Genomic DNA, 56,299 nt, shown 5'->3' on the forward strand with positions numbered 1-56,299 from the left:
CAATTCCTTCATCACTTGCTTGACGGCCTGACGAATGACAGGCATGCCCATTCGTTTAACCATGCCTTTAAGTGTTTTTGTAACGGCTTTGGATCCATCTTTGAGAACAGCGCTTGTCACTTGAAGCCCCATGGTCGAGGCATTAACCAGAGCAGAAATACTTTGACCAGCATGATGAGACCATTCACCGGACATGATTTTATCTTCAATCAAGGCATCCATTGTCTGGCTATCGGGTACACGTAACAAAGCCTCTGCCAAGCACATCAGTGCAAGACCTTCCTTCGTTGAAAGTCCATATTCAGCAAGGAATGCTTCCATTAAACTCGGCGTAGTTGTCTCGCGAACGTCAGTGACCAATTGCGCACCTTCAGCTGCAATAATGTTTCGTTCTTCCGCAGAGAAGTCAGCGGCTTGCGATAAACTCTCTATCGCAGCATTCTCATCCCACAGCATATGTTTACGAATATCTTGACGATATATTTCTAGATCAGACTCTAACGACATTGGCCCCTCCAAAAATCCAAATTATTGCGGAGCTTATATTGAGATTTTTTGTTTTTGCAAATTTTTTTATCCCTCAGAAATATGGCAATATTTTCATATACTTAAGAGAAGTTTTCGCAAAAGATAAAAAGATCATGCTGTGTATTTTAATAAAGTCGGAAAAAGACTCGAAATTTTAACCAAACTAAGACGATGTCGATGAATCTCCTGAAGGATGATTTCATTGAGATCTCTTCATAATAATTCTTTGATCTCTTCCTAATAATTCTATAATGCGTCAATTTGCACTAAGAGGGGAAATGTCTCAATTGTTCCTAGAATTTATTCTTTAACAATAGTATGAAAAAACCATGATAAACGATCTTACTTCCATGCAACGCGGCCTCTATGAATACTGGTTATCGCTACCACGTTTAGAACAGTCTTTGTTGCCTCACAAAAGTGCTCTAAGATCTTCTGAGCTCATTCCAATGCTTGAAAACATTGGAATGGCTGAATTTATTTGCGATTATAATTTACAAGTCCGTCATGTCGGCAGTGGTGTAGATGAAAAATTCTATGAAACCATGCAATATCAAAATGCTTTTGATTTCACGCACGAAAACGCCCATGATTTTATTAATTCACACTGGCAAAGGGTTTTTACCACCCCCTGTGCGACCCAGATGATCATTGCCAGTCGCCCTGTCGGTCAGAATGCTTTTGAGTTGATAAGTTTTCACCTTCCCTTGCTGAATTCTGAAGGCGTTGCCGCTCATGTTATCTCTATTTTTGAACGCGGAGAAACCCTTGATCATCTAGAACCCAATACACAGGGGCTCATTTATAAAGAAGATATCCTAGATTTTATTTACATGGATTTAGGGGCGGGTATACCCAACAACGTTTGAGAAGATGAAAAAAGGCGACCTTTCGGCCGCCTTTTTTGCATGAGACTATCTATTGACCCTTACCGGTCCAGTGGCCCGGCTGGTAAATGTGTCAGGAAATAGTTCGTTCTTAAGGTCGTCAGATGATATCTAGTATTTTTCCCGCGGTAAATACCATGAGCGCGGTTAGGATAACTCATAAAATCAAACTGAATATTATGCTCTATCAATTTATTAATCAGACGTTCTGTGCCTTGATAATGGACATTATCATCGCCTGTACCATGCACCACTAGCAACTTTCCTTTTAACAGATGGGCATAATTTACAGCCACAGATTTTTCATAAAAGGCTGCATCTTCAGGCAAGATACCACTATAGCGTTCTTGATAAATGGTATCATAAAGCCTGGTATCAGGCACAGGCGCTTGCGAGACACCCACTTTGAAGGTGTCACCATGCCTAAAGAGCGCGTGCAACGTAGAAGTGCCGCCCCCTGAGTGACCCCAAATACCAATACGATCTGCATCCATATAGGGGCGCTCTGCAAGCATTGCATTCACACCTGCAGCTTGATCGTTCACATTGGTTAACCCTAATGTTCTATAGATAGACTTTCGCCACGCCCGCCCTTTTGGAAGGGGAGTCCCTCTATTATCAAGGGTGGCAACGATATACCCCCTCTGGGTCATCATAATATCCCAAGCCATGTTTCTGCCCCACCGATCCGTTGACGTCGCTCCAGCTGGTTCACCGTAAACATAGAAAATCACAGGGTATTTTTTTGAAGCGTCAAAGTCATGAGGATATCTCATAAATCCAGGCAATACATGACCCTCTTTTGTTGTGACAGAGAACAACTCTGTTTTACCTTTGGCGAGTTTATCGTAAGTTTCCTGTAATTTGTTATTGTCAACGTAGGTCCGGACAACTTTATGGTCCGGCAAACTTACAAGAGTTTTCACATTCGCTTTATTACGGTTATTATAATCATGAAAGGCCCATTTTCCATCATGAGAGATCGAATAGCTATGATAGCCTTTCCTCTCTTCTGGGGTGAGTTTCTCTGCTGGTGATTGACCATCTAAAGCCAATCTATAGAGCGACCGCCGCTGAACATCATCAGGGCTAGCATAAAAGTAGAGATACCCCCCAACTGTGTCAACGCGTCGAATGCTTATGACATCATACTCTGGTTTTGAAATATCTTGGGTTGTAGTACCATCACGAGACACACGCAGAACCTGACGAAATCCATTTTTTTCAGTGACCCAAAGAAATTCTTTGCCCTCATTAAGCCATTTAAAATCTGTTACAGGATCCAGAAAGGCCTCATCTTTTTCAACGAGAACAGTCTTTGGTTGCCCGCTGTCTGCATTCACCATCAATAGATTTATTGTGTTTTGACGACGATTGAGCTGCTGAACTACAAGTTCATCACTGTTCCCAGCCCATTCCATATAAGCCAGATAGTTATTTCTTTTATCGCCCTCTATACTCATCCATGTGGTTTCGCCGCCCGCAACGGACACCACGCCAAGCTTTGCAGCAGAATTTGTTTCTCCCACCTTTGGATAACTGAACGTCGTTAATGTTGGATAATTATCTTTAGCATCCGTATTATTGATCATCGTAAAGTCGCGTACACCGCTTGCATCAAGTTGCCAGTATGCAATCTTTTTTCCATCCGGTGACCAACGGAATCCATCACGTAGTCCAAATTCTTCTTCATAAACCCAGTCAAAAGTACCATTAATAATGGTCTCGGATCCATCTTTGGTCAGACGTGTTTTCCGTCCTGTGTCAACGTCTTCCACATAAATGTCATGAATTTTAGCACCTGTTTTTTGGACATAGGCCACTTTGCTGCCATCAGGTGAAAATTTAGCAAACATAAGGCTTGATGCAGGAAACTCTTGGCCGACTTGCGCCAGTCGCTTGGTCTCCATATCAAGAATCCAATAATCCCCTTGGGTATGATAGCGCCAAACTTGTTTTCTATTATTATATATAAGAGCTTTCTTACCATCATCTGACCATGCAAATCCTGAGATATCTAAAGGTTTGTCTCTGCCCTCAGGGATTAGATCTTTTGCGGAAAGTAAAATTGTCTGCTCACCGGATTCCGCATTGTAGAGGACAACATCTCTACCCCCATCAATCTCACTACTTTTTTGGATGAGTGTATACCCTCGGCCATCCTTAAGCCAGTTTGCCCCTCCAAACCAATCACCTCTAAAATCAGATGTTTCGAAAATCCGCTTCAAGGAAACCTGCTCATCCTCGGATAATGGCTTTGTCTCTACGGTTTCATGATGACAAGCCGCTGTAGATAGAATTAAACTGCTTGCTAGTGTCACTTTAAGTGCAATGGTTTTCAAATTGATCATTGTAAAACCCCCTCCTTTGGAATTCTTCTGCTCTAGTGTCTACAACACCCCCTAAAGAACCGCAACGATATTTACTGGCTTATCTTACCTCCTTCTGGGTGAATTTTTATTCCCTCATTGCCTACAGACGGAGTGCATATAGAGGTAAAAATTACCGTGTAATTTTTTGCAAAATAAAAAATATAAACTAAAATCTATGCATAATTATTCATGAAATTATTCTTGGTTTATGAAGAATAATCATTTAAATACATGTTTTAATTATATTATTTCTAAACACCCCTCTCATTCTCTCGCTATTGTTTCTAAAATTTAATTTCGGAAATTTTTTGCAAATATAAATTTTATGTGATATCGACACCCTTAGTGAATGAATACAGAGTCACTCTGTGGGACGTTTAGGGAAAATTCATATAGTACTGAGGGAACAGCGGCAAGCTGAGTAAACGCATGAATGCAGAGCAAAAAAAATACAGAACATCACTGGATGCGCCATGGTGGAAAGGCGCTGCCATTTATCATATCTATCCTCGATCATTTATGGATAGCAACAATGATGGCACGGGCGATTTACAAGGCATTATTAGTAAATTAGATTATATTGCTTCCCTCGCTGTCGATGCGATTTGGCTCTCCCCAATATTCAAGTCTCCACAAAAGGATTTCGGTTATGATGTTTCTGATTACCGAGATATAGATCCATTATTTGGTACCTTAGAAGATTTCGATAAACTACTGAGCGAATCCCACAAACGGGGATTAAAGGTCATTGTCGATCAGGTCTATTCTCATACCTCAGATCAGCACCCTTGGTTTGAAGAAAGTAGCGCCTCTCGAGACAACCCAAAATCGGATTGGTATGTCTGGGCGGATCCCAAGCCCTGCGGATCTCCTCCAACAAATTGGCAATCGGTCTTTGGCGGCCCCAGCTGGCAGTGGAGCAGCAGAAGACGACAATATTATTTGCATAACTTCCTGACGGAACAGCCTGATTTGAATCTCCACACTCCAGAAGTTCAGGATGAAATTCTGGATATCGCTCGCTTTTGGTTAAATCGCGGTGTCGATGGGTTTAGAATGGACGCTCTCAATTTCAGCATGCACGATCTTGAGATGCGTGATAATCCTGCTGAAACAGAGTTTGAGCGGGAACCCACGCGTCCCTTTGATTATCAAAGGCAAGAATATAATCAATCGCACCCTGATATTCCGCGCTTCCTGGAAAAGGTCCGGCAGCTTTTTGATCAATATCCCGGCAGCTTTACCGTTGCTGAGGTCGGCGGCAAAAAAGCTTTAGAAGAAATGAAAGACTATACGGCAGAGGATAAACGTCTTCATTCAGCCTATAGTTTTGACTATCTTTACGCTGAAAACCTGACCGCTGAGCGTGTGAAACAGTCGATTGAAAATTGGCCACAAAACCCTCAAACCGGCTGGCCTTCGTGGGCCTATTCAAATCATGATGCACCGCGTGCTCTGAGTCGCTGGAAGGGGGACTGCCCTGCTGATGAGTTTAACCGGCTAATGCTTTTAACACTCATCGCTATGCGTGGTAACATCTTCCTCTATCAAGGGGAAGAACTGGGTATGTTACAAGGCCATGTTCCCTATGAGAAACTGCAAGATCCGGAAGCCATCGCTAATTATCCTGAAACCCTAGGCCGAGACGGCGCTCGCACGCCGATACCTTGGTGCTCCAGATCGATTAACGCTGGATTTAACAAAGGCACAGAGCCATGGTTGCCCATCGATCCTCGACATTTTGAGACCAGCGTGGATAAATTAGAAGCTGACAAGACATCAGCCCTTCATTTCACACGCGCTCTTCTCAAGTGTCGTAAAGACTCAGAAGCCTTAAGGCTCGGCCAGATGAATTTTCTAAAGGCTGAAGACGACCTTCTTCTTTTTACACGTCAGTATCAGGATGAACTCATTCTATGCGGTTTTAACCTAGGCTGCAAAACGTTGGACCTTGCGTCTATAGTTGACACAAAACCCTGTGAAATGCTCGCTGCTGCGAATCTTGATCAGACACTAACCTCTGTGCCTAACACCTTAAAAGGTCATAGCGGGTTTATTGTCAGATACCTTTAAATCTTTAGATTATAACCTTAAGTTTTTCTAACCTATTACCTTAGAAAACACGTAAGTGTGATTAGATTATTTTTGTGTTATATATTAGGTAGACCTTGTATTACGAGAATTGATTTCTAAATACAGCCTATTGCAACATGAGTGTGACGATGAGAGATTATATAAGATCAATTAAAAGACGTGACCCCGCAGCTCGCTCTGCGCTGGAGATCCTTTTATTGTACCCTTCATCTCAATCAATATTTTTTCACCGCATTGCCCATTTACTCTATAAAATTGGCTTATTCTTTTTTGCACGATTGGTCTCTCAATTGTCACGCTTCCTTACAGGAATTGAGATCCATCCCGGCGCTCAAATTGGTAAGAATTTCTTTATTGATCACGGCATGGGAGTTGTGATCGGTGAAACCACGATCATCGGCGATGATGTCATGCTCTATCACGGGGTCACCCTCGGAGGGGTCGCGCCTGATAAAGAAAGTCGTGTGAAAAGACATCCTACCCTTTTGGATGGCGTCGTTGTCGGCGCTGGTGCAAAAGTCTTGGGAAATATTACCATTGGTCACCAAGCCCGTATCGGCGGGAATGCCGTTGTCACAAGAGATGTATCTGCAGAGCTCACTGTCATCGGAAATCCTGCGAAACCAATTCAAACCCTATCTGTAAAAAGGGGAGGATTTATTGCATATGGAACGCCATGCGATAATGTTGCAGATGATCCAGACGAACTGTTGAATTGCATGCGCCGCGAAATCGGCGAACTCAGAGAAAGACTGGCTGATTTGGAAGGCCAAGACGATCTTGAAAAGCAAAAGACACGAGCATCCAAGTAAAAGCCTTTTTCCCCAAATTTTTCTCCACTCTCTTGACCCTGATCAAGAACCCAGCACGCACTCTTCTATACTTATGGCCTCAATGGATCAGTAAGGGATGACTGAAAACAGCCAATGGCTGTGCTTTAGGAGACTAAAATGAAAACCCTAGTTAAAACAGTTTCTGCCTTAGCTATATTAACGGCACTCTTACCATCTGCCACCTTACCCCTCTATGCTGAAGAGGGTGATTGGCTAGTGCGCCTGCGGACAATCAAAGTGTCGCCTGATGCGTCTGCGACGACAAATATCGGCGGCTCAGCAGCGATTGATGATGCGACAACAATTGAATTAGATTTCACCTATTTCATTACAAATAACATTGCTGCTGAACTTATTCTTGCATCGACAAAACATCACCCAGATGCTGTTTCGACTGCTTTAGGCGATGTTAATTTAGGTGCTGTACGTGTCTTACCGCCGACCCTAACGCTTCAATATCACTTTTCTCCAGAAGCTAAATTTAGTCCTTACATTGGGGCCGGGCTAAACTATACAACATTTTTCGACGTTGAAGCGAATGGTAAAGTGGCGACAGATATTAGCTACAGCGATAGCTTTGGTATCGCGCTTCAAGCTGGTTTTGACTTTAAAGTTTCTGATGACTGGTTTCTGAATCTGGATGTCAAAAAAATTTGGATCAATACAGATCTTAAAATTAATGGCGGCGCTGTAACGGCTGATGTCGATATCAACCCAACCGTCTTTGGTATTGGGATTGGGAAAAAATTCTAAGAATAAAGCCCTAATAAAATATGAAGTACTTGACTAATGTCAAAGAGCTATCGAACGATCCTTTCTATTTTCCGCCTTGAGGGCTCCCCTAATACTCATAGACATGGTCATTCCCTTACCAGGTCAGGGGCCCTCAAAGGGTTATTCGTTCGCGAATAACCCTTTTTCATTCGTCCGCACTCTCAGGGCGAGCCACGGGCATTAACACCAAAGTGTGAGCTCTGGTTTTAAAGCCTTTGCATTATGGTCACGTAAAGCGAGACGATTTAATTGCTATTTGTCTCCAGTTTCTTAGAGCCAAATGCCTGCAATCATAACAAGAAGCAAAAACGGGGTCAGATATTTAATGATCCAATGGAGTATGGAGAACAAGGGGCCTTCCTCAATATTAAATCCACGACGTAGATTTTCTTTCCGCACACCCCATCCGACCAACAAAGTAAAAGCTAGTCCCCCGAGAGGGAGGTATATGTTATTGATCCCCTCACGTAATAACTCAAACATATTCAATTCTGCTGTCGCTTCAAACATTTCTAGAGGGTAATAATCATACATAGGACCAAAACTTAGGATGGTCATGAAGCTAAGGACAAAGGCTATGCCTGCAACGATAAACGCACCTGTGATCCGTCTTAATCCGGCCTCCTCTAGGCGTGCCACAACTGGCGCCATCATGGAAATGCTACTGGTCAGAGCCGCGACAGTCAGCATTAAGAAAAAGAATGTTGCAACAGCATCACCCGCAGGGAGTTTAGCAAATAACAACGGCAAGGTCATAAAGATCAATCCCGGGCCTGCATCCGGTGTAACATCACTGGCGAAGACTAAAGGGAAAATAACCAAGCCAGCGATTATAGCCACCATAAGGTCCATGAGCACAATCCAAGAAACAGCCTTGGGTAAGTGAATGTCTTTCCCCATATACGCCCCATACATCATGAGACTGCAGATCCCCACAGATAGGGTGAAAAAGGCTTGCCCCACTGCAGCCATAAACACCCCTGTGGTTAAGCTGAAGCTGTCCATACCAAAAAGAAAATTCAGAGCCGCTTTCGCATTCCCTATGCTCATAGAATAGAGGGCCAAACCAATCAATAAGACAAACAGGCTAGGCATGAGATAGCGACCAGCATTCTCGATCCCTTTGGTAATATTCAGGGAAACAATCGTCAGCGTGGCGCCGAGAAAAAGAATAGTCCACAGCATTGATAAATTCATATTGATCTTAAAGCCATTATCTAAGGCACTGATCGCTGACGGCTGCATGCTTGAAAAGCCTTCCGAAAAAGCATAATAACCAAAATAGGCAGCCTGACCTGCGATAACGGCGTAAAAACTTAAAACCAAAATATTGACAGCCAAACCTGACCATCCAAATAAACTCCAAGGCCCCTTCCCTGTATTTTCTACTTTAACACGCGCAAGAGCCGTTGGCGGACTCGCTTGCCCCATTCTACCCAGCACCAGTTCACAAATCATGGCTGGGGCCGCCAAAACCAGCAAGGCGACGAGATAGATGGCTATGAACCCACTGCCCCCACTTTGACCCGCAACAAAAGGAAAAGCCCATATATTTCCTAAGCCAACAGCAGCACCTGCTGTAACCATTAAAAAAGCGAATCGTGATGTGAACTGTGTTTGCATAAAGCCTCCCCTCAATGCCAAAAGAGAAGAGTGTACTGATTTTCTGTCAGAAGAAAACTAGAAATGAAATTGAACTAGCGTGGCCAGCGCTCTGAGCTTGTTAAGGGCCTGCATATCCCAGCCCATGATTGTTTCTCTATTCTCGCAACATATAATTGCTTTGGGGTCCCCCTGGTCGTCACGAATAATAAAATCCATGAGTGAGACGATGCCATATTCATCAAAATATCCATTGTTGAATTCTTTTGTGACCCTGTAGCTAACCGCATCATTGGCAATAATGCCGCTATCCTCACAGATTGCACGGAAATATGCAGGATATTTTTCCGCAGTTAAGACCACGCCCGTCACATCTCTTAAGGAAAGCCGATCATAAGAGTGAACACATGTGATGGCTTGCTGGTCGGTATCATACTGCCAGAACGACGTTAGGTCAGCCCCGCTCAACGCTGCAGAATCCAGGCAGACAGCTCTCAGTATCTCTGCCTTCTCTGCTGGAGAAAAACTTTCTTTATTTGCAAATTTTTCCAGTAGGTCATTTATATATTTCACATGAATAATCTTTATTATAACTGTTTATATTTATACTTTAATAACAATGAATACTCTCTCACTTTACTTCATAAATTTTAAAAAGCAATGTTTGCAATCATCCATAGCTCACGCTATGCATTATCCAAAGAGATAGGCGGGAGAAAATTAGATGACCATTCAATATAAACGAAGAGATTTTAGTCTGTTATTGCTAACGCTCTTTGCTTTCACTCCTGCAGTTTGGGCTGATACGGGAACCGCATCAGCTGGCTTTCTCGATTCGATCGTGTTTGGCATCACCCAATTTGTGAACAGTTTGAATAGTTTCGTCTTTGCTAAAGTTTCTCTCTTTGGGACAGAGGTCAATTGGATTGTTCTGGTCTTGATGACCCCTATGCTTTTCCTAACCTTCTACTTAGGATTTATAAATCTCCGAAGCTTTGGTATTGCGAGCAAAATTATCAGAGGGCATTACCATGACAAAGAAGCTCCAGGTGAGGTCACCCAGTTTCAAGCTTTATCTACTGCGTTGTCGGGCACTGTCGGGCTGGGCAATATAACTGGGGTAGCGATGGCAATCTACCTTGGCGGGCCCGGAGCAACATTCTGGATGATTATTATCGGCTTTTTTGCCATGACCTTAAAATTCTCAGAGGTTACACTCGCTGTTAAATACCGAGAGATTGAGCCAGACGGCACAGTCAATGGCGGTCCCATGTATTACCTTAAAAACAGCATGAAAGATAAAGGTATATTCTTGAAGAGATTAGGCCTCATCCTAGCCTGGACATATGCAATTCTTGCAATCCCTAGTTTACTTCAAATTGCCCAAGTCAATCAATCCTATGCCCTCATGGACTATGTTGTTGGATTTGAAAGTGAGACTGCTCCGTGGGTATTTGGTGTTGTCATCGCAAGCTTAACCGCACTAGTAATCATGGGGGGGATTAAATCGATCGCGGGTGTCACCAGCCGGTTAGTCCCTTTGATGTGTGGTATTTACCTTCTGGCCGCTGTTTTTATTCTGCTGACTCATTTTTCTGAAATACCCGCTGCAATCGGCATTATCATTCAAGGAGCATTCAATCCTGATGCAGCTTACGGCGGAATTATCGGTGTTCTTGTTATAGGAATGAAACGCGCAGTATACTCAACGGAAGCTGGTCTTGGTTCTGCAACCATTGCCCATGCAGCAGCGAAAACCAGAGAGCCCGTATCAGAAGGTATGGTTGCTCTCATGGAGCCTTTCATTGATACTGTTGTTGTTTGCTCTATGACAGCTCTTGTCATTATTATTTCTGGCGCTTACATCCCAGATGGATCAGCCGTCTCAGATTTCCAAATCACATCAAAAGCCTTTGGGAGTAAAATTAGCTGGTTCCCTTATATCCTTGCTTTTGCAGCGTTGCTTTTTGCTTTTTCAACAATCATAAGCTGGGGCTATTACACAAGTAAGATTTGGGGATTTGTCTTCGGTAAAGGGACAACCAGTATGGGCCTTTTCAAATTCGTCTTTTGCCTTTCTCTCATTCCTGGGGCTGCCTTAAAACCACAAACCGTCATTGATCTTATGGATGCCATGTTCTTTCTGATGGCTCTGCCAAATGTCATAGGTATCTTCATCATGGCACCCCTACTAAAGGCCGAGTTATCAAACTATCTGACCCGCCTTAGAAACGGCGATATCAAGGAGACGCGTGATGTATAAATTCCTGCTCTTAGTCTGCCTGATATTCAGCAGCCCTTCTCAAGCGAACGATTTAAAAGCAACAGATGCCCTTCTGGACGATCTCCATCGCTATGCCGCTACCGGCGACTGGGATCAGTATTTTCCTCTCTTTGGAAAAAATGCCATTTTCATTGGAACTGATGCAAAAGAATATTGGACACTTGAAGAATTCGAAGCATTTGCCCGCAAGTATAGCGGCTGGGTCTACACTCCTCAAAGCCGCCAAACTCAATTCAATCAGGATAATACTGTTGCTTGGTTCCATGAGATTGTGCTGAGTGAAAAATACGGTACAGCTCGAGGCACTGGGACGTTGTTAAAAACGGCCAAGGGATGGAAAATTAGTCAATACACTTTGACCTTTCCAATCCCAAATGACATAGCAAAATCGGTAACAGAACAGATTAAAAGCTTCGAAAAAAAAGAGAAATAAGACGACAATACGTCAGCGACAAGCCTGAACAATAACAAAAAGACTCTTCTAAAACTTCTAATTGGTCGCCTTTGATTTAGGTTTTCTTTGGGGCGCCCATTTTAGCTGCCATCTTATACACCAGTTCTGGAAATAGTCTCTTAACCCATAGGGCTTTCATCTCACTGCCGCGACCAACAGGAATCTCCTTTTTCTGGCTTTCAAAACCATTTACAATCACACGTGCCGCTTGGTCAGCAGGCATGCCATTCTCAATAACAGCGTCTTTTTGTCCAAAACGACTGCCATCGCCGCTCACGCTATTTTCTGCAATTGAGGTTTTAATAAACCCGGGGATAACACATGAAACAATAATATTTTGATCCACTGTTTCAGCTCTCAGTGCGTCAAAAAAGCCCATCATTGCGTGTTTAGCGGCACAATATCCTGTTCTGTAAGGAACTCCAACCTTTCCGGCGATTGAAGAGGTCACAGCCAGATGTCCCTGCCCTTGCTTCATCATGAGAGGCAGGACTTGCTTGGTTAGAGCAATTTGACCAAAAACATCAACTTCAAACAATTTTCTATATGTGTCCATGTCAGTGTCAATTGCTTTGGACCGCTGCGAAATGCCCGCGTTATTAAACAATAAATCCACACGACCAAAGAAACTAAACGCAGCCTGAACTTTTTTGTCCATCCCATCAAAGTCTGTCACATCTAGAGGGAGAATCACATAATCATCGGGCCGCCCTGTTTGATTGATCAATGCCTCTCTGACTCGGTTTAATTCCTCCTCTCGTCGAGCGGAGAGAATAATTTTTGCCCCTCGTTGAGCATATTCAAGTGAAACAGCCTCTCCGATGCCTGAAGATGCCCCTGTGATCCATACAATTTTATGTCCCATTTTTCTTATTCCCCTTAATCACCCTCTTCACTGAGAGCCTTAGTCGTTCCACGTGAATTTTGGCTTTCGCTTTGCCATAAAGGCGTCCACGCCCTCTTTGTAATCAGATGAGGTATGTGCATCGGTAAACCATTTTGATGTGGTGTCATCATCATCCGCTTGACCATCGAGGATGCGTTGAATGGATTTTTTAATCCCTCTGAGTGAATATTGAGAGACTGGAACCATTGATGCCGCAAAAGCTTTGACGGCGAGTTCCAGATCCTCCACTTGAACAACCTCATCGACAAGCCCCATCCTAAGCGCCTCTTCCGCACTGAAAATCCCAGCGGTAAAAAGGATCTTTTTTGCATGGGATGGCCCGACAAGATCCACAAGATGCTTTGTGTCATTCAAAGGATAAATCAGTCCTAATTTTGCAGGCGTAATCCCAAACTTAGATCGTAAACTAGCGATCCTAAAATCACAGTGGATACTCAAGCCGCAGCCAGCTCCAATACAAGGACCATCAATCATAGCAATTGTTGGCTTCTTAAGACGTGCTAACCTTCTTTGTCCCTCTCTAATACCAACTCTCTGGCGTTCACGAAGATCAGCATCAAGGGCAATGTCTGCAAATTCAGAAATATCAGCACCTGCACAGAAACTCCCTTCTGTGGATGACATAACCACAACAACACGTACTTCAGGATTATTCTCAAGGGCCGCTATATAGGCAGGCATATGATCCCATGTTTCCATATTGATAGCATTTTTCTTGTGAGGGCGATTCAAAACAAGAGTACCAATGCCTGCATCAACAGTAAGATACAAAGGGTTAGATTGATCGAAAAAGTCTGATGTCCATTCACTCACGGTAAAATCCTATATTTGGTACAAGCTGGTGAACCCTTCAGGGAACCGCACTAAATATTCCTCTAAAGTTGGTAAATGGAGATGATCTCTATCATTTTCAGTTGTAGCAAGAACAACACGTGCAACACGACAATCTCTCTCAATTTGGTCTTTCAGCTCTTCTAATCCGTTAAATTTCTTCTCTTCACGGATAAAGCTGACCAATTCAACTCGGGCATGTTTATTATAAATATCCCCATCAAAATCAAACAGATGCACTTCAAGTAAGACATCCCGTTTATCAAATGTGGGCCGCTGACCAATATTTGCCACCCCCTCGTAAACTTGACTATCATTTTCCAATAGTACGCGAACAGCATACACTCCCATGAGTGGCTGTTGGCTTTCACCAAGTTCAATATTAGCAGTAGGAAATCCTATGGTTCTTCCTCGCTGATCGCCCTTAATAATCTTTCCATTGATCGACCACCAGTGCCCCAGAAGAGCCGCAGCCTTGCGGGCTTCGCCTGCAAGCAGAGCTTTCCTAACAAGTGTTGAAGAACATATTTCTCCCGCATACCCCTCAATGCCAGCAACCACTGGTTTAATAACAGTATGTCCAAAACCTTCCATTTCCCCCATATAAGACAGAACGTTATTGCCGCCGCCTCGCATTTTCCCGAACCGATAATCATAGCCAACAAATATATGCTTAGCATCTAAGCCTTGGATGAGTATGTCCGTGACAAAATCCTGAGCTGTCATGGAAGCTAATTCTTTATCAAAAGGAAGGATAACTAGGAAATCAACACCAAAATGCTCGAGCAATTGAATACGCTCTCTAAAAGGTGTGAGTCGAAAAGGGGGACGATCCGGTGCGAAAAAAGAAACTGGATGAGGCTCTGTAACAACTAAAGCAAGAGGTACATTCATTTGCTTAGCTAGACGGCCTGCTTCCCCTATGACAACACGATGACCTCTGTGAAATCCATCAAAATTACCAAGGGCAACAACGCACCCTTTCATAGATTTTTCAACTTCATTTATATGTCTGTATAATTTCATCTGTGGGACAAACCTATTCATAGCGTTGATATGCTCATCGTTTTAATATAGAGCCCATTTTGCGTCTGATAACCTTTTTCTTCATCATTTGCTATATAAATTCCATCTCAGGAATGATTCGAGCCTCTGGGGAAAATGGATTATCAAAAACGCAAAAGTTGAAAATACGCAGAAAATAGTGATTTTTAATGCATTAATCATAAAATATTAACTATTTAACCCAATTATCCTTTTAAGCAATTGCAAGTGATTACCCAATAAGGTAACCAAGGTATTGAACTATCAGGTTAAACTTGCTAGCTTGAATTCTAGGGGATGCAGGAGAGAGATGGAAATGTCTTTTTGGTATTCTCAAGTATCTGATTAACTGAATAAAAACAGGGATTACAAAATGGCTGTTGATAAGAATATGCCGGTTTTGATTGTCGATGATTACAAGACAATGCTTAGAATTGTACGCAACCTTCTCAAACAATTGGGTTTCAATAATGTCGATGAAGCGACAGATGGTGCTCAGGCTTTAGAAAAGGCGCGAGGTAAATCATATGGTCTAATCATTTCTGATTGGAACATGGAGCCTATGACTGGATATGAACTTTTAAAAGAAGTTCGTGCAGACTCAGTTCTTAAGGACACTCCATTTATTATGGTAACTGCAGAATCAAAAACGGATAACGTAATTGCAGCGAAGAAAGCTGGCGTAAATAACTATATCGTTAAGCCATTTAACGCTGCGACGCTGCAAACGAAACTTGCTGCGGTCCTTGGGGATTTCTAATATGAACTCGGATGATCTTCCGAAACAGATAGAATTGCTTGTCGATAATCTGCGCAAAGAGAAAGGCTCTTCACAGCTTTCTCTTGCAGATATGGCATCCGTAACTGAAATACTGATAGCTACAATGCAAGCCTTTTTCCGCAATGTCGATACGTCAATTTATCGAGAATGCAGGGCTCTATCTGATTACATTTCTAATGCAAGAAATGAGATTGCTGCACTCCAACCTGGTGATTTGGAGGATACTCAAATCCCTCGCGCTGGAATGGAGTTGGACGCTATTGTTCAGGCCACTGAAGAAGCAACCAATACGATCATGCAATCTGCTGAAGACATCATGGGCGCAGACCCAAGCGATATGGATGCCTATCAGGCGACTGTCAATGATTCAGTCATGAATATTTTTGAGGCCTGTTCGTTCCAAGACATTACTGGACAACGCATTTCTAAAGTCGTTCATACCCTCTCGCACATTGAAAGCCGCATCCTTGATCTAAAAGATCTACTCGGTGTGACGGACGACGATATCGTAAAAGCTCAAGGAGAAGACACTCGCTCAGAAGAAGAAAAACTTCTCTCCGGTCCCGCACTTGACGGTGAAGGTATTGATCAAACAGCTGTGGACGATCTTATGGGAACTGGCACACCTGCTGCGGCCCCTGCTGCAGAAGTTGCACCAGAACCAGAGCCAGAGCCAGAGTCAAAACCAGAGCCAGAGTCAAAACCAGAGCCAGAGTCAAAACCAGAGCCAGAACCTGCTCCTAAGCCAAAACCTAAAGCTGCGGCCAAACCCAAGCCAAAGGCAAAAGCCAAACCAAAGGTGGAAGCTCCGAAACCAGTTAATCCAAAAGTCTTGGATAACATGTTTGAGGAAGATTTTGATCCTATTGCCGAGCTTGAAGCCAAAGAAAAAACTAAAGAAGCTGCTCAAGAAGATGATAAGTCTGATGACGAACAGATGGATGATCTCAAGAAAAAAGGCGCCGATGTCAGTCAAGATGATATTGATGCCCTCTTTGGATAACGAAACATTATTGAGTAAGAAGCCAGCATTTCTGCTGGCTTTTTTTATGTCTTATCTCTTCTTATTCTCTGTGGGTGATGACGACAGCATATGACACAAACCGCCAAATCAATCACTGTCATATACCTGACGTATACAAAAACCCTGATCTCCCATAGTTTTCGGTCACCAAAAAAAATAAAAGGACCCGAGTTATGACACAGTTTGAAGCAACATCTGATACAGCAACACTAGCCCTTAAGACTATTGAATTTAACGTTCAAGACGAAGACAATTCAATCAAAGCGGTCGCCTCGACCCTCAATGGAAAAGAATATATCTATTTTAATGATATCCTCATTCATGAAAGTAGAAATATTGGATTCAGCAGTAAGTATGCCTATGAAGCAGGCGGAAGTTTATATGAATTTCGCTTTATAATGACTCTCAGGTCTGTTGAATTTCTAACCCTTAAAAATGACTGTCTTATCTATAGTGAGACAATCTCCCTTCGGAGGCAGCAAAAATGGGGCTTCATTATCGGCGTTGCTGCCGGCATCTTAGGGGCTGCTCTTGGATATTCACTCGCTTCGGGGTTGCTCTAATGCTCATCAATGAGACAAAAATTAGAAGTCTAAGGTCTGATCGAGGATGGACACAACAAAATCTGGCAGATGCCTGTCAGGTGAGTCTTCGAACAATCCAAAGAGTGGAGAGGACCGGAAGTGCATCGCTTGATACATTGAAGGGGCTTTGCGCTGTCTTTGAGGTAGAGCAAGATTTTCTCTATCCGAAAGGGGCTACTAAAGACAGCCTGCATACATTTTCTTACCTTGGACTATCAAGCCTCTTATCGGGTTTAATAGGCGGCCTTGTCGGCGCCCTACTAATGTATTTCGCTTTAACAATCTCAAGCTAAAACCTTAAATGAGCCATTAAAGCTGTAGGAAAAACATCGTCCGCCGGCAATCCTTGGATTGCTGGCCAGTGAACTCTTTCTGCCATCGCTGAAAAGCTTTTTCTATGAATACCCGTTGTTATGAGAAGGCTTTTATGGCCTAAACGTTGTGCACCTGCGATGTCTGTTAACAAACTATCCCCGATAACCAAGACTTCATGCGGAAGAATCTGTTCCTCCATGCCTGCTAATTTGGCACAGTCTTGAAAGGCCCCTTCACTAGGTTTGCCAAACCACAAAGTTTCACCGCCTTGACCTTCATAAACCTCAGCAATTGAGCCAGCACAGAGCCATAGTTTATGGCCAAAGTGCACGACCCGGTCAGGATTGGCACAAAGGAAGGGAACCTTGTTTCTTAAAGCAATTTCCAGAGTGGCATCATGGGCTTCTACTGTAGAGTGATCAAGGCCAGAAGCAAAGATCAAATCAGCCTTCTGGATGTCCTCTGTCACTGTGACGGGCAGCCCTTCGACAGCTTGATGGTCCATAGAAGGCCCCATATGGTAAAGGCTTTTCCCTTGATAATGTTCGCGCACATAGGCTCTTGCCTGGGCGCCGCTCGACATAATGTTATCTTGAAGAGCAATCGGTAAGCCCTTGTCATTCAGTTGTTCCCTAATAAGAGAGGCTGGTTTTGGCGCGTTGGTCAAAAAGACTGTTTCAATTGCTTCCCTTCGCACCCCTTCTATGGCAGCAACAGCTTCTGGGAAAAGCTCTACGCCGTTATGCATAACCCCCCAAAGATCACAGATCACAAGTTTAATACCCTCAAGGTTTGGCTTGAGATGATCCCAGACAGGTACATAGGCCATTATAAATAATCGTCCATTTCTGAGGCTGCGACAGGTTCAGAGAATAAATAGCCTTGTGCAAATTCAACGTTATTATCAAGAGCATGAAGCACCATAGCTTCCCGTTCGACACGAGATGCAATCAAGGCAATGTTATTTCGTCGCAAATAGGTCACATATTCCGACAAGTCATTTTCAGAAAATTCTGTCTCAAGAATTTTACTGTCAATTTTTATATAACGGACAAATTTCTGCTGTAGATCTTTAATATCAAGATCTACTGTATTTACTTGATCTAAAGAAAAGCCAAACCCTTTGCGGCCCATAGACGCCATCATAGAGAGAACATCATCCGGAAGCGCTTCGTAATCTTCTTTTGAAAGTTCAAAGACTAATCGATGGCTGAATTCTTCATTCATCGTCATATAATCAACAAATTGCGGGAAGAACTCTTTATCTTGAAGGGAAGATAGAGATAGATTGGTAAAAAATTTGAGATTTTGTTTTCTTTTACCCATCTTTCGAATGAGCTGAATAAGTCTGAACAGAAGCAAATTATCTAATGTTCCAGAAAGTCCAGCACTGTCTGCTAATTTTATATAGTGTCGAGGTAATATAATATTACCTTCTTCATCCCTGACACGAGAAAAACACTCAAAGAATGTTGCTTTGCGAGAAGGAAGCCCCACAATAGGCTGCAAGTATAAATCAACACGATTTTCACTCAGACCGCTGCGCATAACATCAAGCAGCTGGCTTTCTTTCTTAATAAGGCGGATTTTACGCTTTTTATAGCTTCTCTTTGCTCGTCCTTCGCCCTTTCCTGCGCCCTGGCCATCCTTATGATCAATCACGGCATCAAGAGCCCCTGAAGCTGTTGGCGCATCTCGTATATCGCCGCGCCCCCCTGAGAGTTCATCATCAAAAATTTCACTTTCTGAAAGTTCGATGATCTCTTCCTCTTCATCCTCAATTTCAGGTTGAGCATCTGGTAGATCTGCAATATTTACAACCTCCGGTGCCGTCTTAGAATCTTTATGATTCACTGCCAAGTTAGCTGCGGCAACAGGATCAATCTCCTTACTTCCGCGCGCAGACTGTGTCGTTCCAACCTCAGCACTCGCTGTCGCCGACCCGTCCTGGGCTGCCCCCTCAGAGCGCATATTTTCAGGCTTTTTCGGGAGGGCACCGGGTTTAGCTGCTGATTTTGCAGCACCTTTAGATGGGTTTTTAGAAAGTTGTTTTTCCTTCTTAACGAATTGCACAAGCAACGTTTGCAGCATTTTCAACTCTTCAACCATTTTAGAGCTGTCACCGTCGCCGCTTTTCTCAATCAACTCATCAATTTTTGCTTCGAATTTAAACTGATTAAATTCAATCGCTTCAACTTTGGCGTCCAGCGCCTTTTTCTCTCTGTGTGAGAGATAAATGCGCGTTCCTTGGGATAGCCCCACATAGAAAACAAAACCTAAGCCAAGGGCCGCATTTGAAGAAAGCCCCATATAGGTTGGACCAGCCAAAACAACTGCAAAGGCGATTATCACATAGGAAAAAAACAATCCAACTTGAAGAAATACTGACATAAATAGACTTTTCACTCCCTTAAAGTCCGAAGATCATCTTTGCGTAGTTTAGTAAACAAGCAAGAATAATCAACAGTTCTATTGATACCTTAATTCAAAAAAAATGACAAATATTTCAAATATTTTAACGATTTGGAATTGATTTCATACTCTACAGTCTCCATATTCCTTTAGAACTAATTTTCAAACTATGGGAGAGAGACATGTCTCTAGAAGATCTAACATCACAAATCCGCGACCGCGTGGGCAATCATTCACCTATTGAAGCTATCATTAAATTCGATTTTGACGAAGACGGCGTTGTTCGTATTGACGGTAAAGTGTCCCCAACTGTCGTGGATAACGAAAACTCTGAAGCCGATTGCACGATTAAAACAACATTAGAAACTTTTGCTGCCATTGCAAAAGGAGAACAGAACCCACAGATGGCCTTTATGATGGGTAAATTACGTGTTGAAGGCGACATGAGCCTCGCTATGCAACTTGGGTCAATCTTAGGATAACTCCTAGATTTCATAAAATAACAGTGAGCTCGCATATGACATCCAACTTTGACAAATATCGAAACCTCGTTCTAGGTGCCAGCCTATTTGTCATGGCAATATTAGTTGGCTCACTCCTCTTCCTCAATATGAGTGGAGGTGATGTTACGGGCCTTTCCAGAGAAGGCAGTTTGCAGAAAACTGATTTAGCCGGTCTGAACTACCCTGCTGATAAACCGGGATTTCTAGCTTGTGATGAACAAGTCTGCCCTGGCTCAGTTGCTGACGCACCGCTGATGGCCTTCGAAGCCCCTTCAAAAGCTGTGCGAGATGCCTTAGTGAATTTGATTGATAGCAACCCTCGATTAGACATTCGTCATTTAGACTTTGTCGATAATCAATATGACATCACTGTGAAGGTGAAAGGAAAAACATTCCCTGATCTTTTGACGGTAAAAATTGTCGAGGTGGCAAATAATCCCAATAGAACATATGTGGCTTTTTACAGTAGAACCATTGTTGGATCACCGTCGTCTGCAGACGATATGGAACGCGTTTTAGATCTCAGAAGGTCCATCACCGATATAGTCTCAAGATAATCGTTTATGCTAGCTGAGGGGCAGGCGTCCCTGCTAAGGCTTGTGATAATTGGTCAGGAATTGCTTGCGTTACCTTTTGTGTGAATGTCAGCGCACTTTGGGACTGTCCAGCTTGTTGCCCAAGTTGTTGAGCTGTCATTTGACTTTGACTGGCTTCCTGAGCGGCTGCAAAAGTAGCATTTATTGTTCTCACACGATCCACACTCTCTTTTGCGCGACTATACGCTGATAGAGCCGACGGGGCTTGCCCATTTGCCGTCACAAAATCATTTGCCTCTGAAGATGAGCCTGATAGGCGGATAGTTGCCTCTACTTTTTGTGTGGCTTCTTGCAGAGCAAACATTACATCACTTGAAAGCATGCCAGATCCTGGGGAAGCCCGTCCTTTACTTGGATCGTTGAAGGGGCTTGCAGCACCTTGCTTCTGTTGCTGTTCTCGCATAAATTGGGTAACGAAAGATTCAGCTTTAAAGTCAGAGTTTTCTGCTTCTGATGCCGTTTTGGCTTCTGATCTGGAGACAGCATTACGGGCTGGCCCAGAAAGTGATCTGGACTTAGCAGATTCCGCCGGCGACAGCGGTTTTATAACCAAGCCTGAAGTCGTCATCATTGCACCCGTAATTTACCCAAGATTATTCTAGTGATTTTTACTACAAAAATCAAGGAAAACTGCACTTTATATAAAGCTGATAAGCCGGAGGGGACTTGAACCCTAGATAATTCATGATTCGTGAACTTTATACTAGGATGTAGGGTCATCCTATGCTATCGCTGCAAACCATGGGATTCGAATAGTACACTGGTGAAACCATAGGGTTTAAACCGGTATTATGACAACTAGTATAGTGATTAGTGGGACTTAAGATGGATAATAATACACTTTCAATTTATGTGCATGAGCTGCGCAACCAGTTTACCAACCTTCAAGCGAGCTTTGATCTGTTCAATCAGTCCATTGCAGCAAAAAATGGCCAGGGCATTCTTTATACAGGCGGCATGATCCTTTTTCCTGCCTCGCAAATTGTCTCTATCCTATGGCCTACACGGGCCCGCTCGCGGGGGCGCGGTGAAGCTTTAAGAAAAGTTTTCCAACTCGAAGAAAAGCATGTTTTAAATGACCGTCGTCTTAGCGAAATTAATGAACATTCTGATACAAAGACTGAAGAGTGGATTGCCAAAACTAAAGGGCAGCAAATCGTTTTTGATTTTGTAGGACCTCGCGCTGAACTAGACACAATTGAGCCATCAGAAAATGGTGAGCTTGTCTCTGACGAAAATATCTATCGTGCCTATGATCCAGACACACGTGTCTATTATTATCGTGGCGTTGCCTATAACATGAATGCCATTGCTACAGCTCTAGCTGATGTTTCTGGTCGTGTTAACAACGTTTATGCTCAGATGTTTCCTGAGCAAGTGAAACGTGAACAAGAATTTGTCGCTGCACAAAGAAAAGCAATTGAAGAAGCCGAGGCTGCACAGCAAGCTGCTGACTCTGCAAAAAAGTAAACCAGATTGCTTATTGATTAAAGCAAGCGAGATGGGTATTCTCATCTCGCAGTCATAATTCTGACCATATTTAGGATGATACTAGAATGATGAAAAATACAGCCAGCATAATTCTGACATCAGCTCTGCTCTTGAGCAGCGCAGTGACTTCTCAAGATCAAGCGCAGCAACGTCCTCTTCACTGTGGCCCTGCACCGCAAGATTTCCCTGTCATCCCTAATGCTGAAACAGCAACAACAAAGCAAGTTGTTGAAGCTCGTAAAAACATCTTGGCTTATTCTCAAAAAATTGATGTCTACTTCACCTGCATGGAGCAACGAACACAGTATATCAAAGCCTATATGTCGAAAGACCAGCTAAGCCGCTATGAGAATGATATGACGGATCTAAATAACAAATTGCGGGATGCTCAGATCGAAATGAACAGAGTAATTCGAGCCCTCAGAAGTCGGCGCTAAAAGCGATATTTTTTCTAATTTTAAAGGCAGCTTTATCGCTGCCTTTTTTCTTTCTCTCTTGACAGATATCCCCTCTACTTCCATCATCATTTTCAAGTTAGAGGAAGGGATATCATGCTTAAAAATCGTTCTGTTTATAATAGTGAAGATTTACCAATATTTCGCGACAGTGTCCGTAAATTTTACGAAGCAGAGGCTGTTCCTCATCGAGACAGATGGAGCGATCAAGGTAAGGTTGATCGAGGCTTTTGGAACAAATTAGGCGAAGCAGGCATGCTTTGCCCACAACTCCCTGAAGAGTATGGTGGCTTAAATGTTGACTACAGATATTGCTGCGTCATCAATGAAGAGCAAGCCTATACACGCGCCGGCGGTGCAGCCATCGCTGTACATAGCGATATTGTTGCTCCCTATATACTCGAGTATGGGGATGAAGCTCTCAAACAAAAATGGCTCCCTAAAATGGTCAGTGGTGACGCTGTCGGTGCAATCGCAATGACTGAACCAGGAACGGGAAGTGATCTTCAAGGGATCAAGACCACCGCCGTAAAAGACGGGGATCATTTCATCATTAACGGCTCAAAGACATTCATCTCCAATGGTCAAAATTGTGATTTTGTTCTGACTGTCTGCAAAACCACGGAAGAAGGCGGCGCTCAGGGCAGCAGTATCATTCTCATTGAAGCGGATCGTGAAGGATTTAAGAGAGGTCGGAACCTTGAAAAAATCGGCATGCACTCTTCAGATACATCAGAACTATTCTTTGATGATGTCAAAGTCCCTGTGACCAATTTAATTGGGTATGAAAATGCTGGCTTTATGTATTTAATGCAGCAATTACCTCAAGAACGCTTATCCATTGCCATGATAGCCATGGCCTCCAGCCAGAGAGCTTTTGATATCACTCTTGCCTATACCAAAGAGCGACATGCTTTTGGAAAGCCCATCGTAAAATTTCAAAATACACGGTTTGAGTTGGCTGAAATGAAGACAGAACTTGAAGTGGGATGGGCCTTTGTAGATCAGTGTTTAGAAAAGCACATTAAGGGGGAATTAGACGCCCCTACAGCGGCGATGTCTAAACTTTGGACTACCGAATTACAAAGTCGTTTAGTCGACCGCTGCGTCCAGCTTCACGGTGGGTATGGCTTTATGAAAGAATATGAAATTGCCCAACACTATACAGATAGTCGTGTTCAACGCATTTATGGCGGAACAAGTGAAATTATGAAGGAATTGATTGGACGAACTCTCTAGACTTTGCTAAACGGCCTGCAAGTGTTTGGTCCCTAATATAAGAGGTAATCCTATGGCTCGCATGCGTGTAACTTTAAAATCAGAGCTGGCTCATGGCGAGTTTTACTGGGTGACCACTGTCAATGCTGACAGTGAGGATGAAGCGCTTGTGGCGGCTGAAAATCTATTCATGTCAGAAATGGAACGCCTTGACGAATGGGAATTTTCTGACTTTAACGTAGAGACGGACTAACGCCTACATCTCTTTCTCACAGTCACTGTCTCGAGAAGCCCATTCATCCAGCGCATCAAGAGAACGGCCTAATTTTTCCGCCTCAGTCGATTTTTTAAGAAAAGCAAAATATCGGCTTGTATAGTCTTCTTCCCTCATCAGAATACTATAGGATATTTTCGTCTGACAGTTGCCTAAAGCTTCTAATTCAACGGTCCAATTACTTCTGAATGTTTGGCTTACAATATAACTTCTATAAAATCGTTGCGGTGTAATTGTCTCCGTCGTCTCAGTGCCACTCCATCGCCTAAAATCACGCTTCCAGAAAAGTAATCGAGAGCTTTCCACTTCGTAGGGTTGACCGCTAAGAGGGGCGTGATCAACCAACTCAACGACCCAGTTATCCCGAAGATCAGGCTGTACAATATAGGGCCATATGTCCTTTGGTTTCAAAGTAAGTGTGCGGTCTACCTTGACCAGAAGATTTCCCCCTGAGATGACCATAAAGCCTCTTAAAATCGCAAGAACAACAAGAATAATCAGACCGATTGCAACGGTTTTATGAAATCCATTATAGCCTTTTAGAAATTGCATCTGCAGCCTTTCCCAATTTGAGTGGTAATCCGTGTAAAGCTATCTTATAACCATGTTTCAAAAAAAACGGGAGAGGAAAAATGCACACATACCCCATCACACTTATCGCAGCGTCATTCTTAGGACTGATTCTTCTGTACCTTTCAATTAATGTTGTTCGGTTACGATGGAGCGAGAAAGTATCACTTGGTGGCTCTGCAAAAGAGAACCCAAGGCTATTCAAGGCTGTTAGAGCTCATTCAAATTTCATAGAATATGTTCCTACAGTACTGATTATTCTCGGATTGCTTGAAAGCAAGAAAGCATCGACGTCTCTTTTAATAACCATCTCTGTTCTCTTGGTCATAGGACGGCTCTTGCATCTTTTTGGCCTGCAGAAGAAAAGAGAAGTTAATAACTTTCGCATCGTTGGCTCACTTGCAACTTTCATGTCCTTATTGATAGCTTGTTTAGGGGGCGTATATATTGCCTTTTTTGCAGCTTAATTTCTTGTAAAAACAATTGATAAATGCCCTTGACCTCTTGGGCACTATCTCCCATAAGGCCCTCATGAAAGACCAAATTCTTAGACATCCCCCTTTCGTCCTCTTAGACGATAGTCAACCGGCTCAGACAGCGGGGATGTCTTCGTTATTTCATTCTCCAGATCGCCTCATTATTGCCCAGAGTGTTGCTGACATTGATGCCGCCCTAAAGGAGATCGATTCAGCGCTTGCTACAGGGTTTCATGTCGCTGGATATATCGCCTATGAAGCCGCTGCCGCCTTTGAGGAGAAACTCTCTCATATAGCAGATCAATCAACGGCACCCCTTATCTGGATGATGGTCACAAAGCATCGAGAATTACTGCCTCAAAAGGAAATAGAGGATCTCTTAAAAGAAAGTGATCTTGAAAGTAAAAAAACATATTCTCTCCAAATTGCAGAGAATTCAAACGAAGATCAAACCTATCTTTCTGCACTAAAGAAAGTGAGTGACTATATTCATGCTGGTGACGTTTATCAAATCAACTACACCTTTCCTCTTGAAATCACCTTAAAAGGGGATCGCCTTGCCCTCTATCGGGCATTGAGACAATCTCAACCAGTCCCTTACGGAGCCTATATTGATACTGGTGAGCTGTCAGTCCTCTCCTTTTCTCCTGAATTGTTTGTGGCCCGTCGAGACAATCAACTGTCCAGTCGACCTATGAAGGGAACCATCAGACGCGGTAAGACCTTGGAAGAAGATCAACATCTTCAAAACTCACTAATTTCAGACGAAAAGTCTCAAGCTGAAAATTTAATGATCGTAGATCTCATCAGAAATGACTTTAGCCGAATTGCCAAACCTCACTCTGTTTCAGTTCCAAAACTTTTCGAGACAGAAGTATACAAGACGGTTATACAAATGACTTCCGAAGTTCAGGCTGATGTTGATAAATCTCTAACTCCGTCAAGCATGATTAAAGCGTTATTTCCCTGTGGTTCTGTAACTGGCGCTCCAAAAGTTAGAGCCATGGAAATTATTCATGAATTAGAGAACGGCCCTCGGAATGTTTATTGCGGTGCAATTGGCCACTTCTCACCTGCTTCCGGAAAAAGCCCTTTGGATTGGACACTCAATGTTCCTATTCGCACGCTTACACTGGATAAGACAGGTAAGGGTAGTTTTCACATTGGCAGTGGCGTCGTTGCCGATAGCGCTGCAGAGCAAGAGTATGAAGAATGTTTGCTTAAAGGTAAATTTTTAACTGAACTGCATGCTTCCCGTCAACACGCTCCCGCTCTTTTTGAGACAATGGGCTTTGATTCGCACAGTTTAAGTCAAGCAGATCAAGATGAAAATATGCCTCGCAGCTCATTCATTATGAATTTTGATCTTCATATGAGGCGACTACATAAAAGCGCCACTTACTTTGGTTATCCCTATGACAAAGCGACCATTGATGCTCAGCTGGATATGCATCTTAAGGCCATACCGCTTTCTTCAGGCATCCACCGTATCAAACTGATCATGGACTTTTCAGGAAAGATATCTATTCAATCATCCGTGCTCGATAAAGAGACTAATCCCAATTTAGAGCCCAATTCTTCTCGGGGAAAAATTGCCTTTGCTTCGCACAATCTATACTCCGGTGATTATTATCTCTATCATAAAACAACCCGCCGGGATCAGTATGATCGTGACTTCGAGCAAGCTCAAAAGCTTGGATTAGAAGATATTATCTATCTCAATGAACGGGGAGAAGTCTGTGAAGGTGCCATTAGTTCTCTCTTCATCAAAGCGTCTAAATCGGATACAATATTACTTACGCCTGCTTTAACGTCAGGATTATTACCAGGAATATTACGCGCTTCTCTTATAGCAAATGGTCTCGCTGAAGAGGCCACCTTAACCAAAAAGCAAATAGAAGACGCTGACCAGATTTTTATTGGCAATAGCCTCCGCGGATTGCGGCGTGTCAAGATTTGCACTGCATCAAATGGAATGGTTTAAACTCATGGAAAGCCTCGCTCTATGTCATTGGTAAAACTCCATACGGCGCTAGTTAAGGATACGCCCTATATCGGCGTAGAAGACGGCACCCATCCTATCGTGTGGGCTTTAGGGGCTCTTGAAGATTTTATCGACCTCCCTGCAGAAGAAAGTGTGAAATTCATTAAAGCTCATGCCGTCTCTCTGCCAAAGCATGCAAGACCTTGCGCAATATTCACCCCTTCTTCCCGTATATTTTGTGTCGGTAAAAATTATGCAAAACATGCACAAGAAATGGGAGGGAAATTGCCTAGCGCCCCTGATATATTCCTGCGTTTTCAAGAAAGCTTTGTGACATCCAATGCTCCTCTTAAGAAACCTGCAAAAAGTGAGGCCTATGACTTTGAAGGTGAGCTCGCCGTCATTATTGGTAAAAAAGGCCGTGCAATCCCTGAAGCCTTGGCTTTGCAGCATGTATTTGGCTATTCTATTGCCATGGATGGCACAGCACGTGACTGGCAAAAACGTACTAGCCAATTTTCTTTAGGAAAGAATTGGGAACAGTCAGGCAGCATTGCATCTTTCCTTTTGCTGCAGTCAAAGGCTGTTACACCTCCGTCGTTTTCTCTAAAGACTGAACTCAATTCTGAAATCATGCAGCAAGGGACAACAGATGACATGATCTTTTCAATCCCAGCCCTGATCGCCACTCTTAGCGAAGTTACGACTCTTCACCCTGGCGATATACTCTTAACGGGCACTCCGGACGGAGTCGGTGCAGGCAGGCACCCACAGATTTTCTTAAAAAATGGAGACCGTCTCAATATTATTATAGAAAAAATTGGGACCTTAAAAAACACTGTCTCTGAATAATTTTAACCTAACCCACTGATGTATCTCATTTAAATTTCTAATTTCCTCACCTAAGGCTTGCCAAAAAGTAAACAAAATCTAAACATATTTCTTCGTTTTGTTAACTTACTCTTTAACCATTTTTAGTATCTTCAATCTTGTCGAGAGATCGACATGTAGTTTTGAGTATGTGAAGGCCTAGTAGGGCGCACCCCTATTCCTCCTCCCCCTAGTGTAGCTTGCAATGGCAAGATTACCGCGTGTTGCTAGGCCCAAGCACATTCCCCCTAGTTTAGAGTTTTAAAGAACGACCACTTGCCCAGCGGTCGTTCTTTTTTTACTAAAGTTTAGATCAGCCCCGCCAGATAGAATCAGTTCAACTGATCCTCACGGGCGTAGAAATTCTCTTAAAATAGAAAAATACATCAGAGAATCGATGATTTTCTTTCCTCTTCTTATAGTGATTCGGTTCATAATGTTTTCAATTGATCGAAATAGCGCTCAAAAATAAACCAAAGTAAAAGATTTTTTTAATATTTTAAAAACGCTCATCTATTTTTGAAATTGGACAAAAAGAGGCAAAAATAAGGCACAGTAACCCCAATATAAAAGGAAAATTTCAACACCTTGAATTTGCTACATAGTTACAGAGTACAAAGCGACTACATCCCGTATGATCATCAAGGCAAAACTAAATTATGCATAGATCTTAAGGATTTATAATGAAAGTTTTCTCATTCATGAAGTATAAAGATATCCCGTAAAAACATTTTTTTTTCTGAAAATTACAAAAAACTACTTGGCAACACATCAAATGTTTGGATTATAGAAGATGAGCCGAATGTCGGACTCTAATAACTCTAATTCTAGTTCTCAATGCGATTACAGAGTTAGTTGTGTGTTGTAACTTTTTTTTGCGGTTGCCTAAGGGCGTATGTCTCATTAAAAAGACACTCAGCATCCAGACATTTCATATTCATTAGTGAATTATTAAATGTCAGTTATAAGGATGAGATATCGCAATACCATATAATGGATTGCATAATCGGACCATTGGGGAGAGTGGTACGAAGGGATATAGTGGATATTATTATATTCTGGATTCTCTTTCCCAGTGATTAAAAAGGGTATGACCACCGTGGTTTTCTCTATTTAACAGGCGTTAAATGGGAAGCTATGGTCATGCAAGGTAAACTAAGCTGCTTTAGCAGCGTAAACCCAAGTGGGCAGAAAATGGATATGGCTACAGTAAAGAAATTAGCTATCTCAACGGCAACTGCTGCTTCTATTCTTTTTGCAGGCGCGTCAGCTGTTTCAGCACAAGACGACGCCCGTATTAAGCAGGTCGTTAAGGAAGTATCAGAGTCTAAGAAGGTTGCACAGGCTACTCAGTCTCAAATTGAAAAGCTTGATAACAAAACTCAGTCACTGATTTCTCAGTATAAGCAAACACTCAAAGCAATTGCAGGTCTAGAAGCGTTTAATGCGCAGCAAAGACGGACAATTGATTTGCAGAAAAAAGAAATCACTAAGCTTCAGACATCTATCTCTGGCGTTGCAAGCATTAAGAACCAAATTCCGGGTCTAATGGAAGAAATGATTGGTAACTTGGAAGAGTTTATCGCTCAGGACATTCCATTTGAAATGGAAGCACGTCAAAACCGTCTCCAAGAGCTTAAAGATGTTCTTGTTGATCCAGGATTTGAAGATCCTGAGCGTTTCCGTGTTATTTTGGAAGCTTATAAAACAGAAGCTGGCTACGGTAGCTCAATCAACGCATGGAGCGGTGAGCTTGATGGTCGCACAGTGAACTTTGCACGAGTTGGTCGCATTGGTTATTACTATCAGACCAAAGATGGTAAAGAAGCTGGTGCCTATGTTGATGGATCATGGCAGAAGCTTGATGCACAAGCGAACTCCCAAATTCGTAACCTTATGAAAATGGCTCGTAAGCAAGCACCATTCGATGTTCTTGCTCTACCAATCATAGCTCCACAGGAGAAATAAGAATGAAAAAGATTCTTTCGGCTGCTGTCGCATTCGTATTGGGCTTCTCTGCAGTATCTGCACAGGACACCGGTACAGATCTTGATACACTCCTGAATAAAGTTCGTAATGGTAGTGTGACGGATACTTCTAAGTACAAGCAACGGGTGAATGCATTCCGGACAAAGCAAGTTCAGCAGCAAGCTGAATTGAACCGTTCTAATGCAGAAAAATCACGCCTTGAAAAAGAAAGTGATCGTCTGACAAAGCAACGTCAAGACTTAGACGCAGAAATTGCGCGCCTTGAAGACCTGCTTGATAAAGAAAAAGGGAAACTTGGGGAGCTGTTTGGTGTTCTACAGCAGGCGTCTTCTGATGCGAAGGCGACCCTTGAGAACTCTCATATTTCTGTTGAGTTTCCAAATCGTTTGAACGAAATCAATGCTCTTGTTGATAAAGCAAAAGATACAGCTCAATTGCCGACACCTGACGAAATTCGCACATGGCCTTCTGCTATGATGATTGAAATGGTTCAGTCTGGTAAGAACGTAAAATTCAATCAGAATGTGCGTCTTGCTGATGGTAATGAAACAAACCTCGACATCGTTCGGATCGGTGACTTTGGTTTCATAGGCGGTGGTCGCTTCTTCGTTCTTGCTGATGGCGGTATTGTTGAGGAGCTTCCTCGCCAGCCTTCCCTCGTGCTTGATACGGTTGCGCCTTACCAAGCGGCTTCATCTGGCCTTGTCTCTCTTGGCATTGACCCCACACGCGGTGTCATTATGGGTATGGAAGTAGACAAAGCAACTCTAGAAGATCAGTTAAAAGCTGGTGGCCCTACAGGGTATCTAATTCTAGCGCTTGGTGCTGTTGGTGTTCTTCTTTCTGTCGTTCAGTTTGTTTATCTCTTTGTTGTGAAAGCAAAAGTGAAATCACAGATTAAAAACTCTACACCGAACCCGAACAACCCACTGGGTCGTGTTCTTCAGGTGTATGCTGACAATCCAAATGTAGATGTTGAAACACTTGAGTTGAAACTTGACGAAGCAATTCTGAAAGAAACACCAGCTCTTGAGCGTTTCCTAACTCTCATTAAATTGATTTCTGCTGTAGCACCTTTGTTTGGTCTACTGGGTACAGTGACAGGGATGATCGCGACTTTCCAAGCGATTACACTCTTCGGTACTGGTGATCCAACAATGATGGCTGCTGGTATTTCTATGGCGCTTGTGACAACTGTGGAAGGTCTAGTGGTTGCTATTCCTACTCTGTTGCTTCACAGCTTCGTGGCTGGTGCTTCTAAGACTGTTATCCACATTCTTGAAGAGCAGTCTGCAGGTATCATTGCGGTACATGCTGAGAAAGGTAACAGCTAATGCTTCTACTTAGTAATTCACTTGATGCCATTGCTGCGTTCATCAATCAGGGCGGCAACGTCCTGTACATGATCATGGCTGTGACATTCATCATGTGGGTGCTGATTGTAGAGCGTATGTGGTATTTTACTTTTGAATATCGCAAGCAAAAAGCTCGTGTTATCGATGCTTGGGAATCTCGCTCTGAACGCCAATCATGGTATGCGCACAAAATTCGCATTGCCATGATCAGCGAAACTTCAGATGACTTAAACACAGGAGTGACTATGATTAAAACTCTTGTGGCCCTCTGCCCTCTTGTGGGTCTGCTGGGTACAGTGACAGGGATGATCGAAGTGTTCGAAGTTATGGCAACACAAGGGTCTTCAAACGCCCGTGCTATGGCTGCTGGTGTATCAAAAGCCACCATTCCAACAATGGCTGGAATGGTCGCTGCCCTCTCGGGTATCTTCTTGAGCACCTATATCGAACGTAAAGCAAAACGCGAGTCTGAAAAGCTTGAAGATCAGCTGACCATGGACCACTAATCCTTAAGGAAGAATTTAATGCGTAAGTTTGCAAAAAATGAAGATGAAGCAGAAGTAAACATGACCCCGATGCTCGACATCGTGTTCATTATGCTTATCTTCTTTATCGTGACTGCTTCTTTCGTAAAGGAAAGTGGAATCGATGTGAATAAGCCTCCTGCGAATAACAGTCCTCCACCAGACAACGAGCAAGACGACGACAAACGTGCGATTGCCTTCATTGTCGATGGAAGTCAGCAAATTCGTCATGATTTCAAACGTGTGGCTCTGGGTTCTGTCCAGGCTATCATTAAGAAAAACAGCGTTGAGCGTCCAAAAGCGCCTGTTGTTATTCAAATGATGAGCGGTGCCCAAACTGGTATCGCCATGGAAATCTATGATGTTGCTCAAGAGATTGGTATTCCAAGAGAGCAGATTATTCTGATGAAAAAATAATACTCCTTGGTGGGGGTCCCTGATCCCCACCACATACACCGAATGACTATACCTATATTTCGCCATATTTTGGCCCTATAATAAAAAATGGGAAAGTCTTCAAAGTGCAGAGATGGAGAGCCAACGGCTCTTTAAGAGATCGAGCCAAAAGGCTATTGGAGAGTAAGAATGCGTGACCATTCGCAAAAAGATGAAGATACCGAAATTAACATGACCCCGATGCTTGACATCGTTTTCATCATGTTGATTTTCTTTATCGTTACCGCCGTTTTCGTAAAAGAAGCTGGTGTTGACGTAACTAAACCGGAAGCAGCTACTGGTGAGCTGCAGCCACAGGTTTCAATCCTGATCGCTGTTACGGATAAAAATGATATCATTATTAACCGTAAACCAACCAAGATTGATAGTGTTCGTGCTGCTGTGAAAAAACTTCATTCAGAGAACCCCCGTGGTACTGTTAATATCCAAGCCGATGTTAGATCTGACGCCACAATCGTAATGGACCTTTATGATGCCATTAAAGATGCTGGTGTTGAGACCATCGCTATTTCTACGGAGGCGAAATAAATGATAGCTCGTTATGCATCATCGCTCATCGCTGCAGTTGCCGTCACATTCGGTCTGTTTATGCTGATGCAGTTTTTGGTTGCGGATCCTGATTTGGACCTTAAAGAAACCAAGAAACGTAAATCCATCAATGTAATTCAGGATATTAAAGATCAACCTCCACAGCGTAAAGAACGCGTTCTGGAGAAACCACCAGAGCCTGAAATTATTGAGCCTGAGATTGATATACCCAAAGTAGCGAATGTAAAGCCTACGAATATCAGCCTTGCGCCGCCTCCTTCTGCTGCAACGGGCCGTGCTGGTCTAGGTAACATTAATCTTGGTGCTGGCGCTGACGGGGATTACCTTCCACTTGCTATGCAACAGCCTGTTTATCCGAACCGTGCGCTTGAGCGTGGTATTGAGGGATACTGTGTTGTACGCCTGACTGTGAATGAAGACGGAACTGTCGATTCAAATTCAATCGAGCTTGTAGAAGAAGAGCCTAAGAATGTATTCTTCCGTGCAAGCCGTAAAGCCGCAGCTAAGTTCAAATACAAGCCACGTGTAGTGAATGGTAAAGGTCAGAAAGTGACTGGCGTTATTTACAAATTCTCATTCAACTTGGCTGAAGACTAAGGCAACTGGAGTTAACTATGTTCAATACATTTGCAAAATTTGCGAAACCAGCCATTAAAGCCTCAGTCATTGGTGCTGTTTTGGCCGCGACCCCTCTTGTGGAAGCGATCCCAGGTTTGAGCACAAAGGCTTTTGCACAAAATATCTGTGCTGACGGGAAGCCTTTCAAATCTTCACGTAAAAATATCACCATGAGCAAGCGGACATATCGCAAGTATGAAAAGGTTCTCGAAATCTTTGATCAATCAGGTGAGCTACGTAAGCAGATTGATATGCTAAAGTCTCAGGCAAAAGAAGCGGAAGCTTTGGCTGCGACGAAGACTAAGCCTGAAGAAGCAACTGAAGCTGCGACCCTTCGCTCGCAAGCACAGACGTTCCTTAGTCAAGTTCCTGCTCTTGAGAATCAAACAAAATCTATGGCAAGAGACGCTGAAAGTCTTATCAAGGATGCGCTAAATTCTAGCCGCACACCGGATTATGATCGTGCGTCAATGCTTCAGCTTTACTCTCAAATTAACTTTGAGCGCGGCGATACAAAAGCAGCAATCAAAAATCTTGAAGATTTTCTTAGCTACGAAGCTGTTTTCAGAGAAACACGTTTGCACGGCATTACCTACAGTGTTGCTCAGCTAAACTATTCTGAAGAGCAATATGATCGTGCGCTAGACTATCTAAATGATTGGTTCAAACTTTCTGACACTGTTTGTCATAAAGTGACAACAACACAGAATACCTTCATTGCACAGCTTTACTATGTCACTAAAGACTATAATAAAGCGATTAGCTACATGCAGCGTGCAATTGATGAAGCTGAAGCTAATCCTGAAACAGATTCTAAGGAACAATGGTATCAGCTGCTTGCAAGCTCATACTACGAGCTTGGCAATGTTAACCGCTACCGCGATATGCTAGAGATTATGGTCGTTAAATGGTCGAAGCCAGAATATTATAAGCGCCTCGCCAGTGTCCACCAGGAACTGGGTGAAGATACAGTTTCTTACTCTCTATTTGAGGCTATTTATGAAATGGGTTGGATGGATAACAAACCGAATGAGATCAAAATGGTCGCTCAAATTCAGTTTGCCCGTGAATCGTCTATTAAAGCAGCTTGGATTATCGAATCTGCATTGAGAGATGGTCGCATGAAGTCTGATACAGATAACACGCGTCTTCTTGCTCAGGCCTATATGTCATCTTATGAGTTTGAAAAGGCTGTACCGCCGCTGACAAAAGTTGCTGATGAGCTCCAAGATCCAGAGCTGTACCTACAAGTCGCAGGTATGGAATATGGTAATGGTAACTCTGCAAACGCTGTGCGTATGTTCGATAAAGCTTTGGCTCTATACAAAAAGAAGAAGAAACCATCACGTTCTAAGATCGACAGCGCAACGCTTGGTAAAGGGGCAGCTCTTCTGGATCAGAAAAAAGTTATGGACGCCTGTCGGGTCTTCCAAAAACTGGGCCGTGAGTCGAAAAACAGACGTATAAAACGTCAGGTTTCAAGCTTTAAGAAAGCTATTGAAGCAGACATCGCCCGTGAAGATATGTTCTCTGGCAATGATACAAAGCGTAAATGTAAATAACATTTTCGTATTATAGAATTGAAAAAGCGGTGCCTTAGGGTGCCGCTTTTTTTTGATCTCGTTGGCCATCTCTTCCAATGATTATTTGCATAATAAAAGAATAAATTGAATTCATCCTGTATAAGTAGGATTATTGATTATGTTATGTTATTACTTAATAATCCATATGCAGAAAAGGAGAGAGAAATGAGACAAACCACACGATATACAGGAGCTTTAGTAGTTAGTGGTAGTGTGACATTTAGCCTGTTTATGCTAATGTCTGGATTGGTAGCGCAAGATGATCTTCATCTTGATCCCATTAAGCCGCCTAAAATTCCTAATGTCATTCAAATGGATAAAGAGGTCGAGCCCAAACCGAAAGGACCAACGACGGTAGAGCCAATACCTCCCGTAACTGTCCCTCCCACTTATGAACCCCCGTTGACAGGTGATCAAGAGAACAATATTTTCATACCCAAGCAACCAGAACTGTCTCCTCCCACTTCAACATCAGATGTTGATTATAGCTTTGTGAGTGAAGGCGAGATGACCTTACTTGCATCGACCCGTCCAAACTATCCTATTAGCGCACAGGAGAAGGGGATTGAGGGGTATTGTGAGATTAGTTTGACAGTCAACGCAGATGGCACTGTGGACCCTACTAGTATTCGCTTTGTGGACGGTGACCCTGGCAAAGTCTTTTTTAAGGCAAGTCGCAAAGCAGCTCTTAAGTTTCGTTATCAACCACGGGTGAGACAGGGTGTCGCTCTGACAGTAGAGAATGTCGTCTACCGCTTTTGGTTCAAACTACCCAAGGAATAGACTTGAGTGAGAACGAACAACCCTAGATAAATTCAAAGGCCCCTACCACCCCTGCGGGCCTTTCTTACACGTTACACGCCGTCAAGAAAACGTTTCACGATACGCTGGACCATGTCTGGTTTTTCAGCATGAAGCCAATGCCCTGCTCCGCCCACAGTTCGGACTGATGCTTTAGGGAAGAGGGATAAAACTCTTTCGCGGTGTTCTGGTAAAACATAATCACTTTCACCGCCACGTACAAAAAGAGTATCGCCATTGTAGGGTGTACCGCTATTGCCCGCTACGATCTGCTGGTAATGAGTTTCAATGGCGTCCAAATTTAATCTCAGGTCCCAGCGCCCTTCAGAATTTCGGCGCCAATTGGTCGCTAGAAAAGATAAAACAGCTGGTTCTTTTTCATAAGAGCTTAAAATCTTTATCACATCATCTCGTGACGAGATTTCTGTCTCGGTTACCTTACGCATCCCTTTCAGTATCTGGGTGTGATGATGATCATAAGCAACTGGGGCAATATCAAGCACACAAAGTTTATTGACTCTGTGACTGTTATTCAACGCAACTTGCATTGAGGTTTTACCCCCCATTGAATGTCCGACAAAATGGGCTGATTCAATCTCGAGCTTATTCATCATACCGATTACATCGCCAGCCATCTTGTCGTACCCCATCTCGGGGGTGTGCGGGCTTTTCCCGTGATTCCGAAGATCAAAGCCATATACTCTATAATTTTCTGATAGTGCCCGCGCAAGGCCCCCTTGGTTATCGTTGGAGCCAAATAATCCATGCAAGAGGATTACTGGTTCCCCTTCACCGCGTTCCCTATAAAATAAGTCCATATCTAATTCGCTAACCTTTTAAACTCTTTAACAAGAAGAGAGAATGTCTTATGACGAGGATCTATCATCTCAAAGTGCCCTGAAAGCGGGGCTTCTATCACCGTGTGTGCTATCATTTTCTCCTTCAGTACTTCTACATAGCGCAAAGCGACAGGCGTCCAAGTCTTATCATATTTTCCAATGAAAATAGTCTGGGGTACTGTTTGTAGTGGATTTAAGGCCGTGTCAGCCATTTTGTAGGCTTCGGCCTTGTCCTTTGGGCTTCCCCCCATTAATTTCGTAGCAGCATTGCCACAGGTTTGTTCTTTACTAAGATAGGATAAGTCTGCTGCAGGGGCCATAGCAAGCACGGCTTTTGGTTTAATCTTCGCTTCACGGCCATACCACAGAGCCAAATGACCACCAGCTGAATGGCCTGATACAACAACCCGACTTAAATCTAATCTATGGGGGCCAGCCAGTTTATCTAGCGCTTTACCCGAAGTTAAAATATCGTCAAAAGTCCCCGGGAACCCTCCTCCTTCATGTCCTATCCTTCTGAATTCAACTGACCAGACAGCAAACCCTGCGTCTGAGAGATGTTTCGTCAAATTTCTCGTATGCTTTATATCATATTCAGCATACCAACAGCCGCCGTGAATAAACATAATAACAGGAAAGCCATTTTCAGGGACTGGTGTCTTAGGCATCCACAGCTCACCAAATTGAGGCGCCCCGCCCCCGTAGAATATGGTGTGATCTGGGATCGGAGCAGGGAAATTTCCTAAGGCCTGCGCAGTCATGATTTCTGGTTTCTGATCCTCTGCATAAACGGCTCCAAATAAAGTCATGAGGATACATAAAAGAAAATAAAGAAAAAGCTTCATCCTTACCCCCTGGCTTGAGCATGACCCATAGGCCCTGCACCTTTGCCTAAATTCGGCGCCTGTTCAATTGCTCGACTTACAAAGTTGTTCGCACGCTCACAGGCTTCATAAAGAGGCATTTCTTGCGCTAGAGAGACCGCTAACGCGCTTGCTAGCGTACAGCCTGTGCCATGTGTATTCCGTGAAGGAAGACGGTCTGCCTCAAAGGAAAACCGGCTGTCTTGTGAAATATAAAAATTTCGAACGATGTCTAATTCTTCTTGCAAGTGACCTCCCTTAGCAACAACAGCTTTTGTGCCAGCCAAGAGTAACGCTTCTGCTGCGGTAATCAGATCTTCTTCAGAAACAATAGTCCGTCCAGTTAGGGTTTCAAGTTCGGGAACATTCGGCGTCACAAGCGTGGCCCTGGGTAGCAACAGTTCCTTATAAAGGGCAATGCCATCATGGTTGAGCAGTTGAGCGCCACTAGTAGCGACCATAACAGGATCCACGATCAAATCACCTGTATACTGAAAATCTTCGAGAGCCCTATCGACAGCTTTTATAATTTCTGCAGAATAAAGCATACCTGTTTTAATTACGTCGGTTCCAATATCTTCTAGAACAGATTTTATTTGCTCATAAACCATTTTAGGTGGGATAGAATGTATATCGGATACCCCTAGGGTATTCTGCGCTGTCACACATGTCACTGCTGTTGATGCATACCCCCCTAACATTGTAACGGTTTTGATGTCCGCCTGAATGCCTGCGCCACCGCCGCTATCAGATCCTGCTATAATTAAGACCCGCCCATTCATGATACTTCAGCTTTCCGCTCTGCTCTCAGACCAGGTTGATCCATAAGAGCATGATCATGCAGCCCTTGAATTAACTTAAGGGCCTGTTTCGTTTCGCTTACATCATGAACTCTCACAATTTGCACTCCTTGCTCAAAAGCTTTAAGTGCCGAAGCAAGAGAGCCGGGCATTCGATCTTTTGCCTGCTCAACTCCTGTGACTGCGCCGATAAATCTTTTGCGGCTAGCCCCCAGTAAAACTGGAGAGCCTAAACTGTGAAAAAGACTCAAGCTATTCATCAAAGCCATATTATCTTCAACAACCCGTTTGCCAAAACCAATACCCGGATCAAGGATTATTCTGTCTTTTGAGATTCCGGCCTGAAGGCATACCTCTCGTCTTTCAGCTAGATAATCATAGACATCCAAAACCACATCATCATAGATATGCTGCTGCTTGCTTTCTCCTTTTGAGTGCATCAAAATTACAGGTGCTGTGCTTTGGGCAGCTACCGCAAGGCTTTCAGGATCATATGTTAAGGCTGAAACATCATTGATGATTGTCGCACCGGCTTTTAAGGCTTCTTCCATTACAAAACTATGGCGCGTGTCTATCGACAAAGGCACGCCTTCTTTTGCCAAAGCAAGGATGACAGGGATAACACGTTCAGCTTCATCTCCTTCCCAGACAGGCGCGGCGCCAGGGCGAGTACTTTCTCCCCCAATATCAATAATATCAGCGCCTTCGGCTATCATACGGCGAGCACGAACAATTGCATGCTCTGGATCTATAAAATCACCCCCATCAGAAAAACTGTCTGGTGTCACATTCAGCACACCCATAATCAAAGGGGAGAGGAAAGAGAGGTCTTTTGTCACGTCCTCAAGCTTTAGCGAAGAGCGAGGTGACCTAAGGTGAGAAAGTTGTGTATTTATTTGCTCTCTTATGCTGTCAGACACATGTAAGGTGTCGACTTCTTCCCAAAGCAAATATTCATCGAAAACTCGATGAGCAGGGGTCTCTGGTGTACGAATTATCACCCGTACTGATCGAAAACCGAGGCCCGTGGATCCAAGACGCAAGGACCGTTCATCACCCCAAATAGGTAAAGAAGGGACAAGGTAAACCCTTGCCCCTTCCGGTAGATGTTTCAGATCATTTGTCTGCACGTTTATTCAGCCTTATCGCCTTCAGTTGACACTGCATCGGCGTCATTCTGATCATCTTTTGGCTCAGCTGTCTGAGGACCCGTCGTGGGCGCAGAGACCGTTGTCGCTGGCTTTGGTGCTTCAGGCTCTTTCCGTTCAACTTTGCCTGTTTTAATGAGAACTTTAAGCTCATCCCCCGTCAGAGTTTCATACTCGAGGAGAGCTTCGCCGATTTGATTCAGCTGTTCTCTGCCCTCTGTAAGGATTGTACGAGCACGCTCATAGCCTTCTTCAACAAATCTTTTAATCTCAGCATCAATCAATTTGGCTGTTTCATCAGACATGTTTTGTGACTGTGCAACAGAATGGCCAAGGAATACCTCTTGCTGATTTTCAGTATAAAGAACAGGGCCAAGCTTCTCTGACATACCCCACTGGGTCACCATCTTTCTTGCAAGATCTGTTGCGGCTTGAATGTCTCCGGAGGCACCCGAAGAAACCTCTTCTTCGCCAAAACAAATCTCTTCAGCCACACGGCCACCCATAGCCATAGCCAACTGATCATGCATTTTTCCTCTTGAGAAAGAATATTGATCCCGTTCTGGCAAACTCATGACCATACCAAGTGCACGACCACGCGGAATGATGGTCGCTTTATGAATAGGGTCAAGATGCTTGCACATCAAAGAAACAAGCGCATGACCCGCTTCATGATAGGCCGTCATCTTTTTCTCATCATCTGTCATCACCATAGATCGGCGTTCCGATCCCATCATGATCTTATCTTTTGCATCATCAAATTCTTTATTAGAAACGACTTTCTTGTTGCGACGTGCAGCCATCAATGCCGCTTCGTTTACAAGGTTCGCAAGATCAGCTCCAGAAAAACCTGGTGTTCCTCTTGCAATCACTGTTAGTTCAACATCCGGAGCGAGAGGCACTTTGGCTGAATGGACTTGCAAAATTTTCTCGCGACCATTTTTATCAGGGTTTGGTACAACAACTTGACGATCAAAACGTCCGGGGCGAAGCAAAGCAGGATCTAGAACATCTGGACGGTTTGTTGCCGCCAAAATGATAATGCCTTCATTCGCCTCAAAACCATCCATCTCAACAAGGAGTTGGTTTAACGTCTGTTCTCGCTCGTCATTACCACCGCCGAGACCAGCACCTCTGTGACGGCCGACTGCATCAATTTCGTCAATGAAGATGATGCACGGCGCATTCTTTTTGGCCTGTTCAAACATATCCCGAACACGGCTCGCACCAACACCAACAAACATTTCAACAAAATCTGATCCAGATATTGTAAAGAAAGGCACATTCGCCTCTCCTGCAATTGCACGGGCTAGCAATGTTTTACCGGTTCCTGGAGGGCCCACAAGCAGCGCCCCTTTTGGAATCTTTCCGCCAAGCTTAGTAAAGCGCCCAGGATCTCTGAGGAAATCAACGACCTCTTCCAGCTCTTCTTTAGCTTCTTCAATGCCGGCGACATCTTCAAATGTTTTCCGCTCTGTTTGTTCATTCAAAAGACGGGCTTTAGATTTACCAAAGCCCATGGCACCACCGCCACCGCCTTTGCCTTGCATCTGGCGCATCATGTAAATCCAGAATCCAATAATCAGGATGAATGGCAGCCACGATAAAATTGTCCCAAGCAACATGCCACTATCTTGCTTTTCAACAACCACTTTGACGTTCTTTTCTACGAGAAAATCCGCCAGATTCAAATCAAACGCCATTTTTGTTGTTTTAAATTGTTCACCGCTAGTAAACTTACCAACAACATCTTGTCCTGTTATCTTAACTTCGGAAACAGTCCCCGCCGCGACTGCATTTTTAAAGTCAGAAAAGGGTATGGTCTCAATATTCGCATCGGTATTGCTAAAGCCGTTATAAAGCGCACCTAGCAACATAATGATCACGACCCAAACCAGTAAATTTTTCATAAAACTGTTCACTCTTCTTTTCCTTTAAAGGAATCTACTTGTTCTTATTATTTTAACGCGTTGCAACAGACTTGTCACACACAGATAAGAGAAAGATAAGCTTTCTATTTATAAATACAAGGTCCTGCAAGGCGTTTATGAAAATATTGGGTGATATTTTAGGGACCTAGGGATGCTCCTAGCGAAAAAGGCCCACTATACCTACATTTTATCGCGACTCGGTCCATAGCGCTTGCATCTAAACCAAGGGTATAAACACCTAGAATTTCACCTGCCGCATTTCTATAGGTCGGTAAAATCAGCCGAACTTCGAAAGGGATATGATCCAAACGCTGGCTTACGAACTCGCAAACTGATGCCCATCCCTCTTTTCCCAAAGGACCCACACTGATTTCTTCGCAGAAAGGATCAAAGCTCAGCTCCCAGCTTCCCCCATAGTGATGGGTCCGCTTTGCGGTTTTCTTTAATAACGTTTTCTCTTCAGGGTAGACAAGGATTAGGTCTGGGCCAGCACAGCGAAACACAACACCGTCCAAAGTTGCCGCCTTAAAATCACCCTCACGCATTTGTGCCTTAAGCGTCAAGAGTTTCTGATAGCGCGGCGCATAGTCCTTACCGGAAATACTTTTTATTATTTCTGTAAGACTGCGTTCAACAATCTCTTCAGGGGCCTTATGAAGACCAGCGCTATTTATTGTCACATAACAATACTCCGTAGCGTTAACCCAAGTTGTTAGCCATTCGGAAACATAATAATCGAGAGCGGATTGAGCCTTTTGCATCGATTGAGCTGTGTTAACAAGACGTTGAGCAGAGAAACCCTCGTGAGGCGGGGTCTTTAAAAAGTTACGGATTTGCACCCGGTCGAATGAAATATTCTCATTACTGGGGTCTTTGATCCACGTCACATTTTTAGAAAGAAGATAAGATTCCAAATCTGATTTCGGTGTATTCAAGAAGGGCCGAAGCAGGTTGAGACTTGGATCTAAACTGGTCACTTTCTGCATCGCTTGAAGTCCCTTAATTCCACTACCTCTAGCAAGTCTGAGAAGAAAGGTCTCTGCTTGATCATCCCTATGGTGTGCGACAAGCAGATTCCCAATCTTTTCAGACAGGCACCACTGTTTCATCAAGGCATATCGTGCTTCGCGGGCTTGAGACTGGATATTAGAAAGTGGTTTTTCCCCAGTCCATTTTAGAACTGAGTAAGGAATGTCATGACTTTGCATTATTTTGGCGACAGAATGCGCTTCTCTGGTTGACTCTGCCCTAAGGCCATGATCAACGATGAGAGCGTGAACTGTATAGTCAAGGTCTTTGAGCGACAAGATCAAGGCCAAGCTATCTGCACCTCCAGACACGCCTACGGCCAAACAATTGGATTTACTCAACTGTAAATCCTGGAAAGAGGCTGAAAAATCTTCAAGCTGAGACATGTCAATCGACTACTGGCACTTTGCCTGTTTATAAAATCTATCTGCTCTCGCCCTTAAACGCGCAGAGACTTTTTTGTCCATACCATTGAACTCGGCCAGAATAGCACAAATTTGACCGGACTCTTCGCCTAATTTGACGAGAACATCGGCAAGATCTACAAGGGCGTCCGGATATTTAGTACTATTTGGGTAGGTTTCTATAATCGCGAGAAACTCTCCCGCTGCGAGAGGTATTTTATTTTGTCGTTGATAAACACGGCCCAACCAATAGCGCGCATTTGAAAGAAGAGAGGACGACGGATTGGCCTCAATAAACTGTTTCAATGCAACCTCCCCATTAGGTAGGTCTTGCTTATGAATGAAGGAAAAAGCAAAGTCATATTGTTGTTTATCTGTGCCTTCCGGCAAGGTGATCGCTGTGCTTACACCCTCATTTACAAGTGCTTCTGGTGCCCGATTTGTTGGGGTTGTAGCTTCGACTGTTGATGAAGATTCTATAGCTGTAGAATCTACATTGGTCGCGTTCTGTTCAGACTGACCTGCATCCTCGGTAGGAACTTCTGTCGCAGGGGCCGCTTTTAAAGCTTGAAGCTGGAAAGCCATTTCCTGCCTTAACCCATCAATCTCCGTAGAAAATTGTCGCTGACGTTCTTCCATTTCCTCTAGGCGCCCGGTCAGGGCCCTAAGCTGACGCTCAAGAGACGTCATCTTGGCAGACATATCAGCAATGATAATGCGCATCTTTTTGCCGTCACCATCGGCAGCTCGCTTAAGATCAATCTTTAGCTGTTGGACAAGTAGATCGAGATTCGTGATTTTTGCATTCAATTCTTTTCGGCTCTGAGCATGAGCGTCCCCAACCGAAAAAATGGTTCCTGAAACAAGCAAAACAACTGCAAGAAAAATACGCATATAACTCTCTACCCTATTGCTATTCATGAATCTGCCCCGCCCAGAATGCCATAAGGGGTCCGGAGCGGGGCAGTTAAATTCTTAGTCTTTGGCAGTGATTATCTAATCACCAAAACACCGCGACGGTTTTTAGACCACACACCTTCACCAGTCCCAACTTCTACTGGACGTTCTTTACCGTAGCTGATTGTTGTCAGACGATCCGCAGAGACATCAAGGGCAAGAAGGTAGTTCTTAACAGCGATCGCACGACGCTCACCAAGTGCTAAGTTATACTCACGTGTTCCGCGCTCATCACAGTGACCTTCAATCGCAACACTAACATCCCCATAATGATTTAACCATTCAGCTTGTCTTTGAAGAATACGACGAGCAGCATCCGTTAGTTCATCGCTATCATAGGCGAACAAGACACGATCAGCGCCAGCATACATCTCAATCCCTTTGGCATCTTTAGAATACCATGTCTCAAGCTCTCTTTGCTCTGCAAGTTGAGTTTCCGTCATTTGCGGATTGTTAACCCCAGAAATATTTTCACCGTTATTTGACTGAACATCGACCTGTTGATTTTCAGTGGATTTATTCATATCACTGGAATCATTAGAGCATGCTGCTACCATGAGTGTTGCTGCTGCCACTGCTACAACTTTAAGTCTTGTGCGATTAAATGTCATTCTTTGTCCTCCAAATAAGGGTATTGCCCCGGAATGGTATCATTATAATGTGCAAAGTAAGCCTTTCGCTTTAAAAGCTTAGCTAATTGCGATTCACTATAACCACGCATTTCACCAAAGACAAGCACCAGATTGCCCTTAAAACAATGTTTTTTATAACGATTTAGTGATTTATAGCAACTGAACGACAAAAGTATGACAATCTCATAAAATTTTAATGATTTTATCGCACTTACCATCCTCTGAAAGATAGAAACTGTTGAATCTGCCCCAGAGGCGCTTATATGATGAGAATAGTTGAAAAAGGATCTATTTATGACACAAGCACTCATGCTCAAAAACAGAGGTCTTCTCAAGCTGACTGGCGAGGAGAGAAAGAGCTTTTTGCAAGGTCTTGTCACATCTGACATGGACCGTCTTACACCGCAATCACCGCTTTATGCTGCTTTTCTAACCCCTCAAGGAAAATATCTTTTTGATTTCATCCTCTACGAGCTAGACGACGCGATCCTAGTTGATTGTGAACTCTCACGGGCCGAAGATCTTTGGAAACGCTTAATGATGTTTAAATTACGGGCAAAGGTGGAGATTGGGAACCTTTCTGATGAATCAAGAATTTGGGCTTTGTGGGGGGACGATGACATCCCCTATCCTACTTTCACTGATCCAAGGCACTGGAAATTAGGCCGCCGCGGGATTATTCCTAAAGGCATCAACTTAACGCTTGGCGATGAAATCGCTCACAGCCTTGATCCTCTCAAAGCGGAAGATTATGAAGTTGAGCGCTTAACACTGGGCATTCCTGAAGGCAGTCAGGACCAGGAAGTTGATAAATATTTCTGGCTAGAATGCCGAGCAGAAGCGAATAACGGCGTCAGTTTCACCAAAGGATGTTACATTGGACAAGAACAAACGACACGCATGAAACACCGAACAACCATCAAGAAAAGTTTATTGCCCGTTAAACATCCAGGTTCAGTCGAGGCAAATATGGAAATCGTGACTGAAACAGGGAAAAATGCTGGTACCATGAAAAGTGTTGCACGACAAAGCGGCCTTGCCTATGTGCGCTTAAAATACAAAGAGGAGTCCTTAATTTGTAATGGCGTCCCCATCATCCTACTCTAACGGGGCACTGCTCTCTCTTATTAAACAACTAAAGAAAATTACGATTGACGTTTTTCTTGTCCAGTATAGGGCGGTGGGTTGAGACGCCGTCTATCTGGTCCAGTATAGCTATCAGATGTAATAAATTTCTTCTGAACTGAAATCACCTGTTCCATCTGTTTCAGAACAACTGCACCAGTTATATCGCCAATCATCAAGGCACTTGCACCAGCATTCCGGGCTTCTAAGGCTCTCTCCTTAGTTACCTCACCATCTAAATGTAAAATGATATCCGCCCTAGCCATCGGAGAATTTGTCATACGTACAAAACGAGTAAAATCAATGCCACCATGGGGCTCAAGGTTTGAGGCTAAGAAAAACATATTAACACGGCCGCCAGAAGAAGCCATCGCGTTAAGCGCTTCGCTGCTTGTCGATGCATAAGCGATGCGTTTGATGCCCTCAGACCGCAGGCTATTTGAAATGCCTTGGGCAACCTGCTGATTTGGTAGCGCAAGGACAACATTCAATTCGGATAAACTTTTTTTGCTCAATTTACACCTCTCGAGAGAAAAACAAGTTTACAATCTCACCTTAAATTACACAAGAAATTCATATAATTGTCCAGCGAAAAGGATAGGCCTATCCCCACAAGCCTACCCTTTCATTATTCTTTAAAATTTTACGCATCTGCCGCTGTCTCTGAATCAACACTCAGTGTAACAGCAGGCTCGCTCTCGACCTTAACATCTTCGGCCGGTGCTGCTTTCTGCTGACGCGACGCTGCTAGCTGAACTGCAGCATCCAACTCTATTTGATTACATAGACCCAAAGCCACAGGATCCTTTGCAGAAATATTAGAAATATTCCAGTGTGTTTTTTCACGAATGGCTAGAATTGTTGGCTTCGTTGTACCTACCAGGCGACTAATCTGCAGGTCTGTCAACTCTGGATGATTCCGTACGAGCCAAGCAATCGCATCAGGCTTGTCACCCCGCTTAGAGAGCGGTGTATAACGTGGCCCTTTAGTTCTTTGACGCGGAGCAATATCAGCGACAGAAAGAACAAGGGCTGCAGATGGATCCGCTTGACAGCGGTTAATCTCATCCCAAGTCAATTGACCATTGTTGATTGGATCTTGGCCAACCATATTTATCGCGACAGTGCCATCGGCAATGCCCTGAACCTCTAGTTCATGAATAGAACAAAAATCAGAGATTTGTTTAAATGTCAGTGCCGTATTATCTACGAGCCATACTGCTGTAGCCATTGGCATAAGTGGCTGAGTCATCCTCTTTCCCCTTTAAATACAGGTGTCTTCCCAGCAGACCACCCTTTGGGTGAAACCTGCCCCTAAGCTTTATTGAGTTGTAAGCTGAGGGAGAAGACTAATCTTCATGCAAGGACACTAGCACTCAAAGTTGCGCCTGTCACTTGGAATCTGATCAGAGATAAAATTTACACTGTGAGGATAATTTTCCCCTGGTGCTCACTTGTTTCCATGAGGGCGTGAGCATCTTCTGCCTGATCAAGTGGAAAGGTCTTATAGATCTGAGGGACACAGGATTTATTTTCAAGGAGAGGCCAGACCTTTTCATGTAAGGATTGTGCTATTGCCCCTTTGAACTCTTTATCCCTTGCTCTGAGGGTACTGCCTGTTAAGGTTAATCTTTTCAGCATCACTGGCAGCATATTCAAAGTTAGATTTGGGCCTTTTAAAAAAGCAATAGAGACATGGCGCCCCTCAGGAGCCATACATTGGATATTTCTATCAATATAATCACCACCAACCATATCTAATACGACATTCACCCCTGCAGAACGGGCCTCCGAAATGATTTGCACATAGTCCTCAGTTCGATAGTTTATAACTAAATCTGCCCCCAGATTCTTGCAAAATTCAGTCTTATCATCAGAACCTGCCGTTGCTATCACATCTGAGCCAAAGGCCTTGGCTAATTGGATAGCCGTTGATCCAATACCTGATGAGCCGCCGTGCACCAAAAGCGTATCACTATTTTCTAAACCTGCTCGATCAAAGAGATTAGACCAAACAGTAAAATAGGTCTCAGGCAGTGCTGCTGCTTCAATAAAATCTAGACCTGATGGAATCGGAAGAACACATTCGGCATATGCAAGGCCATATTCCGCATATCCTCCGCCCGTGAGCAGGGCACAAACACGCTGACCAATGGCTATATTTTTTACACCGTGACCAACACTTTCAACAATGCCTGCCACCTCAAGGCCAGGAATATCGCTTGCACCAGGAGGCGGCGGATAAAAGCCCTGTCGCTGAACTATATCAGGCCTATTAACGCCAGCAGCCTTCACTGCAATCAACACTTCCCCTGAACTAGGGGAAGGCTTAGGGCGTTCTACAGCACTGAGCACCTCAGGCCCACCGGGTTTAGATATCTCAATAGCACGCATTTACATCTCCCTATTTATAGATATAAACTGCCAAGTCTTGACTGAACATGCAAGGAGAAGCGCAATGGATATGGATGATTTGCCATTAAGGAAATCTGATGAGCTCGAAGCCCTAGAAAAACAGGACCTTTCCACCCATGGAGTTGAGGAGCTTGTGGATCGCATTGAGCGATTACATCTAGAGGTTAAACGAGCCGAAGCTGAGAAGGCCTTGAGAGGGGATAGCCTCTCTGCAGCAGAAGCCCTCTTCAAATAAAAAGGTCATCCGTCGAATATGTTGAATTTTAGTTTATTTTTCAAACTAGTTTTGATATACACGATGAATATGAGTCACACTCATCATACCAACCCCAGATAATTGGAAATGTGGAGCTCTCATCATGAGTGAAGACATAGCAGATAAAACGGTTAAACAGGCACAGGCTGATCTTGATTTCATTAAAGGAATTGTCGCAGAACATAATCCTAGCTTGAAAATTGCTGGCATCTTATATGGTTACGCTGGGCTTATCTATGGCATTCAATGTTTGCTCACATGGCTTGCTTTCTTGGGCCTATATGAATATTCAGGCCTCACAGCGCTCACGATTTCTATTTTACCGACCATCATATATATTGCCATATGCATTTATTATGCACGCATAGACACTCCCTCCCTCAATGAAGTTGGAACAGCGTCACGAGCTGTGGGCTCTATGTTTGCCGGCATCGGCATGGCTAACACTGTGATGGCTGTTATTATTGGGTGGATGACCTATGCAAGACAGGATGTCTCTTTATGGATGTTATTCCCAATTGTGATCTGTGCTTTCCAAGGGTCGGCATGGTTTACAGCAGCGATGATCCTAAGATATACATGGATGTATCTTGTCACTGCTGGTTGGTTCATTACCGCCCTTGCCATGGGCATATTCATTGATAATGGCACGACATATTTCCTTGTTTTGGGGGCAGCCATGATTGGTCTCATGGGGCTCTCCGGACTGAAAATGGCTCGGTCAGGGAAATAATCCTTATGAGCACGCCTGAGCTTCAAATCAATAAAATTAACGAGATCATACATGGCCGCATACGGTTGGGTATTATGGTATACCTTGCCAATGCGGACACAGCGTCCTTTGTGGAACTGAAGACTTCACTTGAAGTAACCCAAGGAAATTTATCCGTTAATATTCGAAAGCTAGAAGAAGCTAGCTATATAAAAGTTGAAAAATCTTTTGCTGGGCGAAAGCCTCTAACAACATGCCGGATCACACACATGGGTCGTGAGGCCTTGTCTATCTATCTTGACACACTTAAATCTGTCTTATCCAATGTTGAATAAAAAAACCGCAAGCTTTCACTTGCGGCATAAAATTTTATAAAAAGAGGCGTCTATGCAGCATCTACTTCCAGAGCGGTATGCACGGCATCAGACTTACCATTTCGTATTTCAATCTGGCGCGGCTTTTTATGCTCAGGAATGATGCGCTTTAAGTTGACCACAAGAAGGCCATTTTCATAGGCCGCATCTCCTACCTTTATGCTTTCGGCCAAATTAAATTGGCGATCAAATGCTCGCTTGGCTATTCCACGATGTAGGTAAGATCTTTCAGAGTTTTCAGGAAGGGATTCACTTCGGATAATTAATCTATTTTCCTCGACCGTAACAACAAGCTCTTCGGGTGAGAAACCAGCGACAGCCATTGAGATCTGATAGTCATCTTCAGAAATTTTCTCAATATTGTAGGGAGGATAGCTACTGCCACCGTCTTCGGCAAAAGCTGTATCTAACATTCTATTTAAGTGATCAAATCCGATTGAACTTTTCATCAAGGGACTTAGGTCAAATCTACGCATTATCATTCTCCTTCTTAAGCGAGGTGTCCCTGACAGCTATGGTCAGTGCGTTTGGACAAAGCATATCTTCCATTTTGGACAGATATTAGGTTTCATACAGCCCCATCATTGGCGACTGTATATTTCATGTAAGAAGGGTGAAAAGAAAAACAAGAGGCAGTCGATCATTTTTCAAAAATCATAAAAATAATCAAACTTCTCTTTATAGAGTTAACTCAATTCCTAGAGAGGGAGTTTATACCCCACAGGTACTTTTCCAACGATAGCTGACGTCACTGGCCCTGTTTCTATAAGATCTGCTGCATACGACTTCACTTTTGCGAGATCAACTGATTCAACATTACTGATCATTTCTTCGATGGGAATGACCCGATCAAAAAACAGTATTTGACGCCCAATCTGTTCAATTCGGCTTGTTGTCGCTTCAATGGCCATAAGTAAACCAGCCTTTAACTGAGCCTTAGCAACATCAAGTTCTTCGCTGGTCATATTCATACTCATGTCTTTCATTTGGTCCAAGGTTACCTGCACCATTTCTGGCACCAGATCAGGAGAAGTCCCGCCATAAACTCCAAAAAGACCATGATCAGAAAAGCAATTGGCAAAGCAATAAATACTATAGGCAAGGCCCCTATTCTCTCTTACTTCTTGAAAGAGACGAGAAGACATGCCCCCACCAAGAGCCATAGAATAAACCTGCAATGCATAATAGTCATCATGATGAAACCCTACTGCTGGAAAACCAAGCGTTACATGACTTTGCTCTAATGCTTTGTCATCAAGGATTGACTTACCTTGATACATAGCAGGTTCGAAGCCCTGATCCTGCCCCTGTGGTAGAGATGAAAATTCTTTCTCAGCAAGGGCGACAAGCTCTGCATGATCCACCTTGCCTGCAGCAGCCAGCACCATATTTTGTGCCGTATAGTGACTTTGCATGAAGCCTTTTAGAGTTGTGCTATTGAAACTGCGAACATTTTCTGGCTGGCCGAGAATGGTCCGGCCTAGCGCTTGATCTGGATAAGCGACCTCTTGCATCAAATCAAAAACAAGATCATCAGGTGTGTCCAAAGCTTGACCAATTTCCTGGATCACAACATCCTGTTCGCGCAAGATTTCTTTATCACAAAGTTTACTATTCTGAATTATATCAGCAAGCATATCTACAGCTAGAGGTAAATCTTCTTTAAGGACGCGTGCATAATAAGTAGTATAATCACGCGTAGTATAGGCGTTCATATGTCCGCCTACGCGCTCAATTTCATAAGCAATATCCCGCGCCGATCGACGCTCCGTCCCTTTAAACAGCATATGCTCTAAAAAATGTGTTATCCCATTTAAAGATGGCTCTTCATACCGAGAGCCAACATTAACCCACACGCCAACAGAAGCTGTTTCCACACTTCTTCGGTATTCAGAAACCACGCGAAGGCCATTAGATAATGTTGTCACTTCAATTGTCATAGAGACTATTTACTTTCTCGAAATTTTTGCATCATTTCTCTAAGTGCAGGCCCATTATTTTCGATAACCCCATATCCTTCATCACGGTCCATTAAATCAGCCATTTTTGCTGGTAGCTCAGGATCTGTACCCGTAGCATTTTCTACAGCATCACCAAATTTAGCCGGGTGTGCTGTGGCTAGGATCACGATGGGTGCGTTGCTATCTTGCAGACAAACTCGCGAGGCCCCTACACCAACAGCTGTATGAGGGTCAATAAGTTCTCCAGTCTCGCAAAGCATCTCTTTCATTAAATCAGATGTTTCTTCATCCGTAATTTGCCTGGCATCAAAAAGCTCTCTAAATGCTTCAAGCTCTGAGTCCTCCAAATCGAAATACCCTAAATCAGAGAATTGGGTTAAGCGCTCTGCAACATCCTTACCTTTCCGGCCTGTCAATTCAAAAAGTAGCCGCTCGAAATTTGATGACACTTGAATATCCATAGACGGTGAGAGGGTAGGTTTTACTTGGCCTTTTGCATATCTTCCAGTTTGGAGTGTCTTTGCTAAAATATCATTGCTATTGGTAGCGATAATTAACTTCTCGATTGGCAAACCCATTTTGTGGGCAACAAACCCAGCAAATATATCACCAAAATTTCCTGTTGGGACGACAAAACTGACCTTCCGGTGCGGGGCACCTAGGCTCACTGCTGTGGTGAAGTAATAGACAACCTGTGCCATAACCCGCGCCCAGTTGATGCTATTCACTGCTGTCAGATTAATATTATCACGGAAAGTAAGGTCGTTAAAACTTTCTTTGACAAGTGCTTGGCAATCATCAAACGTCCCTTTAACCGCTAGGTTGATAACGTTTGGTTCAATCACAGTTGTCATCTGCCGACGCTGGACTTCTGAAACACGGCCCTCTGGATGTAGCATGAAAATAGAGACCGTATCACGGCCGCGTGTCGCTTCAATTGCTGCAGAGCCTGTATCGCCTGAAGTTGCTCCTAAAATACAAATCTCACGATTTTGGCGGGCCGTGAAAATATCAAAAAGGCGACCCAGCATTTGCAACGCAAAGTCTTTAAAAGCAAGCGTTGGTCCATGAAACAACTCTAAGAGATATTCGTTATGAGACAGTTGTTTGACTGGCGCCACGGCTGCATGAGCAAATTGAGGACCATATGTCTCTTCTGCAACAGTCCGCAATTCTGACTCTGACAAAGAACCTTCGACAAAGGGGTATAAAACTTTCACTGCGACTTCCGCATAGCTTAATCCTGCTAAGTTCGCAATGTCATCAGCTTCTAGGATTGGCCAGTATTCTGGTACATAAAGACCGCCATCTCGCGCAAGTCCTGCGAGTGTTACATCTTCGAAACTTAAGCGGTCATCGCTCTCTTGACCGCGGGTAGAAATATACTTCATTTTACAGACCTATTCATTCAAACTGAGGCCATCTTTAGCAGGATTTCCAAGGGATACAAGGTTTTCCATACTCTTCGGTCTTATTTATTATTTTCTTGCGCAAGCTCACGACCTCGCTGAAGCCCAAAGCCAACAAAGACTGCAATGAGCGCTGCTGCAATGCCAAACCATGTAAAGGCATATTCTCTATGGCGATTTGGCAACTTAATCGCCATTTGGCCTTGTAAGGGAAAGGCCGTCTCGTCCCCATTTAAAATGAGCCTAACATCAGCACAAGAGAGATTATTGTTAACAAATGGTGCACACATCTCATCAAGATTGGCCACATACCAAAAATTATTCACCGCATCATTATCAGGTTGAAAGGGTAATGCTGTTACTGACTTTCGGATGTAACCTCTCACAGAGATAGGTCCCGTGGGCCATTTCAACTGAGTGATATCATATTCAAAGGGAACCCAGCCGTAATTTACAAGCAGGACCTTGCCTGTATTATCTTTAAGAGGCTTATAGAGGTGATACCCTGCCTCGCCCTTTTTATTTGTGAGAAAATGCCTATAAGGGGGGACCTCGACTAATTCTCCAGACCATTTTACATGTCTGAACTCATTGTCTATTAGAGCCCCCCTCAAATCACTTACATCGATAGCCGGCAAGGAAAATCGCTCATTCACCTTCTGAATTCTTGCTTGTTTTGGCCCGACCTTTACTGCTTGCCAAGTACCTAAAGAAAAAAGAACTGCCAGGCCTAGAAGGGTACAGATCGAAAGAGCGAGAGAAGGACGGAATTTTTGCATTTATTCAGACTCTTGATTAGAATCAAGGGCGCCTTCGCGCGCATCGTTTTGAAACTGCATCGCTACGATCCATCCTTTTAAGACGCGTAGGGACCAAATAGAACCAAAGATCGTGACCAACGGCCAAACAATTAAGTGGATCCAGAAGGGAACCCCGATTTTAAATTCCAGCCAAAGGGCGCCTAAAGTCACAACAAACCCCATGATGAAGATGGCAAAAACAGCTGGACCATCGGCAGGATCTGCTGCCTTTAAGTCGAAGCCACATATTGCACACTCTTCTGTAAGGGAGAGCGTCAGGGGCGAAGCATAAAGCTTGCCTTCGCCGCAGTTAGGACAAACACAGTTTAGGCCAGCCTGAACAGGCGAAACCGACCGTGATTGCTCACGATCGGTTTCTGTATTCTGAGTATGCTGATCTTGCATCTCTATAACTCCGCAGGGGTATTAAGCGCCCCAGATATATATCGCAAAGAAGAGGAACAACCAAACCACATCGACAAAATGCCAATACCAAGCAGCGGCTTCAAAGCCAAAGTGATGCTCTGGTTTAAAGTGACCTTTATACACACGCGCCAGGCAAACAATCAGGAAGATTGTTCCAACAAGAACGTGGAAGCCATGGAAACCAGTCGCCATGTAGAAGGAGGCTGAATAGACATTGCCTGAGAATTCAAATGCAGCATGGCCATATTCGTAAGCCTGAACACAAGTGAATAATGCGCCAAGGCCAACGGTCAACCACAATCCTTGTTTAAGGGATTTGCGATCATCTTCGATCAGGGCATGATGCGCCCATGTCACAGTCGTTCCAGACAGAAGAAGGATAACTGTATTCAAGAAAGGCAAGTGCCATGGATCAAAAGTCTCAATACCTTTTGGAGGCCAAACAGCTTCATTTGTGAAAACATCCCAGAAATAAGGCGCTTCTTGACCCGCAATTTGCCAGAGATAATTTGCATCCCCATTATTCAACGATGTTGTCGCTTCCACATGGGGGTATAGGGCGAAATTAAAGAAGGCCCAGAACCATGCAACGAAGAACATAACCTCTGAAGCAATAAAGAGAATCATTCCATATCTATGGTGTAACTGTACGACAGGAGTGTGATCGCCACTTTCAGCTTCGTTCACAACATCTTTCCACCAAGTATACATGGTATATAGAACCATGATAAACCCACCAAAGAACATCCAATTCGCGAATGACGCACCCTGAACACCAAATAAGGTAGAATCAGGCTTCATTGAAAAGACTGCACCCACTGTTAAGAACATAACAGCCACAGACATCAAGAATGGCCATGGACTTGGATTTACTAAGTGGTAGTCATGTTTTACTTCTTGACCCGCCATGTTGACTTCTCCTAATACGCGGCACTATCTGCTGGGAGATTTCCAAAGATAGCTAACCTAAACTTTATATAGGGGCAGGCTTAGCGCACTCAGCCCTCTATTTCAATTAATTTTCTTCATTTTCTACAACTTCTTCATCATCTTTCATAACAAAGAAAGTGTAGGACAAGGTAATTTCAGTCACATCTCGCAAATTGATATCTTCATTCATCTCAGGTGCAACAAAGTATAGGACCGGCATATCAATCCTCTCCCCCGGTTTAAGCACTTGCTCAGTAAAGCAGAAACAATCAATTTTTTGAAAATACTCGCCAGCCTTATGAGGTGTTACGTTAAACGTTGCTGTCCCTTTGATCGTGCGATTCGTCGGATTGTAAGCCTCATAGAGCGCAATGCGTTTCTCACCAACATACGAGTCCTGGATATTTTGCTTCGGCTTGAACTCCCAAGGCATATCTCTGTGATTATTAGCCACAAAGCGAACTTTGATTTTACGGTCTATGACGTCGACTTCAACATCATCTGCAATTTGGGTCGTCCCACCGTATCCGGTAATCCTGCAAAAGAGCTCATACAAAGGAACTGCCGCATACGACATGCCGACCATGCCTAGAACGACAACCACAATTGCTGTCGCAACACGGTTATTTTTCTGATCGTTATTTTGCATTAAACTATCCTGCTCTAGGGAGTCACTTGATCCAAACGATAGATGGTAACTACTGTGATTAGAAAGACTAACCCAACAAGCGCCAACCCAAGAGCTTTATTGCGTTTCTTCATGTTTTCAGTCACTTCAACTTGCTGAGTTGGAAATTCTTCAGAATTGTTACTCATGATATCCATCCTAAAATAATGCGCTCTAGAGCGAGCGTTGCAAACACTGCAAAAAGGTAAAAGATTGAAAAGAGAAACAATCTCTTTTCAGCGCCCTCGCGTTTCATAGAAATACATAAGGCATAGTAGACAAAAATCAAACCTAGCATCGCTGTAACCACACCATAAGCCAGCCCAGCAAATCCCATGAAATAGGGAAGGACAGCAAAGGGAGCCAGCAACAACGAGTAGACTATGATATTATTCCGTGTTGCCTGATCGCCGTGTACAACTGGCATCATAGGCACTTTAACACGTTCATAGTCATTCGAGATAAAGAGTGACAGTGCAAAAAAATGTGGTGGCGTCCAGATAAAAATAATACCGAACAAAACCAATGATTCTAATGTGACACTATCGGTCACAGCAGCCCATCCAATCATAGGAGGAAAAGC

General features: G+C 43.5%; 62 protein-coding genes (2 of these 62 running past the window's edge). 31 read left to right on the plus strand and 31 right to left on the minus strand.

Features of this window, described 5'->3' with window-relative positions:
- Window positions 1-507, minus strand: the start of a protein-coding gene (putA, locus tag QGN29_RS00555; RefSeq protein ID WP_310798690.1) for a bifunctional proline dehydrogenase/L-glutamate gamma-semialdehyde dehydrogenase PutA. Its footprint begins 3,153 nt before the window's first position; 507 of the gene's 3,660 nt are visible here — the first part of the coding sequence; the start codon lies at window positions 505-507; its stop codon lies beyond the left edge, outside the window.
- A gap of 350 nt (window positions 508-857) precedes the next feature.
- Between putA and QGN29_RS00560 the strand changes: the two genes are divergently transcribed.
- Window positions 858-1,397 carry a PAS domain-containing protein gene (locus QGN29_RS00560; protein ID WP_310798691.1) on the plus strand — a complete coding sequence of 180 codons (540 nt, stop codon included), beginning with the start codon at window positions 858-860 and terminating at the stop codon, window positions 1,395-1,397.
- Window positions 1,398-1,456: 59 nt separating this feature from the next.
- On the opposite strand, the gene QGN29_RS00565 is transcribed toward QGN29_RS00560, so the two are convergent.
- On the minus strand, window positions 1,457-3,766 hold the full coding sequence (locus QGN29_RS00565) for a S9 family peptidase (protein ID WP_310798692.1): 2,310 nt from the start codon (window positions 3,764-3,766) through the stop codon (window positions 1,457-1,459).
- A 450-nt stretch (window positions 3,767-4,216) separates the two neighbouring features.
- Between QGN29_RS00565 and QGN29_RS00570 the strand changes: the two genes are divergently transcribed.
- The 3 genes from QGN29_RS00570 (at window position 4,217) to QGN29_RS00580 (ending at window position 7,467) form a co-directional block, all read left to right on the plus strand.
- Window positions 4,217-5,860: an alpha-glucosidase gene (locus QGN29_RS00570; protein WP_310798693.1), complete on the plus strand. Its 1,644-nt coding sequence runs from the start codon at window positions 4,217-4,219 to the stop codon at window positions 5,858-5,860.
- A gap of 149 nt (window positions 5,861-6,009) precedes the next feature.
- Window positions 6,010-6,693 carry a serine O-acetyltransferase EpsC gene (gene epsC / locus QGN29_RS00575; RefSeq protein ID WP_310798694.1) on the plus strand — a complete coding sequence of 228 codons (684 nt, stop codon included), beginning with the start codon at window positions 6,010-6,012 and terminating at the stop codon, window positions 6,691-6,693.
- A 138-nt stretch (window positions 6,694-6,831) separates the two neighbouring features.
- Window positions 6,832-7,467: an OmpW/AlkL family protein gene (locus QGN29_RS00580; RefSeq protein WP_310798695.1), complete on the plus strand. Its 636-nt coding sequence runs from the start codon at window positions 6,832-6,834 to the stop codon at window positions 7,465-7,467.
- 291 nt (window positions 7,468-7,758) lie between these two features.
- On the opposite strand, the gene QGN29_RS00585 is transcribed toward QGN29_RS00580, so the two are convergent.
- Together QGN29_RS00585 and QGN29_RS00590 are read right to left on the minus strand one after the other, a co-directional pair.
- Entirely contained in the window at window positions 7,759-9,111 is a 1,353-nt protein-coding gene (locus QGN29_RS00585) for a sodium-dependent transporter (protein WP_310798696.1), read from the minus strand.
- A gap of 57 nt (window positions 9,112-9,168) precedes the next feature.
- Window positions 9,169-9,663, minus strand: coding sequence for a hypothetical protein (locus QGN29_RS00590; protein ID WP_310798697.1), 495 nt, complete (start codon window positions 9,661-9,663; stop codon window positions 9,169-9,171).
- Between the two features lie 151 nt (window positions 9,664-9,814).
- On the opposite strand from QGN29_RS00590, the gene QGN29_RS00595 reads away from it, so the two are divergent.
- Together QGN29_RS00595 and QGN29_RS00600 are read left to right on the plus strand one after the other, a co-directional pair.
- Window positions 9,815-11,353, plus strand: a complete 1,539-nt coding sequence (locus QGN29_RS00595) for an alanine/glycine:cation symporter family protein (RefSeq protein ID WP_310798698.1) — start codon at window positions 9,815-9,817, stop codon at window positions 11,351-11,353.
- Window positions 11,346-11,807, plus strand: coding sequence for a nuclear transport factor 2 family protein (locus QGN29_RS00600; RefSeq protein WP_310798699.1), 462 nt, complete (start codon window positions 11,346-11,348; stop codon window positions 11,805-11,807). The genes QGN29_RS00595 and QGN29_RS00600 overlap by 8 nt, the downstream gene beginning before the upstream one ends.
- 76 nt (window positions 11,808-11,883) lie before the next feature.
- Here the strand turns inward: QGN29_RS00600 and QGN29_RS00605 are convergent, their stop codons facing one another.
- Genes QGN29_RS00605 through QGN29_RS00615 form a run of 3 tightly spaced genes read right to left on the minus strand, consistent with a single transcriptional unit; the run spans window position 11,884 to window position 14,613 of the window.
- Window positions 11,884-12,693, minus strand: a complete 810-nt coding sequence (locus QGN29_RS00605) for an SDR family oxidoreductase (RefSeq protein WP_310798700.1) — start codon at window positions 12,691-12,693, stop codon at window positions 11,884-11,886.
- A 39-nt stretch (window positions 12,694-12,732) separates the two neighbouring features.
- Complete coding sequence (locus tag QGN29_RS00610) at window positions 12,733-13,548, minus strand: enoyl-CoA hydratase/isomerase family protein (RefSeq protein ID WP_310798701.1); 816 nt, start codon at window positions 13,546-13,548, stop codon at window positions 12,733-12,735.
- A 9-nt stretch (window positions 13,549-13,557) separates the two neighbouring features.
- Complete coding sequence (locus tag QGN29_RS00615; RefSeq protein ID WP_310798702.1) at window positions 13,558-14,613, minus strand: bifunctional riboflavin kinase/FAD synthetase; 1,056 nt, start codon at window positions 14,611-14,613, stop codon at window positions 13,558-13,560.
- A gap of 370 nt (window positions 14,614-14,983) precedes the next feature.
- Here QGN29_RS00615 and QGN29_RS00620 point away from each other — a divergent pair, with 370 nt between their 5' ends.
- From QGN29_RS00620 to QGN29_RS00635, 4 genes are all read left to right on the plus strand, one after another.
- Window positions 14,984-15,370: a response regulator gene (locus tag QGN29_RS00620; protein ID WP_310798703.1), complete on the plus strand. Its 387-nt coding sequence runs from the start codon at window positions 14,984-14,986 to the stop codon at window positions 15,368-15,370.
- A gap of 1 nt (window position 15,371) precedes the next feature.
- A complete protein-coding gene (locus QGN29_RS00625) occupies window positions 15,372-16,394 on the plus strand; it encodes a protein phosphatase CheZ (RefSeq protein ID WP_310798704.1) in 1,023 nt (340 codons plus the stop codon).
- Window positions 16,395-16,588: 194 nt separating this feature from the next.
- A complete protein-coding gene (locus QGN29_RS00630) occupies window positions 16,589-16,978 on the plus strand; it encodes a hypothetical protein (RefSeq protein ID WP_310798705.1) in 390 nt (129 codons plus the stop codon).
- Window positions 16,978-17,292, plus strand: a complete 315-nt coding sequence (locus QGN29_RS00635; RefSeq protein ID WP_310798706.1) for a helix-turn-helix domain-containing protein — start codon at window positions 16,978-16,980, stop codon at window positions 17,290-17,292. Before QGN29_RS00630 ends, QGN29_RS00635 begins: the two co-directional genes overlap by 1 nt.
- Here the strand turns inward: QGN29_RS00635 and QGN29_RS00640 are convergent.
- Together QGN29_RS00640 and QGN29_RS00645 are read right to left on the minus strand one after the other, a co-directional pair.
- Window positions 17,289-18,143 (minus strand): TIGR01459 family HAD-type hydrolase, encoded by an 855-nt coding sequence (locus tag QGN29_RS00640; protein WP_310798707.1) that lies wholly within the window; start codon window positions 18,141-18,143, stop codon window positions 17,289-17,291. The genes QGN29_RS00635 and QGN29_RS00640 overlap by 4 nt on opposite strands.
- Window positions 18,143-19,705 (minus strand): EAL domain-containing protein, encoded by a 1,563-nt coding sequence (locus tag QGN29_RS00645; RefSeq protein WP_310798708.1) that lies wholly within the window; start codon window positions 19,703-19,705, stop codon window positions 18,143-18,145. The genes QGN29_RS00640 and QGN29_RS00645 overlap by 1 nt, the downstream gene beginning before the upstream one ends.
- A 203-nt stretch (window positions 19,706-19,908) precedes the next feature.
- Here QGN29_RS00645 and QGN29_RS00650 point away from each other — a divergent pair, with 203 nt between their 5' ends.
- A complete protein-coding gene (locus QGN29_RS00650) occupies window positions 19,909-20,208 on the plus strand; it encodes an SCP2 sterol-binding domain-containing protein (protein ID WP_310798709.1) in 300 nt (99 codons plus the stop codon).
- Between the two features lie 35 nt (window positions 20,209-20,243).
- Window positions 20,244-20,786, plus strand: coding sequence for a hypothetical protein (locus QGN29_RS00655; RefSeq protein ID WP_310798710.1), 543 nt, complete (start codon window positions 20,244-20,246; stop codon window positions 20,784-20,786).
- 4 nt (window positions 20,787-20,790) lie between these two features.
- Here the strand turns inward: QGN29_RS00655 and QGN29_RS00660 are convergent, their stop codons facing one another.
- Complete coding sequence (locus tag QGN29_RS00660) at window positions 20,791-21,393, minus strand: hypothetical protein (protein WP_310798711.1); 603 nt, start codon at window positions 21,391-21,393, stop codon at window positions 20,791-20,793.
- 257 nt (window positions 21,394-21,650) lie between these two features.
- Here QGN29_RS00660 and QGN29_RS00665 point away from each other — a divergent pair, with 257 nt between their 5' ends.
- From QGN29_RS00665 to QGN29_RS00680, 4 genes are all read left to right on the plus strand, one after another.
- On the plus strand, window positions 21,651-22,295 hold the full coding sequence (locus tag QGN29_RS00665) for a hypothetical protein (protein ID WP_310798712.1): 645 nt from the start codon (window positions 21,651-21,653) through the stop codon (window positions 22,293-22,295).
- 86 nt (window positions 22,296-22,381) lie between these two features.
- Window positions 22,382-22,753, plus strand: a complete 372-nt coding sequence (locus QGN29_RS00670) for a hypothetical protein (protein WP_310798713.1) — start codon at window positions 22,382-22,384, stop codon at window positions 22,751-22,753.
- A 114-nt stretch (window positions 22,754-22,867) separates the two neighbouring features.
- Window positions 22,868-24,010 carry an acyl-CoA dehydrogenase family protein gene (locus QGN29_RS00675; protein WP_310798714.1) on the plus strand — a complete coding sequence of 381 codons (1,143 nt, stop codon included), beginning with the start codon at window positions 22,868-22,870 and terminating at the stop codon, window positions 24,008-24,010.
- A 52-nt stretch (window positions 24,011-24,062) separates the two neighbouring features.
- Complete coding sequence (locus tag QGN29_RS00680) at window positions 24,063-24,242, plus strand: hypothetical protein (RefSeq protein ID WP_310798715.1); 180 nt, start codon at window positions 24,063-24,065, stop codon at window positions 24,240-24,242.
- 3 nt (window positions 24,243-24,245) lie between these two features.
- On the opposite strand, the gene QGN29_RS00685 is transcribed toward QGN29_RS00680, so the two are convergent.
- Entirely contained in the window at window positions 24,246-24,815 is a 570-nt protein-coding gene (locus QGN29_RS00685) for an SRPBCC family protein (RefSeq protein ID WP_310798716.1), read from the minus strand.
- 80 nt (window positions 24,816-24,895) lie between these two features.
- On the opposite strand from QGN29_RS00685, the gene QGN29_RS00690 reads away from it, so the two are divergent.
- The 11 genes from QGN29_RS00690 to QGN29_RS00740 all read left to right on the plus strand — a co-directional run bounded on the left by QGN29_RS00690 (window position 24,896) and on the right by QGN29_RS00740 (window position 36,020).
- Entirely contained in the window at window positions 24,896-25,300 is a 405-nt protein-coding gene (locus QGN29_RS00690; protein ID WP_310798717.1) for an MAPEG family protein, read from the plus strand.
- Between the two features lie 64 nt (window positions 25,301-25,364).
- Window positions 25,365-27,293, plus strand: coding sequence for an aminodeoxychorismate synthase component I (gene pabB / locus QGN29_RS00695; protein ID WP_310798718.1), 1,929 nt, complete (start codon window positions 25,365-25,367; stop codon window positions 27,291-27,293).
- A 21-nt stretch (window positions 27,294-27,314) separates the two neighbouring features.
- A complete protein-coding gene (locus tag QGN29_RS00700; RefSeq protein WP_310798719.1) occupies window positions 27,315-28,145 on the plus strand; it encodes a fumarylacetoacetate hydrolase family protein in 831 nt (276 codons plus the stop codon).
- 1,161 nt (window positions 28,146-29,306) lie between these two features.
- The gene (locus QGN29_RS00705; RefSeq protein WP_310798720.1) at window positions 29,307-30,131 is read left to right on the plus strand and encodes a DUF3450 domain-containing protein; all 825 of its coding nucleotides are present in this window, start codon (window positions 29,307-29,309) and stop codon (window positions 30,129-30,131) included.
- 2 nt (window positions 30,132-30,133) lie between these two features.
- Complete coding sequence (locus QGN29_RS00710) at window positions 30,134-31,486, plus strand: MotA/TolQ/ExbB proton channel family protein (protein ID WP_310798721.1); 1,353 nt, start codon at window positions 30,134-30,136, stop codon at window positions 31,484-31,486.
- Window positions 31,486-32,013, plus strand: a complete 528-nt coding sequence (locus QGN29_RS00715; protein ID WP_310798722.1) for a MotA/TolQ/ExbB proton channel family protein — start codon at window positions 31,486-31,488, stop codon at window positions 32,011-32,013. Before QGN29_RS00710 ends, QGN29_RS00715 begins: the two co-directional genes overlap by 1 nt.
- Window positions 32,014-32,031: 18 nt before the next feature.
- On the plus strand, window positions 32,032-32,448 hold the full coding sequence (locus tag QGN29_RS00720) for an ExbD/TolR family protein (protein ID WP_310798723.1): 417 nt from the start codon (window positions 32,032-32,034) through the stop codon (window positions 32,446-32,448).
- A gap of 168 nt (window positions 32,449-32,616) precedes the next feature.
- Window positions 32,617-33,015: an ExbD/TolR family protein gene (locus QGN29_RS00725; protein WP_310798724.1), complete on the plus strand. Its 399-nt coding sequence runs from the start codon at window positions 32,617-32,619 to the stop codon at window positions 33,013-33,015.
- On the plus strand, window positions 33,016-33,633 hold the full coding sequence (locus tag QGN29_RS00730) for an energy transducer TonB (protein WP_310798725.1): 618 nt from the start codon (window positions 33,016-33,018) through the stop codon (window positions 33,631-33,633).
- A 17-nt stretch (window positions 33,634-33,650) separates the two neighbouring features.
- Window positions 33,651-35,216, plus strand: a complete 1,566-nt coding sequence (locus QGN29_RS00735) for a tetratricopeptide repeat protein (RefSeq protein ID WP_310798726.1) — start codon at window positions 33,651-33,653, stop codon at window positions 35,214-35,216.
- A 186-nt stretch (window positions 35,217-35,402) separates the two neighbouring features.
- Window positions 35,403-36,020 carry an energy transducer TonB gene (locus QGN29_RS00740; RefSeq protein WP_310798727.1) on the plus strand — a complete coding sequence of 206 codons (618 nt, stop codon included), beginning with the start codon at window positions 35,403-35,405 and terminating at the stop codon, window positions 36,018-36,020.
- A gap of 71 nt (window positions 36,021-36,091) precedes the next feature.
- Here the strand turns inward: QGN29_RS00740 and QGN29_RS00745 are convergent, their stop codons facing one another.
- The 8 genes from QGN29_RS00745 to pal all read right to left on the minus strand — a co-directional run bounded on the left by QGN29_RS00745 (window position 36,092) and on the right by pal (window position 44,620).
- Entirely contained in the window at window positions 36,092-36,856 is a 765-nt protein-coding gene (locus tag QGN29_RS00745) for an alpha/beta fold hydrolase (protein WP_310798728.1), read from the minus strand.
- 2 nt (window positions 36,857-36,858) lie between these two features.
- Window positions 36,859-37,722 carry an alpha/beta hydrolase gene (locus QGN29_RS00750; RefSeq protein ID WP_310798729.1) on the minus strand — a complete coding sequence of 288 codons (864 nt, stop codon included), beginning with the start codon at window positions 37,720-37,722 and terminating at the stop codon, window positions 36,859-36,861.
- Window positions 37,723-37,724: 2 nt separating this feature from the next.
- Window positions 37,725-38,522 (minus strand): bifunctional hydroxymethylpyrimidine kinase/phosphomethylpyrimidine kinase, encoded by a 798-nt coding sequence (thiD, locus tag QGN29_RS00755; RefSeq protein ID WP_310798730.1) that lies wholly within the window; start codon window positions 38,520-38,522, stop codon window positions 37,725-37,727.
- Window positions 38,519-39,670: a dihydropteroate synthase gene (folP, locus tag QGN29_RS00760; protein ID WP_310798731.1), complete on the minus strand. Its 1,152-nt coding sequence runs from the start codon at window positions 39,668-39,670 to the stop codon at window positions 38,519-38,521. Before folP ends, thiD begins: the two co-directional genes overlap by 4 nt.
- A 2-nt stretch (window positions 39,671-39,672) precedes the next feature.
- The gene (ftsH, locus tag QGN29_RS00765) at window positions 39,673-41,610 is read right to left on the minus strand and encodes an ATP-dependent zinc metalloprotease FtsH (RefSeq protein ID WP_375164618.1); all 1,938 of its coding nucleotides are present in this window, start codon (window positions 41,608-41,610) and stop codon (window positions 39,673-39,675) included.
- Window positions 41,611-41,756: 146 nt separating this feature from the next.
- Window positions 41,757-42,989 (minus strand): tRNA lysidine(34) synthetase TilS, encoded by a 1,233-nt coding sequence (gene tilS / locus QGN29_RS00770; protein WP_310798734.1) that lies wholly within the window; start codon window positions 42,987-42,989, stop codon window positions 41,757-41,759.
- Window positions 42,990-43,043: 54 nt separating this feature from the next.
- Window positions 43,044-43,946, minus strand: a complete 903-nt coding sequence (locus QGN29_RS00775) for a hypothetical protein (RefSeq protein WP_310798735.1) — start codon at window positions 43,944-43,946, stop codon at window positions 43,044-43,046.
- Window positions 43,947-44,044: 98 nt separating this feature from the next.
- A complete protein-coding gene (gene pal, locus QGN29_RS00780) occupies window positions 44,045-44,620 on the minus strand; it encodes a peptidoglycan-associated lipoprotein Pal (RefSeq protein WP_310798736.1) in 576 nt (191 codons plus the stop codon).
- Between the two features lie 315 nt (window positions 44,621-44,935).
- On the opposite strand from pal, the gene ygfZ reads away from it, so the two are divergent.
- Window positions 44,936-45,748, plus strand: coding sequence for a CAF17-like 4Fe-4S cluster assembly/insertion protein YgfZ (gene ygfZ, locus QGN29_RS00785; RefSeq protein ID WP_310798737.1), 813 nt, complete (start codon window positions 44,936-44,938; stop codon window positions 45,746-45,748).
- 38 nt (window positions 45,749-45,786) lie between these two features.
- Here the strand turns inward: ygfZ and QGN29_RS00790 are convergent, their stop codons facing one another.
- The 3 genes from QGN29_RS00790 to QGN29_RS00800 form a co-directional block, all read right to left on the minus strand.
- Entirely contained in the window at window positions 45,787-46,281 is a 495-nt protein-coding gene (locus QGN29_RS00790) for a response regulator (protein ID WP_310798738.1), read from the minus strand.
- A gap of 128 nt (window positions 46,282-46,409) precedes the next feature.
- Complete coding sequence (locus tag QGN29_RS00795) at window positions 46,410-47,018, minus strand: DUF1013 domain-containing protein (RefSeq protein ID WP_310798739.1); 609 nt, start codon at window positions 47,016-47,018, stop codon at window positions 46,410-46,412.
- A gap of 167 nt (window positions 47,019-47,185) precedes the next feature.
- Entirely contained in the window at window positions 47,186-48,160 is a 975-nt protein-coding gene (locus QGN29_RS00800; RefSeq protein WP_310798740.1) for an NAD(P)H-quinone oxidoreductase, read from the minus strand.
- Window positions 48,161-48,224: 64 nt separating this feature from the next.
- Between QGN29_RS00800 and QGN29_RS00805 the strand changes: the two genes are divergently transcribed.
- From QGN29_RS00805 to QGN29_RS00815, 3 genes are all read left to right on the plus strand, one after another.
- Complete coding sequence (locus QGN29_RS00805) at window positions 48,225-48,416, plus strand: DUF1192 family protein (RefSeq protein WP_310798741.1); 192 nt, start codon at window positions 48,225-48,227, stop codon at window positions 48,414-48,416.
- Between the two features lie 124 nt (window positions 48,417-48,540).
- Window positions 48,541-49,170: a hypothetical protein gene (locus QGN29_RS00810; RefSeq protein ID WP_310798742.1), complete on the plus strand. Its 630-nt coding sequence runs from the start codon at window positions 48,541-48,543 to the stop codon at window positions 49,168-49,170.
- A 5-nt stretch (window positions 49,171-49,175) separates the two neighbouring features.
- The gene (locus QGN29_RS00815; protein ID WP_310798743.1) at window positions 49,176-49,484 is read left to right on the plus strand and encodes a winged helix-turn-helix domain-containing protein; all 309 of its coding nucleotides are present in this window, start codon (window positions 49,176-49,178) and stop codon (window positions 49,482-49,484) included.
- A 50-nt stretch (window positions 49,485-49,534) separates the two neighbouring features.
- Here the strand turns inward: QGN29_RS00815 and QGN29_RS00820 are convergent, their stop codons facing one another.
- The 9 genes from QGN29_RS00820 to QGN29_RS00860 all read right to left on the minus strand — a co-directional run.
- A complete protein-coding gene (locus QGN29_RS00820) occupies window positions 49,535-49,999 on the minus strand; it encodes an Hsp20 family protein (protein WP_310798744.1) in 465 nt (154 codons plus the stop codon).
- Window positions 50,000-50,221: 222 nt separating this feature from the next.
- Complete coding sequence (locus QGN29_RS00825; RefSeq protein WP_310798745.1) at window positions 50,222-51,463, minus strand: M16 family metallopeptidase; 1,242 nt, start codon at window positions 51,461-51,463, stop codon at window positions 50,222-50,224.
- A gap of 5 nt (window positions 51,464-51,468) precedes the next feature.
- Window positions 51,469-52,875: a threonine synthase gene (gene thrC / locus QGN29_RS00830; protein ID WP_310798746.1), complete on the minus strand. Its 1,407-nt coding sequence runs from the start codon at window positions 52,873-52,875 to the stop codon at window positions 51,469-51,471.
- A gap of 80 nt (window positions 52,876-52,955) precedes the next feature.
- Entirely contained in the window at window positions 52,956-53,672 is a 717-nt protein-coding gene (locus tag QGN29_RS00835; RefSeq protein ID WP_310798747.1) for an SURF1 family protein, read from the minus strand.
- A complete protein-coding gene (locus QGN29_RS00840; RefSeq protein WP_310798748.1) occupies window positions 53,673-54,098 on the minus strand; it encodes a DUF983 domain-containing protein in 426 nt (141 codons plus the stop codon).
- A 21-nt stretch (window positions 54,099-54,119) separates the two neighbouring features.
- On the minus strand, window positions 54,120-55,028 hold the full coding sequence (locus tag QGN29_RS00845) for a cytochrome c oxidase subunit 3 (protein ID WP_310798749.1): 909 nt from the start codon (window positions 55,026-55,028) through the stop codon (window positions 54,120-54,122).
- Between the two features lie 106 nt (window positions 55,029-55,134).
- Complete coding sequence (locus tag QGN29_RS00850) at window positions 55,135-55,698, minus strand: cytochrome c oxidase assembly protein (protein WP_310798750.1); 564 nt, start codon at window positions 55,696-55,698, stop codon at window positions 55,135-55,137.
- Between the two features lie 14 nt (window positions 55,699-55,712).
- Window positions 55,713-55,865, minus strand: a complete 153-nt coding sequence (locus QGN29_RS00855; RefSeq protein WP_310798751.1) for a hypothetical protein — start codon at window positions 55,863-55,865, stop codon at window positions 55,713-55,715.
- On the minus strand, window positions 55,862-56,299 hold the end of the coding sequence (locus tag QGN29_RS00860; RefSeq protein ID WP_310798752.1) for a heme o synthase. The gene runs 456 nt beyond the window's last position; 438 of the gene's 894 nt are visible here — the last part of the coding sequence; its start codon lies beyond the right edge, outside the window; the stop codon is at window positions 55,862-55,864. The genes QGN29_RS00855 and QGN29_RS00860 overlap by 4 nt, the downstream gene beginning before the upstream one ends.

The organism is Temperatibacter marinus, from assembly GCF_031598375.1.
Classification (GTDB): Bacteria; Pseudomonadota; Alphaproteobacteria; order Sphingomonadales; family Kordiimonadaceae; genus Temperatibacter; species Temperatibacter marinus.

Excerpts from the sequence above, each read along its gene's own strand:
- QGN29_RS00570 (WP_310798693.1), top strand. The coding sequence starts at position 4,217 with ATGAATGCAGAGCAAAAAAAATACAGAACATCACTGGATGCGCCATGG.
- QGN29_RS00625 (WP_310798704.1), top strand. The coding sequence starts at position 15,372 with ATGAACTCGGATGATCTTCCGAAACAGATAGAATTGCTTGTCGATAAT.
- QGN29_RS00690 (WP_310798717.1), top strand. The coding sequence starts at position 24,896 with ATGCACACATACCCCATCACACTTATCGCAGCGTCATTCTTAGGACTG.
- QGN29_RS00715 (WP_310798722.1), top strand. The coding sequence starts at position 31,486 with ATGCTTCTACTTAGTAATTCACTTGATGCCATTGCTGCGTTCATCAAT.
- QGN29_RS00615 (WP_310798702.1), bottom strand. The coding sequence starts at position 14,613 with ATGAATAGGTTTGTCCCACAGATGAAATTATACAGACATATAAATGAA.
- ygfZ (WP_310798737.1), top strand. The coding sequence starts at position 44,936 with ATGACACAAGCACTCATGCTCAAAAACAGAGGTCTTCTCAAGCTGACT.
- thiD (WP_310798730.1), bottom strand. The coding sequence starts at position 38,522 with ATGAATGGGCGGGTCTTAATTATAGCAGGATCTGATAGCGGCGGTGGC.
- QGN29_RS00630 (WP_310798705.1), top strand. The coding sequence starts at position 16,589 with ATGACACAGTTTGAAGCAACATCTGATACAGCAACACTAGCCCTTAAG.
- QGN29_RS00775 (WP_310798735.1), bottom strand. The coding sequence starts at position 43,946 with ATGCGTATTTTTCTTGCAGTTGTTTTGCTTGTTTCAGGAACCATTTTT.
- QGN29_RS00740 (WP_310798727.1), top strand. The coding sequence starts at position 35,403 with ATGAGACAAACCACACGATATACAGGAGCTTTAGTAGTTAGTGGTAGT.
- QGN29_RS00660 (WP_310798711.1), bottom strand. The coding sequence starts at position 21,393 with ATGACGACTTCAGGCTTGGTTATAAAACCGCTGTCGCCGGCGGAATCT.
- QGN29_RS00820 (WP_310798744.1), bottom strand. The coding sequence starts at position 49,999 with ATGCGTAGATTTGACCTAAGTCCCTTGATGAAAAGTTCAATCGGATTT.
- QGN29_RS00735 (WP_310798726.1), top strand. The coding sequence starts at position 33,651 with ATGTTCAATACATTTGCAAAATTTGCGAAACCAGCCATTAAAGCCTCA.
- QGN29_RS00840 (WP_310798748.1), bottom strand. The coding sequence starts at position 54,098 with ATGCAAGATCAGCATACTCAGAATACAGAAACCGATCGTGAGCAATCA.
- QGN29_RS00645 (WP_310798708.1), bottom strand. The coding sequence starts at position 19,705 with ATGTCAGTATTTCTTCAAGTTGGATTGTTTTTTTCCTATGTGATAATC.
- QGN29_RS00680 (WP_310798715.1), top strand. The coding sequence starts at position 24,063 with ATGGCTCGCATGCGTGTAACTTTAAAATCAGAGCTGGCTCATGGCGAG.
- QGN29_RS00595 (WP_310798698.1), top strand. The coding sequence starts at position 9,815 with ATGACCATTCAATATAAACGAAGAGATTTTAGTCTGTTATTGCTAACG.
- QGN29_RS00795 (WP_310798739.1), bottom strand. The coding sequence starts at position 47,018 with ATGACTCAGCCACTTATGCCAATGGCTACAGCAGTATGGCTCGTAGAT.
- QGN29_RS00655 (WP_310798710.1), top strand. The coding sequence starts at position 20,244 with ATGACATCCAACTTTGACAAATATCGAAACCTCGTTCTAGGTGCCAGC.
- pabB (WP_310798718.1), top strand. The coding sequence starts at position 25,365 with ATGAAAGACCAAATTCTTAGACATCCCCCTTTCGTCCTCTTAGACGAT.
- QGN29_RS00805 (WP_310798741.1), top strand. The coding sequence starts at position 48,225 with ATGGATATGGATGATTTGCCATTAAGGAAATCTGATGAGCTCGAAGCC.
- QGN29_RS00815 (WP_310798743.1), top strand. The coding sequence starts at position 49,176 with ATGAGCACGCCTGAGCTTCAAATCAATAAAATTAACGAGATCATACAT.
- QGN29_RS00640 (WP_310798707.1), bottom strand. The coding sequence starts at position 18,143 with ATGGCCTATGTACCTGTCTGGGATCATCTCAAGCCAAACCTTGAGGGT.
- QGN29_RS00745 (WP_310798728.1), bottom strand. The coding sequence starts at position 36,856 with ATGGACTTATTTTATAGGGAACGCGGTGAAGGGGAACCAGTAATCCTC.
- QGN29_RS00600 (WP_310798699.1), top strand. The coding sequence starts at position 11,346 with ATGTATAAATTCCTGCTCTTAGTCTGCCTGATATTCAGCAGCCCTTCT.
- QGN29_RS00565 (WP_310798692.1), bottom strand. The coding sequence starts at position 3,766 with ATGATCAATTTGAAAACCATTGCACTTAAAGTGACACTAGCAAGCAGT.
- QGN29_RS00635 (WP_310798706.1), top strand. The coding sequence starts at position 16,978 with ATGCTCATCAATGAGACAAAAATTAGAAGTCTAAGGTCTGATCGAGGA.
- QGN29_RS00825 (WP_310798745.1), bottom strand. The coding sequence starts at position 51,463 with ATGACAATTGAAGTGACAACATTATCTAATGGCCTTCGCGTGGTTTCT.
- thrC (WP_310798746.1), bottom strand. The coding sequence starts at position 52,875 with ATGAAGTATATTTCTACCCGCGGTCAAGAGAGCGATGACCGCTTAAGT.
- QGN29_RS00670 (WP_310798713.1), top strand. The coding sequence starts at position 22,382 with ATGATGAAAAATACAGCCAGCATAATTCTGACATCAGCTCTGCTCTTG.
- QGN29_RS00700 (WP_310798719.1), top strand. The coding sequence starts at position 27,315 with ATGTCATTGGTAAAACTCCATACGGCGCTAGTTAAGGATACGCCCTAT.
- epsC (WP_310798694.1), top strand. The coding sequence starts at position 6,010 with ATGAGAGATTATATAAGATCAATTAAAAGACGTGACCCCGCAGCTCGC.
- QGN29_RS00720 (WP_310798723.1), top strand. The coding sequence starts at position 32,032 with ATGCGTAAGTTTGCAAAAAATGAAGATGAAGCAGAAGTAAACATGACC.
- QGN29_RS00750 (WP_310798729.1), bottom strand. The coding sequence starts at position 37,722 with ATGAAGCTTTTTCTTTATTTTCTTTTATGTATCCTCATGACTTTATTT.
- QGN29_RS00810 (WP_310798742.1), top strand. The coding sequence starts at position 48,541 with ATGAGTGAAGACATAGCAGATAAAACGGTTAAACAGGCACAGGCTGAT.
- QGN29_RS00730 (WP_310798725.1), top strand. The coding sequence starts at position 33,016 with ATGATAGCTCGTTATGCATCATCGCTCATCGCTGCAGTTGCCGTCACA.
- QGN29_RS00675 (WP_310798714.1), top strand. The coding sequence starts at position 22,868 with ATGCTTAAAAATCGTTCTGTTTATAATAGTGAAGATTTACCAATATTT.
- QGN29_RS00585 (WP_310798696.1), bottom strand. The coding sequence starts at position 9,111 with ATGCAAACACAGTTCACATCACGATTCGCTTTTTTAATGGTTACAGCA.
- QGN29_RS00605 (WP_310798700.1), bottom strand. The coding sequence starts at position 12,693 with ATGGGACATAAAATTGTATGGATCACAGGGGCATCTTCAGGCATCGGA.
- QGN29_RS00560 (WP_310798691.1), top strand. The coding sequence starts at position 858 with ATGATAAACGATCTTACTTCCATGCAACGCGGCCTCTATGAATACTGG.
- QGN29_RS00800 (WP_310798740.1), bottom strand. The coding sequence starts at position 48,160 with ATGCGTGCTATTGAGATATCTAAACCCGGTGGGCCTGAGGTGCTCAGT.
- QGN29_RS00665 (WP_310798712.1), top strand. The coding sequence starts at position 21,651 with ATGGATAATAATACACTTTCAATTTATGTGCATGAGCTGCGCAACCAG.
- QGN29_RS00650 (WP_310798709.1), top strand. The coding sequence starts at position 19,909 with ATGTCTCTAGAAGATCTAACATCACAAATCCGCGACCGCGTGGGCAAT.
- QGN29_RS00725 (WP_310798724.1), top strand. The coding sequence starts at position 32,617 with ATGCGTGACCATTCGCAAAAAGATGAAGATACCGAAATTAACATGACC.
- QGN29_RS00620 (WP_310798703.1), top strand. The coding sequence starts at position 14,984 with ATGGCTGTTGATAAGAATATGCCGGTTTTGATTGTCGATGATTACAAG.
- QGN29_RS00855 (WP_310798751.1), bottom strand. The coding sequence starts at position 55,865 with ATGAGTAACAATTCTGAAGAATTTCCAACTCAGCAAGTTGAAGTGACT.
- QGN29_RS00705 (WP_310798720.1), top strand. The coding sequence starts at position 29,307 with ATGCAAGGTAAACTAAGCTGCTTTAGCAGCGTAAACCCAAGTGGGCAG.
- pal (WP_310798736.1), bottom strand. The coding sequence starts at position 44,620 with ATGACATTTAATCGCACAAGACTTAAAGTTGTAGCAGTGGCAGCAGCA.
- QGN29_RS00850 (WP_310798750.1), bottom strand. The coding sequence starts at position 55,698 with ATGCAAAATAACGATCAGAAAAATAACCGTGTTGCGACAGCAATTGTG.
- QGN29_RS00710 (WP_310798721.1), top strand. The coding sequence starts at position 30,134 with ATGAAAAAGATTCTTTCGGCTGCTGTCGCATTCGTATTGGGCTTCTCT.
- QGN29_RS00580 (WP_310798695.1), top strand. The coding sequence starts at position 6,832 with ATGAAAACCCTAGTTAAAACAGTTTCTGCCTTAGCTATATTAACGGCA.
- QGN29_RS00845 (WP_310798749.1), bottom strand. The coding sequence starts at position 55,028 with ATGGCGGGTCAAGAAGTAAAACATGACTACCACTTAGTAAATCCAAGT.
- QGN29_RS00685 (WP_310798716.1), bottom strand. The coding sequence starts at position 24,815 with ATGCAATTTCTAAAAGGCTATAATGGATTTCATAAAACCGTTGCAATC.
- QGN29_RS00835 (WP_310798747.1), bottom strand. The coding sequence starts at position 53,672 with ATGCAAAAATTCCGTCCTTCTCTCGCTCTTTCGATCTGTACCCTTCTA.